The sequence below is a fragment of the Azospirillum agricola genome (assembly GCF_020005195.1).
In the GTDB taxonomy this organism is placed as follows: Bacteria; Pseudomonadota; Alphaproteobacteria; order Azospirillales; family Azospirillaceae; genus Azospirillum; species Azospirillum agricola.
Window position 1 is genome coordinate 1,493,306 of record NZ_JAIFZR010000005.1, and the last position, 56,005, is coordinate 1,549,310.

Genomic DNA, 56,005 nt, shown 5'->3' on the forward strand with positions numbered 1-56,005 from the left:
CCCCCGGCAGCATGGTGTTGGCCTGCATCCCCTGCGTCGGGCTTGCGGCGGGTTGCTCGTCGGCCGACGCGACCTTCGGCCGCTGCTCCTGGATATGATTCAGATGCTCCTGAAGAGTCGGCAGGGTCTGCTGGGCGAACCGCTTCAGGTCGATGTCCTGGCCCTGCTCGATCTGGCGGTCGAACAGCGCGACGGCCGTGCGGTGCGCCTCGATCTGCCCCTGGACATAGGCGGAATCGAAGGCGGCCCCGGACAGTCCGTTCAGCCGGTCCAGCTTCTGCCGGTGTTCGGCGTCGAGCTGGGTGGGCAGGGTGGCCGCCTTGCGCTGGGCCAGGGCTTTCATGGCTTCGGCGGTCTTGCCGTGGTCTTCGGCCATGCGCCGGCCGAACGCCTTCACGTCGGCGTTCTGCGCCTTGTCGGCGGCCAGCCGCCCCGCCTGGATTTCGAACTGGTCGCTGATGGCGGCCTTTTCGAGGAACTGGCTGTCCTGCTGCGACAGCGGACCGCGCGACGGCGCGGCGTGGTCCTGGGTGGGTTGGCTTTGGGAGGGTTGGCTTTGGGCCAATCGGTCCTGCGCCGGCTTGCCGGCCGGCGCCGTTTGCTGGGCCATGCCGGCGGCCGGCATCGACAGAAGCAGGACCGCTGCGGTGGTGAGGGCAATATGGTGTTTCATGGGTGTCCTCTTGCTTGGCGGTCTGACCCGTTCGGCGCGTGGCGGTGCCGGGGTCTTGCCTCTTCAACCGGCGGGTGGGCATGGCGTTCCGCCGCAAGGCGCGGTGCTTCCCTTGCGGTCGCCTTCCGGCGCGTCGATGAGGATGGGGCGGCGGGTCGGTCATGGCCCGGACATGGAAAAGGCCGGCAACCCGTCGGGGTTCCGGCCTTTGGCGATGGTGGGCGCGACAGGGATCGAACCTGTGACCACTACGATGTCAACGTAGTGCTCTACCGCTGAGCTACGCGCCCATCCTGTTGCCGTCCGGTGCCGCGTCTGACGACGCTCCGTTCGGCGTGGGCGGGGTTGTACCCAGATCGGGACGGGCTGGCAAGCCCTTAAAACGCTGTGGCGTCGCCTTCCGGTCGGCGCGTCGATGAGGATGCGGTGGGACGGGTCGGGCGCGGCCCGGACATGGAAAAGGCCGGCAACCCGTCGGGGTTCCGGCCTTTGGCGATGGTGGGCGCGACAGGGATCGAACCTGTGACCACTACGATGTCAACGTAGTGCTCTACCGCTGAGCTACGCGCCCATCCTGCTGCCGTCCGGTGCCGCGTCTGGCGACGCTCCGTTCGGCGTGGGCGGGGTTGTACCCAGATCGGGACGGGCTGGCAAGCTCTTTGTGTCGTTTTTTTCCGCACAGCTGCTTTTTTCCCGAAGCGCTCTCCGCGGCGCCCGCGCGGCGGTGACAGACGCCCCCCTGTCCATTACATCAGTTGCCAGCATGGACGCGCAGAACGACGCCTTCGCCGGTTCGGTGCCGGCTTTCGAGATCCTGGCTCCCACAAGCCGGGTCCTGCCGCTCGTCCTGGCCTCGCCGCACAGCGGCAGCCACTACCCCCCTGATTTCCTTGCCGCCGCCCGTCTGGACGCGCGGGCTCTGCGCAAGTCGGAGGATTGCTTCGTCGACGAGATTTTCGCCTTCGCCCCGACGCTTGGCGTGCCGATGATCCGTGCGCTGTTTCCGCGCGCCTTCCTCGACGCCAACCGCGAAGCCTACGAGCTCGATCCGGAGATGTTCGCCGACCCGCTGCCGGCCTACGTCAACACCCGCTCGCCGCGCGTCGCCGCCGGGCTCGGCACCATCGCCCGCGTCGTCGCCAACGGCGAGGACATCTACAAAGGGAAGCTGCGCTTCGCCGAGGCGATGGACCGGGTCGAGCGCTATTACACCCCCTACCACACGGCCCTGCGCCGTCTGGTCGAGGAAACGCGCGGCGCCTTCGGTCATGCGCTGCTGATCGACTGCCATTCCATGCCGTCGCCGGGGGCGGGGCAGGGGGGCAGGCAGGGGGCCGGAGGGTCGGGCGGCGATCGTGGCCGCAACCGGCCCGACATCGTGCTGGGCGATTGTTACGGCAACGCCTGCGCCGCCGCCGTCATCAACGCCGCCGAGCAGTTCCTGCGCGGGATGGGCTACAAAGTCAGCCGCAACAACCCCTATGCCGGCGGCTACACCACCCGCCATTACGGGCGCCCGCGCCAGGGCATCCACGCGCTACAGATCGAGATCGCCCGCGACCTGTACATGGACGAGGCGGCCTTGACCCGTCTGCCCTTCCTCGACGTGCTGACGCGGCACATGGGCGAACTGGTCGACACGCTCGGGCGGCTGCCCTCGACCGGCCTCGAGCCGCGCTGACCCTGGCGTATCGCGGGGGCGCGGGGCTGGGGAAGCGCCGGTCTGTTGTCTGCCGGCGCCGCACGAACAAAAACGAGGGCCCAGCCGTTTCCAGCTGGACCCTCGTTTTTATTTGGTGGAGCCAAGGAGGATCGAACTCCTGACCTCTACAATGCCATTGTAGCGCTCTCCCAGCTGAGCTATGGCCCCGGAACTCTGGGAGCCGGTCGTTTCCGCCCGGCGTCGGTGGAGCGGGATATTAGCCAGGAGCCAATGCGATGCAAGCGAAAAATTCGAAGCGTCGCCGTTTTTTCTCCAGCCACCCGCAACCACCGCAAAAAGCGGTGTTACCGCTCCTCCTCGTCCTCGCCCTCGACGTCGACGACCTCGTCCATGTCGTCCTCGCCCAGTTCGGACGTGTCCTCGATCAGGACGTCGTCCTCGTCCTCGGCGTCGTCGGCCTCCTCGATGTCCTCGACCGACACCTCGTCGTCGGAGCCTTCGAGTTCCGCCGCCTCGCTGTCCTCGGTTTCGCTCTCGGCATCCTCGTCCTCGACGACGGCGGCCTTCTTGGTGTCGTCAGCCGGGGCCGGACGGGCCTTGCGGGACTTCAGCAGCGCCTCGGGATCGAACTGCGCGCCGCAGCTTGGGCAGACCGGCGGGTCCTTGCGCATGTCGTAATAGCGAGCGCCACAGCTCGGGCAGATGCGCTTGACGCCCCATTCGGGTTTGGCCACGCCACGTCCTCCGTCACACATTTCAGGGATTCTCAAGTGGCGCCCTTTGCCATGACGGCGAGCGCTTGTCAAAAAAAAGATGATGAGCCCAAGAGCGCCGTTTTCCTTGCCGGTTCCCCGCCGGTTCTCCGATCGCGGGGCGGCGGCAAGGCGGTGGGAAAGCGGGGCGCCGGAAGGTTCCGCCGACGCCGGGGCGGGCGATGGAGCATGCCCTCCGGACAGCGGCCATCTTTATTTATTGTTAACCATAAACCGCTAAAACAGAAGCCGCACACCGTGCAACTCCTCCATTTGGTTTCCTCCTTGAACTCGGGGCCGTCTTCGGACGGCCCTTTTCGTTTCGGCCGCCCTTGGCGCCGCCGAACCGGCCGGGCGCATCCCCTCGCATCGCGCACGCCCCTGTGCTAGGTACCTCCGACCCAGTCCGTTTCCATGTCCGAGGGCCTAATCCCATGTCGCAGGCAAAGCCGCTGCGCTCGTCGTCCACCGGTGCGCTCAAGGGCACCATCCGCGTGCCGGGCGACAAGTCGATCTCGCACCGGTCGCTGATGCTGGGCGCCGTCGCGGTCGGCGAGACCGTGATCCACGGCCTGCTGGAGGGCGAGGACGTGCTGCACACCGCAGCATCGATGCGCCTGCTCGGCGCCCAGGCGGAGCGCGACGCCGACGGCGTCTGGCGGGTGCGCGGCGTCGGGCTCGGCGCGCTGGCGGAGCCGGCGCAGGTGCTCGACATGGGCAACAGCGGCACCGCCGCGCGGCTGCTGATGGGCTTGGTCGCCGCCCACCCGATCACCTGCGTGTTCACCGGCGACGCCTCGCTGAACAAGCGGCCGATGGCCCGCGTCACCACGCCGCTGGAGCAGATGGGCGCGCGCTTCGTCGGGCGCTCCGGCGGGCGGCTGCCGCTGACCGTCGTCGGCAGCGACGCGATGACCCCGATCACCTACCGGCTGCCGGTGGCCTCGGCCCAGGTCAAGTCGGCGATCATCCTCGCCGGCCTCAACACCCCCGGCGCCACCACGGTGATCGAGGCCGAGCCGACCCGCGACCACACCGAGCTGATGCTGCGCCATTTCGGCGCCACCGTCACCACCGAGCGGTTGGAGGACGGCGCGCTCGCCGTCACCGTCGTCGGCCAGCCGGAGCTGACCGGCCGCACCATCCATGTGCCGTCCGACCCCAGCTCCGCCGCCTTCCCGGTGGTCGCCGCCCTGCTGCGGCCGGGCTCGGAGGTGCTGCTGAACGACGTCGGCATGAACCCGCGCCGCACCGGCCTGTTCGACACGCTGGTCGAGATGGGCGCCGACATCGCTTTCGAGAACCGCCGCGACCAGGCCGGCGAGCCGGTGGCCGACCTGCGGGTCCGCCACGGCCGCCTGAAGGGGGTCGTGGTTCCCGCCGACCGCGCGCCCAGCATGATCGACGAGTATCCGGTGCTGGCCGCCGCCGCCGCCTGCGCCGAGGGCACCACGGTGATGCTCGGCCTCAAGGAACTGCGGGTGAAGGAGAGCGACCGCCTCGCCATGGTCGCCGAGGGGCTGACCCGCTGCGGCGTCTCGGTCGAGGTCGGCGCCGACGACAGCCTGACCGTTCACGGGACCGGCGGCGCGCCGAAGGGCGGGGCGACCGTCGCCACCGCCATGGACCACCGCATCGCCATGAGCTTCCTGGTGCTCGGCACGGCGTCCGCCGAACCGATCCAGGTCGATGACGGCGCCTTCATCGAGACCAGCTTCCCCGGCTTCTCGGCGCTGATGAACGGGCTGGGCGCCCGGATCGACGAGGTTTGAGGCGATGAGCAGGACGAACCCGGTGGTCATCGCCATCGACGGCCCGGCCGCCAGCGGCAAGGGCACGCTGTCCCAGCGCATCGCCGACGCCTTCGGGCTGGCGCATCTCGACACCGGGGTGCTGTACCGCGCGGTCGGCGTCTCGGTGCTGCGCGCCGGCGGCGACCCGGCCGACAACGCCGCCGCCGCACGGGCCGCCTACGCGCTCGACCCCGACCACCCGATCCTGCGCGAGGTCGAGCTGCGCACCGACGCGGCGGCCCAGGCCGCCAGCAAGGTCGCCGCGGTGCCGGAGGTGCGCGCCGCGCTGCTCGACTTCCAGCGCCGCTTCACCCAGCACCCGCCGGGCGGCGCGCCGGGCTCCGTGCTCGACGGGCGCGACATCGGCACGGTGGTCTGCCCCGAGGCCGACGCCAAGCTGTTCGTTACCGCTTCGGTGGAGGTCCGGGCCGAGCGCCGACTCAAGGAGTTGCGGAATCGGGGGATTCCCGCTATACCGTCCGACGTCCTGGAGGACATGAAGGCTCGTGACGCGCGCGACAGCCAGAGAGCGGTGGCCCCGCTCCGTCCGGCTGCCGACGCTTTTGTGCTTGATACCTCCGCTCTCGACGCCGACGAGGTGTTCGCACGGGCGGTCGCGCACATCGGCTCCAAGACCGGATTGCGGCCAACGGCGTAACCGCCGGAACGGCTCCGCACCGGTCGGTTGGGCGCGGAGAGGCCGGACATCCTCCACGGAAAACCATCAACCAAGTCGCCGGGCGTGGTGCCCGGCGCGGCGGTTCGGTCGAGGTCCCACCCGTATTGCCGCGGATGGGACCGGAACGGGGCCGCTTTTGCGCCACCTTTAGGAGTTTCAATGGCACAAGCACTGGCTCGCACGGTCGAAAAGGAAAGCTTCGCGGCTCTGTTGGATGAGTCGCTGGGCGCGGCCGAGTCGCTCGAAGGCACGGTCGTCAAGGGACGCGTCGTCGCCGTCGAGAACGACATGGTCACCATCGACGTCGGCCTGAAGTCGGAAGGCCGCGTCGCGCTGAAGGAATTCGCCGTCGCCGGCCAGCCGCCCGAGCTGAAGGCGGGCGACACCGTCGAGGTCTACCTCGAGCGGATGGAAGACAAGAACGGCGAGGCGATGCTGAGCCGTGAGAAGGCGAAGCGCGAGGAAGCCTGGGCGCTGCTGGAGAAGTCCTTCACCGACCAGAGCCGCGTCACCGGCGTGATCTTCGGTCGCGTCAAGGGCGGCTTCACGGTCGACCTGTCGGGCGCCGTCGCCTTCCTGCCGGGTTCGCAGGTCGACATCCGTCCGGTCCGCGACATCTCGCCGCTGCTGGGCACCCCGCAGCCCTTCCAGATCCTGAAGATGGACCGCTCGCGCGGCAACATCGTCGTGTCGCGCCGCGCCGTGCTCGAGGAGAGCCGTGCGGAGGCCCGTTCGGAGCTGGTGGCCAACCTCAAGGAAGGCCAGATCCTCCAGGGTGTCGTCAAGAACATCACCGACTACGGCGCGTTCGTGGATCTGGGTGGCGTCGACGGCCTGCTGCACGTCACCGACATCGCGTGGCGCCGCATCAACCACCCGTCGGAGGCCCTGCAGATCGGCCAGACCGTCACGGTCCAGGTCATCCGCTTCAACCCCGAGACCCAGCGCATCAGCCTCGGCATGAAGCAGCTGGAGGCAGATCCGTGGGAAGGCGTCGAAGCCAAGTACCCGGTCAGCGCCAAGTTCAAGGGCCGCGTCACCAACATCACCGACTACGGCGCCTTCGTGGAGCTGGAGCCGGGGATCGAGGGCCTGGTCCACGTCTCGGAAATGTCCTGGACCAAGAAGAACGTCCATCCGGGCAAGATCGTGTCGACTTCGCAGGAAGTCGAGGTCATGGTCCTGGACGTCGATCCGCAGAAGCGCCGCATCAGCCTCGGCCTGAAGCAGTGCCTGGACAACCCGTGGGAGACCTTCACCGACAAGTTCGGTCCGGGCACCGAGCTGGAAGGCGAAGTCAAGAACATCACCGAGTTCGGTCTGTTCGTCGGCCTGCCGGGCGACATCGACGGCATGGTGCACATGTCCGATCTCGACTGGAACAAGTCGGGTGAAGAGGCGATCGCCGAGTTCAAGAAGGGCGACCGCGTCAAGGTCAAGGTTCTCGACGTCGACGTCGAGAAGGAGCGCATCAGCCTCGGCATCAAGCAGCTGGCCAGCGATCCCTTCGAGTCGGCCACGGCCGGCCTGAAGAAGAACGAGGTCGTGACCTGCACCGTGACGCAGGTGACGGACGGCGGCATCGAAGTCACCGTCGGCGAGGGCTACACCGGCTTCATCCGCAAGTCGGACCTGTCCCGCGACCGCGCCGAACAGCGCCCGGACCGTTTCGCCGTCGGCGAGAAGGTCGACGCCAAGGTCACCCAGATTGACCGCGGCTCCCGCCGCATCTCGCTGTCCATCAAGGCCCGCGAGATGGAGGAGGAGAAGCAGGCGATGGCCGAGTATGGTTCGTCCGACTCGGGTGCTTCGCTGGGCGACATCCTGGGCGCCGCTCTGAAGCGCAAGCAGCAGAACGACGAGTGATCGGACGGCTTCCGGCCCTTCTCCGCCACGGCGGGGGAGGGGCGGGGGCACCGATGACCGGGTGAGAGTAAGGAGAAGGCCGCTTCCCGTCGGGGAGCGGCCTTTTTCGTTGGGGCGGACACGCCCTTCCGCCCACGAAGCCCTTCTCCCTCGGGGAGAGGGGCTCAAGTTGGCGCCCGTGGATGGAGAGGGGCCGGACACGCCCGAAAGAGTGGAGGCTGCGGCGCCGTAACGCGGGCAACGCTTCGTGGGCGAACCGACAACGGTTGAATGAGTGGTCTGGCGCGGGTATTTTTTGTTTTGCGCGCGACCGGCGCGCGCAAAAGCCTCGGAAAATCCATGCTCCACGACGACGCCCGGCCGGAAGAGGCCAATTCCCCCACGCCCGCCAAGGCGCCCTTCAAGATCCTCGTCGTCGACGGCGATCCCGCGTTGCTGGCGATGGCGCGCGAGGCCGTGCGGGGCGTCACCGTCGAGGGGGCCGGCGTCGAGGCGATCGGCGCCGCCACGGCCGCCGAGGCGCGCGAGACGCTGTACGACCACCCCGACATCGCGCTGATCCTGCTGGAGATCGTGTTGGAGACGGAGCGGGCCGGGCTCGATCTCGTCGCCCACATCCGCCAGGATCTCGGCAACCAGCGCACCCGCATCGTCGTCTGCACGGCGCACCCCGACGCGGTCGGCGAGGAGGAGGTGATCGCCGACAACGACGTCGGCGACTACCGCGCCAAGGCGGGGTTGACCGCCCGCGCGCTGCGCACCGCTGTGGTCGGACAACTGCGCACCTTCGCCAGCCTCCAGGCGCTGGCGGCCGGGCGCAAGGGGCTGGCCCGCATGCTGGTGGCGACGACCGGCCTGCTGGAGCTGCGCACGCCGGACACCCTGTTCCCCAACATCCTGCCGCGCGTCGTCGGGCTGCTCGGCATCGGACACCACGCGCTGCTGTGCATCCAGGGCGACACGCTGCCGCGCGACCGCAGGATCCGCGTGCGCGCCTCGACCGGCCGCTTCGCCAAATGGAAGGACGTCGAGGTCGGGGCGCTTGGCGAGGCACGGGTCGAGGCGGCGCTGGAACGGCTGTCGCCGAGCAGTGAAACCATCGTCGAGCCGGACTTTTGCGCGCTGCGCCTGCGCGCCAACGGCGGCATCACCGGCATGATCTACGTCGAGGGCCGCAACGACGGCACGGCGCGCGAGTGGCAGCTGCTGGAGCTGTTCCGCAACAAATGCTCGATCGCCTTCGAGAACGCCCTGCTGTTCGAGGAGCTGAACACCTCGCAGAAGGCGACGGTGCTCGCCATGGGTTCGCTTGCCGAATACAAGGACAACGCGGCGTCGGGCCATCTCCAGCGCATCGAGCGGCTGGTCGGCGAGATTGCCCGCGAGCTGATGCGGCGCGGCCAGTTCGGCAGCGAGCTGGACGCCGACTATGTCGAGAAGGTCGGGCTGGCCGCCCTGCTGCACGACGTCGGCATGCTGAGCGTGTCGGATCAGACGCTGGGCATGCCGGGCGAACTCGCCATCAACGACATGCAGGCGATCCAGCGCCACACCGAGATCGGCCACCGCATCCTGTCGGAGGCGGCGCTCCCCCTGCGCGGACGCTCGCTGCTGTCCATCGCGGCGGAGATCGCGCGCTACCACCACGAGCGCTACGACGGGTCGGGCTATCTGGAGGGGCTGAAGGGCGACGCCATTCCGATCGGCGCCCGGATCATGGCGGTGGCCGACGTGTTCGACGCGCTGATCACCAGCCGGCAGTACCGCGGCGCCTGGACGGTGGAGCAGGCCATCGCCTGGGTCGTCGAACGGTCGGGGCGTGATTTCGACCCGCGCGTGGTCGACGCCTTCGTCATCGTGATCCGGCGCTTCCAGGCCGAGGATCCCGGCTGGTTCCCGAAGGGCGACGGCGGTCCGGGCATGCTGGGCGGCCTGATCGGGCGCAAGCTGCGCGCGCTGTTCGGCGGGCGCGCCCAGGCGCTGTGATCCGGGGGCCGGGCCGGTGGGTTCCGTAAGGCACGGATGAACAGGAATGCGGGTTCCGCCCGTCCACGGATGGGCGGAAGTCGGCGACATCCGTGTTTATCCGCGTCTTTCGCCAGCTCCCCCGCTTCAATCCTCCGGTCCGATCTGTTAGGACAGGCGGCTTCGGGGCGCTCGCATTCACGCGGGGTCTGCTCCGGTCATCGGCGCCCGTATTGCCGCGGGCCGCTTCCGGAGGATCTTGGACATGATCTGGCTCGTCGCCTACATTGGCAGCATTCTTGCCATCAACTACGCCTTCAGCCTGTTCCCGCACCTCGACCTCGTCTGGTCCTGCTGGGCCGGTCTGATCTTCGTCCTGCGCGACATGGTGCAGGTGCGTTTCGGCCACTGGTCGCTCGCCGCCATGCTGGTCGGCACCCTGCTGTCGACCCTGCTGGCCGATCCCTTCGTCGCCACCGCCAGCGTCGCCGCCTTCGCCGTGTCGGAGCTGATCGACTGGGCGGTCTTCACCGTCACCAAGCGCCCCTTGCGCGACCGGCTGTGGCTGAGCGCCGCCCTGTCGGTGCCGGTCGACACCGCGCTGTTCTTCGGCATGCTGGACATCTGGGATCCGGGCGTCTGGGCCGCGAGCCTCGCCTCGAAACTGCTGGGCGTGTCGGTGGTGTGGGCGCTGATGCGCGCCCGCGACGGCCGGTTGCCCGCGACGGCGTGACGGCGTCCCCTTTCCCGCGAAGCAGGGAGGTCGGGGATGGGCAGGGTGGGGCGCGTGAGCGGCCCCACCCGGTCCCGAGTCAGAAATCCATGAAGCGGTTGAGGATGCGCCCGATCGGCCCGGTCAGGCGCAGGCCGCCGATCGTCGCGGACAGGCACAGGCAGCCCTCCGGATCGGCCACCGGCCGGTGCTCGATGGACGGGTCGCCGATGGCGATGTCGCCCGGCTGGAAGGATCCCAACTCGTCGGAGAAGCCGCCTTCCAGCACCACGGTCAGCTCGATGTCGCCATGGGTGTGCTGAGGCACGGCGACGCCGCCCTTCATGCGGACCAGACGGGTGACCGCGCTGGAGCCGGTCCGCAGATCGATGACGGTCATGCCGGGTTGCAGGAAACGCCAGCGCTTGCCCTCCAGACCGCCGCCGAGATAGCCGCGCAGCGGTTCGGGAATGGTTGGCCGCACGGCGGTCGGGTGGTGGGGCGGAGGCTGGAGGGCCGGCCGGCAGGGGGGCGGGCGCTGGGACGTGTCCCGGTCGATGCGGGCGAGCAGCGCGTCCAGGCAGTCGGGCGAGACGGTATCGGGCTCCAGATCGTCGAGCAGGGCGCCGCCCACCGCCTCCATCTCGCCGACCATGCGGCGGCAGCAGGGGCAGAAGGCCATGTGGGTGGCGACGACCAGCGAGGCGCCCTCGCACAGGGCGCCGCCCGCGTAATCGATCAGCAGGGTATCGCCGGGATGGTGGCTGGGCAGGCTCATGCGACATCCCTCAGAGCCTTGCGCAGGCGGTCCATCGCCAGACGCAGGCGTGACTTCACGGTGCCGAGCGGGATGCCGTGCTCGGCGGAGATCACGCTGTGCGGCTTGTCCTCGAAATAGGCCATCCGCAGCAACTCCGCCTGTTCGGGCGGCAAATCCTTCAGGGCGGCGCGCAGCCGGTCGTTGCTTTGGCGCGCCTCCACCCGCCGGTCGGCCGGCTCGTCCGGTTCGGGGACGAGCGCGGGGTCGCTGGGGTCGATCTCCGGCCGCTGCTCGCGGCGCAGCGAATCGACCCGCTTGTTGCGGGCGATGGTGAACACCCAGGTGCTGGCCGACGCCTGGGCCGGATCGTAGGTTTCGGCGCGTCGCCAGACCAACAGCATGACCTCCTGCACAAGCTCCTCGGCTGCGCCGGATTCGCATCCCAGCCGGCGCAGATACGTCTTCAGCCGCGGCGCGAAATGGCCGAACAGCGCCCCGAACGCCAGACGGTCCTGCTCGCGCCCGACGGCGACGAGCAGATCCTCAAGACTCGGGGCCGTGTCGGCCATGGGGGAATGCGTGTCCTGCATTCCTCCATTCAAGGGCAACGGACGCCGCCGCACAAGATGGGGATCTCCATGATCCACCCTCCTATGCCGAATTCGTCCATTCCCCGCCGCGCCGGGCGGTGTCTCGCATCATGCGTTGGTACGCAACCCCCCGCCGTCCGGATCACACAAAAAACCTGAGGACTTGGTTACAGCCGCGACACAATCGCGCGGGCCGGCGGCGGAACCTGCGAGGCGCCCTTGGAAAGCCGCGCCGGTTTGCGGTAGTGTCCGCCCGACCCACGGAACACCAACGAGCTGTCGCAAAACGATGCTGCCTTTCCGCGCCATCCGCCGCACCGCCGGGGCCGCCCTGGTCCTCGCCGCCTCCCTCCTGGTGATCGCCGGCCCGGCGGGCGCCGCCGACCCCCGTCTTCTCGGCACCTTCAAGGATTGGAACGCCTTCGCGTTCGAGGAGAAGGGCAGCAAGGTCTGCTACATCTCCAGCCAGCCCAAGAAGAAGGAGCCGGCGGCGGCCAAGCGCGGCGACGTCTATGTGCTGGTCACCCACCGTCCGACGGAAAAGACGCTGGACGTCGTCAGCTTCATCGCCGGCTATCCCTTCAAGAAGGAGAGCGAGACGGTGCTGGACGTCGCCGGCAAATCCTTCAAGCTGTTCACCGACGGCGAGACCGCCTGGGCGCGCGACTCCGACACCGACAAGGCGGTGACGGCCGCCATGCGCGACGCCAAGGGCAAGCCGATGGTCGTCAAGGGGGTCTCCGGCCGCGGCACCAAGACCACCGACACCTACAGCCTGGACGGCCTCGCCCAGGCCTACGACGCGATCAACCAGGCCTGCAACGTGAAGCGCTGACCGGCGCCTTCCGAGGCTTCGAGGGTGGGGAGCCGCAGTTCCTCACTTGGTCTTTTGACTCTTGCGCCTCATGGCCCTATTTAGGGGGCCATGAGCGCCCTCAATCATGCCACCGCCTTCGCCCTGCCGGCCGCTGACGCCGACGGCCGGAAGAACCTCGTCGGTCTGTCCCGCGAAGAGCTGGAAGCCGAAATGCAGTCCATCGGCCTGGAGAAGTTCCGGGCCCGCCAGCTCTGGCACTGGATCTACCACCGTGGCGCCACCGACTTCGCGGTGATGACCACGCTGGCCAAGCCGGTGCGCGAGAAGCTCGCCGACAGCCACGTCATCGCGCGCCCGACGGTCGTCAAGGATCTGAAGTCGGCCGACGGCACCCGGAAATGGCTGCTGCGCATGCCGGACGGGCAGGAGGTGGAGAGCGTCCATATCCCCGAGGAGGACCGCGGCACGCTCTGCGTCTCCTCGCAGGTCGGCTGCACGCTCACCTGCCGTTTCTGCCACACCGGCACGCAGCGTCTGGTGCGCAACCTCGATTCGTCGGAGATCCTGGCGCAGGTGATGCTGGCCCGCGACATGCTGGGCGAATGGCCGGCGCCGCCGGACGGGCGCATGCTGTCCAACATCGTCATGATGGGCATGGGCGAGCCGCTGTTCAATTACGAGAACGTCGCCAAGGCGCTGAAGATCGTCATGGACGGCGACGGCATCTCGATCTCCAAGCGGCGCATCACGCTCTCGACCTCGGGCGTCGTCCCGGCGATGCGGCGCTGCGGCGAGGAGCTGAACGTCAACCTCGCGGTCAGCCTGCACGCGGTGACCGACGAGCTGCGCGACGTCATCATGCCGATCAACAAGAAGTACCCGTTGAGCGAACTGATGGCGGCCTGCCGCGACTATCCCGGCCTGTCCAACGCCCGGCGCATCACCTTCGAGTATGTGATGCTGAAGGGCATCAACGACAGCCCGGCCGACGCCCGCGCGCTGGTCCGGCTGCTGGAGGGCGTGCCGGCGAAGATCAACCTGATCCCCTTCAACCCCTGGCCGGGCGCCCCCTACGAGCGCTCGACCGACCGGGCGATCCAGGTCTTCGGCGACATCGTGAACAACGCCGGCTACGCCAGCCCGGTGCGCACCCCGCGCGGCGAGGACATCATGGCCGCCTGCGGCCAGTTGAAGAGCGCCAGCCTGCGCATGACCGCCGCCGAGCGCGCGGCGATCGACAAGGTCATCGCCGAGAAGGACGCGGAGCTGGTCTGAGCGGAGCCGGCGCCGTCCTGTTTCCCGCCCGTCGCCGACGGGAAACAGGCTTCTTGGCCGGCTTGACGGGCGGGGAACCGCGCGGGATGCTTTCGGGTGCGCACACTGCCGCGCGCCAACGAAAACCCCGCTCGGGAGACGTCAGGGATGCTCCGCTTCAAACACGGCCTGCTCGGTGCCGCCGCTCTCGTCCTCGCCGCCACGGCGCTCACGACCGCGCTGACGGCGCCGGCCGTTGCCGACACGCCGAAGGACTCGCTGGTGATGGCGTGGCAGTTCGACGACATCGTCGGGCTCGACCCCGCCGAGATCTTCGAGCTGTCGGGCGCCGAGTACAGCGCTCAGGTCTATGACCGGCTGATCCATTTCGACGTCAACGACGTCAGCCGGATCGAGGGCGAGGTCGCCGAGAGCTGGACCGTCTCCCCCGACGGCAAGACCTTCACCTTCAAAATCCGCGACGGCATCACGTTCCATTCCGGCAACCCGCTGACCGCCGAGGACGTCGCCTACTCCTTCCGCCGCGCCGTCAAGATGAACAAGGGGCCGGCCTTCATCCTCGGCCAATTCGGCCTGACGCCCGACAACGTCGACGCGATGGTCAGCGCGACCGACCCGCGCACGCTGGTCTTCACCACCGACCAGACCTACGCCCCGACCTTCGTCCTCTACTGCCTGACCGCCGACGTCGCCTCGGTGGTCGATTCCAAGCTGCTGCGGAGCAAGGAGAAGGACGGCGATTTCGGCTCTGCCTGGCTGAGGAACAACTCGGCCGGTTCCGGCCCCTTCTCGCTGCGGCAGTGGAAGGCGAGCGAACTGCTGATGCTCGACGCCAACCCGAAATACTGGCGCGGCGCCCCGGCGCTGAAGCGCGTGCTGATCCGCCAGATCGCCGAGCCGGCGACCCAGCGCCTGCTGCTGGAAAAGGGCGACATCGACATCGCCCGCAACCTGAAGCCGGAGCAGTTCGAGCCGCTGAAGGGAAACAGCGCCGTCCGGCTGGTGCAGTCGCCCAAGGGCACGCTGTGGTACCTCAGCCTGAACCAGAAGAACCCGGTGCTGGCCAAGCCCGAGGTGCGCGAGGCGATGAAGCACCTCGTGGACTATGAGGGGATGGGCAGGACCATCATGAACGGCCAGGGCACCATCCACCAGACCTTCCTGCCCAAGGGCTTCCTCGGCGCGCTCGACGAGAACCCCTACCGTTACGACCCGGCCAAGGCGAAGGAGCTGCTGGCCAAGGCGGGGCTGCCGGACGGCTTCACGGTGACGCTGGACATGCGCAACACCACGCCCACCCAGGACATGGCCCAGGCGATCCAGGCGAGCGCCGCCGCCGCCGGGGTCAGGATCGACATCATCCCCGGCGACGGCAAACAGGTGCTGACCAAGTACCGGGCGCGCAACCACGACCTGATGATCCAGCAATGGGGCGCCGACTACCAGGATCCGCACACCAACGCCGAGACCTTCGCCTCCAACCCCGACAACGGCGACAACGCCAAGTCCAAGCCGCTGGCCTGGCGCAACGCCTGGGACATTCCGGAGCTGACGAAGATCACCGCCTCGGCGGTGATCGAGAGCGACGCGGCCAAGCGCGCGGCGATCTACCAGGATCTCCAGCGCAGGGTGCTGGCCGAATCGCCCTTCGTCATCATGTTCCAGCAGACCGAGGTCATCGCCGAGCGGACCAACGTCTCCGGCATGGTGTGGGGGCCGAGCTTCGACACCAACACCTATTGGAAGGCCGTGAAGAAGTAGGCGTTCGGCCTCGCCTCAGCTCCAGGCGGCGGTGGTCTCGACGATCACCGCCATCCGGTCGCCCAGCCCCGCCAGCTCGGCGCGGTTGAGGACCGCCGCCGGGACCACGCCGCCGACGCCGTCCGGCAGGTCGCGGGTTCCGGTGGCCGCCGCCACCACCGTGTTGCGCCAGCCGAGATCGACGGCCGCCCGCACGGTGCTGCCGACGCAGTTGTGAGTCATGAAGCCGGCGACGATCAGCTCCGTCCGCCCGGTCTCCCGCAGCCTGTCCTGCAACGCGGTGCCGGCGAAGGCGTTGGCCGCCTTCTTCACCACCACCGCCTCGCCGTCCAGCGGAGCCAGCGCCGGGACGATGGCCGAGAGGGGGCCTTCCGGGTTGAACAGCGCGCCGCCCGCCGCTCCGTGATGGACGACATGGACCACCGGCACGCCCTTCGCGCGGGCCAGCGCCAGCAGCGACGCCGCCTCGGCGATGGCGGTTTCGGCGCCGGGCAGCGGCAGGGCGCCGTCGGTGTACTCGCGCTGGAAGTCGATCAGCAGCAGCGCCGCCTTGTCGAGCGGGGCGGGGTGCAACGGCGCGCCGGACAGTTGCAGCAGGGTCTTCGGGGTGGACATGGGCGGCTCCGTCGCTTGGGTTGCCGGTTGGGTCGGATGCGATCCTGCCCGGTTCATCGATGGACCGGAATCCGCTATTCTCGTGCGATGGCTGATCAAAAACGAACAGCGCCCCCCGATTGGGCCCTGGATTGGGACGATCTGCGGGTCTTCCTCGAACTGGCCCGCGCCGGCAGCCTGTCGGCGGCGGCGCGGAGCCTGCGGCTCAGCCACGCGACGGTGGGGCGTCGGCTGGCCGCGCTGGAGGCGGCGCTCGGTCGCACGCTGATGGAACGCCGTCCCGACGGCTACGTCCTGACCGGCGACGGCGAGGCGGCGCGGGCGCTGGCCGAGGCGATGGACGAGGCGGCGCTGGCCATCCGGCGGCGGGAAGGGCAGGGGGAGGGGAGCGGCGGCGGGCTGAGCGGGCTGGTGCGCCTGACCATGACCCAGGCGCTGGCCGACCGTTTCCTGATCCCCCGGCTGGGGCCGCTGCGCGCGGCGCATCCCGGCCTCGACCTGGAGATCATCACCGACAACCGGGTGCTCAGCCTCGCCCGGCGCGAGGCCGATCTGGCGATCCGGCTGGCCCGCCCGCAGCAGGGCGAGCTGATCGGCCGGCGGCTCGCCACGCTGGGCTATGGACTCTACGCCGCTCCCGATGCGCCCGACGCGCTGATCGCCTATGACGAGACGCTGGCCGACCTGCCGGAGGCGCGGTGGCTCGCCCGTCATGGCGGCGGCCGGCGGGTGGCGCTGCGCACCAACAGCGTCCAGGGGCAGCTGGCGGCGGCGGTCGCCGGCTTCGGCATGGCCTTCCTGCCCTGCCTGCTGGCCGAGGGCGTGGCGGGGCTGGAGCGCCGGCCCCTGCCGGGGCCGCCGTTGACCCGCGAGGCGTGGCTGCTGGTCCACCGTGACCGCAAGGATGTTCCGCGCGTCCGCGCGGTGATGGAGCCGATCGTGGCGGTGTTCGAGGCCGAGCGGGAGCGGCTGGAGGGGTGAGGCCATGTGTCCCACCCCGACCGATCCGTTGCGAAAACACCCTCCGTCCCGCAAGTTTCTTGTCAAAACCGTTGAGCCGGCGCGCCGCATCGTCCATTCTCCGGCCTTTCCCAGGGGCGGAACGCTCCCCCAAGGCATCGGGTCAGGCGGTTATGACGGGCGAACGCATCTATCTGTACGACACCACCCTGCGCGACGGCGCGCAGACCCAGGACGTGGATTTCTCGGTCGCCGACAAGATCGCGATTGCCCAGGAGCTGGACCGTCTCGGCATCGACTACATCGAGGGCGGCTGGCCCGGCGCCAACCCGACCGACGACCAGTTCTTCGCCGTGGCGCCGGACCTCGGCCGCGCCACCTTCACCGCCTTCGGCATGACCCGCCGTCCCGGCCGCAGCGCCGCCAACGACCCGCAGCTGACGGCGCTGGCGCAGTCGCGCGCCAAGGCGGTCTGCATGGTCGGCAAGACCTGGGACTTCCACGTCGACGTGGCGCTCGGCATCCCGCGCGAGGAAAACCTCGAGCTGATCCGCGACAGCATCGCCGCGCTGCACGCCGCCAAGGGCGAGGCGCTGTTCGACGCCGAGCATTTCTTCGACGGCTACAAGCGCAACCCGGCCTACGCCGTCCAATGCGTCAAGGCCGCCTTCCAGGCCGGCGCCCGCTGGATCGTGCTGTGCGACACCAACGGCGGCACGCTGCCGCACGAGGTTGAGGCCATCGTCCGCGCGGTGATCGCCGAGCACGGCATTCCCGGCGACCGTCTCGGCATCCACTGCCACAACGACACCGAGAACGCGGTCGCCAACTCGCTGGCGGCGGTGCGGGCCGGGGCGCGCATGGTGCAGGGCACCATCAACGGGCTGGGCGAGCGCTGCGGCAACGCCAACCTCGTCTCGCTGATCCCGTCGCTGATGCTGAAGATGGGGTATGAGACCGGCATCCGCCCCGGGGATCTGCCGCTGCTGACCCAGCTCAGCCGCTCCTTCGACGAGCGGCTGAACCGCGCGCCCAACCGCCACGCACCCTATGTCGGTTCCAGCGCCTTCGCCCACAAGGGCGGGCTGCACGTCTCGGCGGTGGAGAAGGATCCGGCCTCCTACGAGCATGTCGCGCCCGAGGCGGTGGGCAACCGCCGGCAGATCGTCATGTCGGACCAGGCCGGACGCTCGAACATCATCGCGCGGCTGCGCGACATCGGGCTCGACATCGACCCGAGGGACGAGCGGCTGACCCGCCTGCTCGATCTGGTGAAGCAGCGCGACAGCGACGGCTACGCCTACGACACCGCCGAGGCCAGCTTCGAGCTGCTGGTCCGCCGCGAGCTGGGTGCCGGGGAAACGGGCGGGGTGTCGCGCTATTTCGAGCTGCTGCGCTTCCACGTCACCGACGAGCGCCGCTACAACGCGGTCGGCAAGCTGGTGGTGGAATCGGAGGCGGTGGTCCGCGTCAGGGTCGGCAACGAGATCCGGCTGGAGGTGGCGGAGGGCAACGGTCCGGTCCACGCGCTCGACATGGCCATGCGCAAGGCGCTGGAGCCGGCCTATCCGGTGCTGAGGAAGGTCAGCCTGTCCGACTACCGGGTCCGCATCCTGGCGGCCAAGGACGGCACCGGGGCGATGCCGCGCGTGCTGATCCGTTCGGCCGGGCTGGACGGGGCGGAATGGTCGACGCTGGGCGTCTCCACCAACATCATCGAGGCGTCCACCGAGGCGCTGGTCGACAGCTACGCCTACACCCTGATGAAGAGCGGCACGGCGCCGGTCTGACCGGCTCTGGCCAACTCGGGTCCCTCTACAGCAACCCGTCGGCGAAGTCGGTGATCGTCGCCGACAGGAACAGGTCGACCATCACCAGCGCGGCGGCGGCGAGACCGGAGAGGTCCAGCGCCGTCCGCAGCACGAACCACTGGTAGGTCAGCATCGCCATCATCACGCCGAAGACCAGCCCCTCGGCCAGGAAGGCCGGCAGCAGGCCGGTGGCGGACAGCACCATCACCGGCAGATAGACCGTCATCTGGATGACCGACGACCAGTTGTAGGCGGCGACCGCGCCCGGATAGCGCTCGGCCTTGCCCATCAGAAGCGCGATCCGGTGCAGCGCCAGCGGGAAGGCGGTCCAGCTCACCACATAGGCGATGGATTCGACCGTCAGCACCTGAAGCAGCGGCGTGTCCCCGACCTGATCCCACAGCCGGATCGCCAGCAGCAGCGCGTAGCCGGGCAGCACCACCACCGCCGCGTAGAAGGAGGCGAGCGCCCCTTCCGGCGTGCGGTCGATGAGGTCCATACCGCTGCGGTCGAAGCGGGCGAGCCGGTAGGCGCCGGTCAGCGCCGTGAGGATGGCGGCGGCGGTCAGCGGCATCGGCCGGCTCAACCGGCCGGGGGCCGGGAGGTCGGCAGCCGGCTGAACACGTCCTTGAGGATCGCCTCGTAGACCGCGGTCAGGCCGGTCAGGTCGGCGACGGCGGTGTGCTCGTCCACCTTGTGCATGGTCTGGCCGACCAGCCCGAACTCCACCACCGGGCAGAAATTCTTGATGAAGCGCGCGTCCGACGTGCCGCCGGTGGTCGAATATTCCGGGCGGCGGCCGGTGGCGCCCTCGATGGCGTCGGCGACCAGTTCGGTCAGCGGGCCGGGCGCGGTCAGGAAGGATTCGCCGGAGCAATGGATGTCCAGCTCGTAGGCGCCGCCCACCGCGTCGAAGCAGCCGCGCAGCCACGCCTCGATGCTGGCGGGGGTGTGGGCGTCGTTGAAGCGGATGTTGAAGGTCGCCCGCCCTTGCGCCGGGATGACGTTGTTGGCCGGGTTGCCGACGTCGATGGTGGTCAGCGCCAGCGTGGAGGGCTGGAAATGCTCCGTCCCCTCGTCCATCGGCTTCTCGGTGATGGCGGCCAGCATCCGCACCAGACGCGGCAGCGGGTTGTCGGCCAGATGCGGGTAGGCGGTGTGGCCCTGGGCGCCGAGCACGGTCAGGTAGCCGGTCAGGCTGCCGCGCCGGCCGATCTTGATCATGTCGCCGAGCGCCCTGGGGTTGGTCGGCTCGCCGACCACGCAGGCGTCGAGCGTCTCGCCGCGCGCCGCCAGCCAGTCCAGCACCTTCTTCGTGCCGTTGATGGCGACCCCCTCCTCGTCGCCGGTGATCAGCAGGCTGATCGAGCCGGCGGGACGGCCCTCCGTCTCCAGATGGCGGGAGACGGCGGCGACGAAGGCGGCGATGGCGCCCTTCATGTCCACGGCGCCACGGCCGTAGAGCCTGCCGTCGTGGATCTCGGCGGCGAAGGGATCGATCGACCAGCCCTTCAGCTCGCCCGGCGGCACCACGTCGGTGTGGCCGGCGAAACAGAAGTTCGGCCCCTCGGTGCCGAGCCGGGCGTAGAGGTTTTCGACCGGCGCCGTGCCCTCCTGCTCGAAGCGCAGGCGGTGGCAGGTGAAGCCCAGCGGTGTCAGCGCCGCCTCCAGCACGCCCAGCGCGCCGTCGTCGCGCGGGGTGACGCTGGGGCAGCGGATCAGGTCCTGGGCGAGGGCGACGGCGTCGATGGTCATGGGATGGTCCGGTGGTGTGAGGCTTCGCCCGGATCCCCCTCCCCCGGATCGGGAGAGGGAGGGGAGGGCGGACGTCAGTCGCGCAGCAGGTCGTTGATCGCGGTCTTGGCGCGGGTCTTCTCGTCGACGCGCTTGATGATGACGCAGCAGTACAGGCTCGGGCCGGGGGTGCCGTCGGGCAGCGGCTTGCCGGGCAGGTTGCCGGGGACCACCACCGAATAGGCCGGGACGCGGCCGACGAAGACCTCGCCGGTGTGGCGGTCGATGATCTTGGTCGAGGCGCCGATGTAGCAGCCCATCGACACCACCGCGCCGGTCTCGACGATCACGCCCTCGACGATCTCCGACCGGGCGCCGATGAAGCAGTTGTCCTCGATGATGACCGGATCGGCCTGCAACGGCTCCAGCACGCCGCCGATGCCGACGCCGCCCGACAGGTGGACGTTCTTGCCGATCTGGGCGCAGGAGCCGACGGTGACCCAGGTGTCGACCATGGTGCCGCTGTCGACGTAGGCGCCGACGTTGACGAAGCTCGGCATCAGGATGACGCCGGGTGCCACGTAGGAGGACTTGCGGGCGATGGCGCCCGGCAGCGCGCGGAAGCCGGCGGCCTGGAACTGCCCCTCGGTCCAGCCGTCGAACTTCGGCGGCACCTTGTCGTACCAGGAGGAACCGCCGGGGCCGCCGGGGATCATCTCGTTGGCGTTCAGGCGGAAGGACAGCAGCACCGCCTTCTTCAGCCACTGGTTGACCTTCCAGCCGGCATCCGTCTTCTCGGCGACGCGCAGATCGCCGGAATCGAGGGCGGACAGCGCCGCGTCCACCGCCTCGCGGACGGCGCCGGTGGTGGCGGTGCTCAGGCCGTCCCGGTTGTCCCAGGCGGCGTCGATGGTGGCTTGCAGGCTGGCGTGGCTCATGGCGCGGTCGTTCGGCTGTCGAAAATGGCAGGGGACCGCACCATGGAGCCGGCCCGCCCGCCTGTCAACCGGAGGCGCCGCCCGTCAATCCACCGCGTCGGCGACGGCGGCGAGCCAACCCGGCAGGTCGTCGACGCTGTGGTCGATGTGGGTGCCGGTTCCGACCCCGGCCTTCTCGTACTCCAGCTCCCCGCGCACCCAGACGGTGGTCATCCCCAGCGCGTGGGCGGGCACGAGGTTGCGGGCGATGTCCTCGACCATGCAGGCGCGGGTGGGATCGATGCCGTGCCGTTCGACCAGCGTCGCGTAGGGGCGGGGGTCGGGCTTGGGCACATAGTCGGCGGCGGCGATGTCGAACACGGCCTCGAAGCGGTCGAGGATGCCGAGCCGGCCGGCGACGTTCTCGGCGTGGCGGACCGAGCCGTTGGTGTAGATGATCTTGCGGCCGGGCAACCGGTCGAGCGCGCCGGTCAGCACCGCCGACGGCTCGACGCCGGCCACGTCGATGTCATGGACATAATCCATATAGGCGACAGGATCGACGTCGTGCTCGCTCATCAGGCCGCGCAGCGTGGTGCCGTAGTCGCGGAAGAACCGCTTCTGGCGGTCGCGCGCCTCGGCGAAGGGGATGCCGAAATGCTCGGCGATGAATTCGCTGATGCGGCGGTCCACCTGGGCGAACAGGTTGCAGGAGGCGGGGTAGAGCGTGTTGTCGAGGTCGAAAATCCAAACCCCGGTGTCACGCAGCGCTGTCAGCTTGGCGGGAGCGGTCATGCGGCTTAGAATGGGGCGCCCGCGCTCCCGCGGCAAGCCGCTTCGCTGGGGTTTTCCCCGCGCCCCGTCACGTCTGATGCTTGATTGAAGATTAACCGCCGAGGCGGTAGCATGGATCCGGCCGGCGCCTGGGCCGCATCCGTAAGTATAGACTGCGATCCATTTTTCGCCTGACACGTTTTTCAGAGATCTCCGTGGACCATCCCTTGGCCGCAGCGTCGCTTCCCTTCACCGATCCCGCCGGCGCCGATCCCGCCGGGCCGGCCGCCCTGGTCGCCGCCTATCCGGGACCGGCCCTGCGGCTGGCCGACGGCCTGTCGATCGCCGAGGCCAACGCCGAGGCGGAGGAGATGCTGGAGAACGACCCGCGCTGGTTTTCCGACCTCCAGTCCTGGCTGTCGGCCTCCAGCGTGGCGCCGGGCCTGCGGTCGGTCCCCATCGAGTCGGCGCGCGGCATCATGATCGTCGAATGGGCCGGCGTGCCGCTGGCCGACGGCGGCTTTTTGCTGCTTGGCCGCGACGACACGCTGGAACGGCAGCTCCGCCACACGCTGACCGAGTCGCGGCGGCGCTACAAGGATCTGGTCGAGGTGTCCTCCGACTTCGCCTGGGAAACCGGCCCGGACGGCACCTTCGTCTTCGTCACCCACAAGGGGGCGCTCGGCTACGACACGGATTCGCTGATCGGACTCGACCCGCGCCGGCTCGCGTTGGAGGAGTGGGGCGATTTGCCGCTGCCCTTCGACACGCACCGCCCGGTCGACCAGAGCGAGCTGTGGCTGAAGAGCGCCGACGGCACGCCGGCCTGCGTCGTCGCGTCGGCCCTGCCGCTGTTCGGGGCGCAGGGCGAGTGGCTGGGCGCCCGCGGCGTCTGCCGCGACGTCACCGACCAGGTGCTGCGCTCGGCCGAGCTGGCGCGGGTGCGCAACCGGGAGCGGCTGCTCGCCCACATCGTCCACACGCTGCGCGACCGGCTCGACGCGGCGGAGGCGCTGACCGTCGCCGCCGCCGAGACCGCCCGCGCGCTCAGCGCCGACGGCTGCCGCATCTACCGCGCCGGCGAGGAGGGCGGGCTGGTGCTGGTCGCCGAGTTCGGGGCGGCTCTGCCCGACAGCGAATGCGCGGGCGGGGCGCAGCTGGCCCCCATGCTCGACCGCATCGCCGCGGCCGACGGGGTCGTCATGGACCAGATCGGCGAGCTGCTGCTGGTCGGCGCGCGCACCGAGCACCGGCAGGCGCTGAACGGCACCGTCCTGGTCTGGCGCGCCGACGATTCCGAGCCGTGGGACGAGGAGGACCGCCACCTGCTGTCCGGCGTCGCCGACCACATCGGCATCGCCCACGCCCATCTCGCCTACCAGGAGCGGCTGCGCCGCCTGTCGGAACGCGACGGGCTGACCGGCCTGTTCAACCGCCGCACCTTCTTCGAGCGGCTGGAGGAGGCGCTGGAGCGCACCGACAGCGGCCCGTCGGCGCTGCTCTACGTCGATCTCGACAATTTCAAGGCGGTCAACGACCTGCACGGCCACCAGCAGGGCGACACCGTGCTGAAGGCGATCGGCACGCTGCTGTCCTCCGGGGTGCGGCCGGGCGACCTGCCGGGGCGCCTGGGCGGCGACGAGTTCGTCCTGTGGCTCGGCCGCGCCGACGAGGCGCAGGCGCGCCGGGTCGCCGAACGGCTGCTGAAGGGGATGGCCGGGCTCGTCCACCTGTCGGCCAGTCCGGAGAAGCCGCTCGGCCTGTCGATCGGCATCGCCGTCCATGTGCCGGGGCGCGGCGAGACGGTGCGCGAGCTGACCGACCGCAGCGACGCCGCCATGTACGCCGCCAAGAAGAGCGGCAAGGGGCATTACGCGCTGGCCCCCGCCCATCAGCCGGCCACCCAGCCGACCGCCACCCAGCCGATTACCCTGGTGGAGACCGCGCCGTGAGCACGCGCACCGACCAGCAGCTCGACCCGGCCGATTACGAATCCGCCAAGCGCATGGTGCAGAGCGACGATCCGGCGGTGCGCCGCAAGGTCGCCGAGCACCCGAAGACCCGGCCGGAGCTGCTGTACTTCCTCGCCGCCGACGCCGCGGCCGAGGTGCGCCGCGCCATCGCCACCAACGCCGGCACGCCGCGCCAGGCCGACCTGATGCTCGCCAAGGACCGCGAGGTCATGGTGCGCCGCGCGGTGGCGAAGAAGATCGCCCGCCTGCTGCCGGAGCTGACCGCCAACCAGGCGGCGCAGATCGAGAAGCTGACGGTGGAGTGCCTGGAGACGCTGGCGCGCGACCAGGCGTCGGAGGTGCGCGGCATCCTGGCCGAGGCGCTGAAGGATTTGCCCAACGCCCCGCAGGGCCTGATCAACACGCTGGCCCGCGACGTCGAGCTGTCGGTCTGCGCCCCGATCCTCCAGCATTCGCCGATCCTCACCGACGAGGATCTGGCCGACCTCATCCTCAAGGGGCCGGTCAGCGGGGCGATGACCGCCATCGCCAGCCGGCGCAACGTCTCGGCCCCGGTCGCCGACGCCATCGCGCGGTCCAACGACGAGGCGGCGGTGACGGCGCTGCTCGGCAACCCGTCGGCGCAGGTGCGCGAGGACACGCTCGACCGCATCCTCGACCAGGCGCCCCAGCATGAACCCTGGCACGCCCCGCTGGTGCGGCGCCCGCGCCTGCCGGCCCGCGCGGTGGCGCGGCTGGCCAGCTTCGTCGCCGACAATCTGCTGAAGGTCCTCCAGAGCCGCGACGACCTCGACCCGGCGGCGGCGCGCGATCTGGCGGAGGCGGTGCGCCAGCGTGTCGGCAAGGCGGCGGCCGGGAACGGGCTGGGGCGCAACGACTTCGCCGCCGATGCGCATGGCGGCGCGTCGGCCGGGCCGGAGAAGACGGCCGAGAAGCCGGAGGACCGCGCCAAGCGCCTGAACAAGGAAGGCAAGCTCACCGAGAAGGTGGTGGAGGGCGCTCTTCTGGAGGGCGACCGTGCCTTCGTCCTCGCCGGTCTGGCGGAGCTGTCGCAGATTCCCGTTCCCATCGTCGACCGCATCGTCGGCACCCACGCCGCGCGCGCGGTGACGGCGCTGGTGTGGCGCGCCGGACTGACCATGCGCTTCGCCCGGCAGGTGCAACTCAGGCTCGCCCAGATTCCGCCAAAAACAGCGCTTAATGCTCGGGACGGCACGCAGTACCCGATGACCGACGACGAGATGCGCTGGCAGCTCGAATTCTTCGGGGTCACGGAGAAGGCGTAAGGCCGTTCCCTCCAGCCTGTCATCCCCCGCGGGTTCCCGTCATGCGTTCGCTGTTCCTCGCCTTCTTCATCGTCCTGATGACCGCGTCGGCCTTCGCCGCCGCCCCGCCGCGCGCCACCGTGGAGGAGCGCGAGGTCGCCGCCGCCTTCGAGGCGGCGCAGGCGGCGCTCTCCCAGCGGCGCGGCGCCGCCGTGGTGCCGCTGCTCTCCCGCGCCTCGGTGCGGGCGCTGGAGTCGGTGCGCACGGCCGCGCGCGCGCCGGGCGACGCGGCGGTCGAGCGTCTGGAGCCGGCGGAACGCTTCGCCGCCATGGGGCTGCGCCGCTATCTCGGGCCGGCGGAGCTGCGGCGGATGTCGGTCGGCGACATCGCCGACCACGCGCTGAAGCAGGGCTGGCTCGGCCCCAACATCATCGCGCGCAGCTCGCTGGGTTCGGTGCGGGTCAAGGGCGACCACGCGTCCGGTCTGCTGATGGTCGACAACCGGCCGGCCATGGTGCCCGCCGACTTCGTCCGCGAGGGCGGCGCCTGGCGCATCGACCTCGCCGGCGTCTTCGCTTTCGGCGGCCAGATGCTGAAGGGGCTGGCCGTCATGTCGGGCAAGGACGAGACGGCCTACATCAACGACCTGCTCGACAAGCTGCCGCCGGCCAAGCCGGGGGTGATGAGGCGGTAGAGTCGCCGCCGCCGAACGCCGACAAAGCTCCTGCGTCGGTTCCTCCGCCTGACGGGGAGGGCCGGGGTGGGGCGGGGATGCCGGTGGGCGCGCATCTGGCGACGGACGCAATCCCCTCGATGCCGCGCTGCAACCCAGCCGCGTTACGCCGACGGCGCCGTACAGCGCGGTTGCGGAGAATCCGGCCCCCGCGTAGACTCCCGGCGCCCACCCAAGCCGCTGGTGTCGACGATGACCGTTCCGGATGGCCTTTCCTGCGACGCCCCGGATGAGCCGGACACGGTGTTGCCGTCCGGCCGCGGCCTTCCCTGCGGCGCCCGCCTCGCCGGGGCGGTGCGCGCGCTGGCCGCCGCGAAGCGGACCGATCCCTCGGCCCTCGCCCTGGCGGCGCTGCTGCTGGTGCCGGACGGCGCCTGCGATCCGGGGGAGTGCGACGTGGACGGCCGTGTGACCCTGCCTCTGCGCCCGGTCGTCACCGCCACCGATTCCGCCGTCCGCCGGGCGTTGGCCGCCGCGGTGGCGCTCGCCGACCCGGCCTTCCGCATCGTTCCCGCCGCCGACGTCGGGCGGCTGGAGGCGGCGGTCGAGACGCTGGGCTACCGCAACAAGACTCTGGCCCACGCGCTGAAGCGGCTGTCCTTCCAGCCGCTCGATGGGCGCGTCACCGAGTTGCGCGACGCGGTGCAGATGTTTGGCTTCGTCAACGAATGGTGCTTCGACGAGGAGCAGGTGCGCCGCCGCTTCCGCGAACTGGCGCCGGTCTACCACCCGGACACCGGCGTCGTCGCCTGCCGCGAGCGGATGGCGCAGCTGATCGATGCCCGGAACCTGCTGGTCCGGCACGTCCGCACCGTTTATGGCTCCGGCGCCTGGATGGAGCGCGAGCCGGCCCGGTGATCCCCCGGGCGGAGTTCAGATGGCCGCCGCGAAGCCGATGGCGTCGATGGTGTTGGCCTTGTCCAGCGTGGCGCCGTCCAGCACCGCCCCGGTCAGGTCGGCCCCGGTCAGGTCGGCCTCGCTGAGGTTGGCGCCGCGCAGGTCGGCGCCGGCCAGATTGGCGCCGGCCAGGTTCGCCTTGCGCAGGTCGGCGTTCTGGAGGATCGCCATGCCGAGCCGGGCGCGCTGGAGGTTGGCGCGCCAGACATGGCCGCTCATCGTCTGGATGTGGACCGGGCCGAGTTGCGCCCCGGTCAGGTTGGCGCCGGTCAGGGTCGCCCGCTCCAGGTTGGCGCCGCGCAGGTCGGCGCCGGTGAAGTCGACCTTGCGCAGGTCGGCCAGCGACAGGTCGGCGATCGCCATCGCCACGCCGCTCAGGTTGGCGCCGCGCAGCGCGATGCATTGCAGGATGGCGGCGGACAGGTTGATGCCGTCCAGCTTGCGTCCAGACAGGTCGAGCGCCGACAGGTCGGCGCGCTTGCCGGCCTTGCCGCCGCTGTCGATCCAGGACAGATGCTCGGTCAGGATCTCGCGCAGGTCGTCATCGGGATTCTCCAGCGCCTTGGCCAGCACCGCCGCCTGGAGGTTGGGCGAGCGCAGCTGCGCGGCGTCGAGGATCGCGCCGATCAGGGTGGCGCCGGTGAAGTTGGTGCGGTTGATGGCGCAGCCGGTCATCACCGCGCCCGACAGCTTGGCGCCCGACAGGTTGGCCTCGGTCAGGTCGGCGTCGGTCAGGTCGCAGCCGGTCATGTTGGAGCCGGTCAGGTTGGCCCGCATGAACTTGGTGCCGCGCAGGATGGCGTCGGTCAGGTCGGTCTGCATGACGAAGGCGTTGGCGATCTTGGCCCGCGACAGGTCGGCGCCGCGGATGGTCGCCGCCGTCAGCTCGGATGTCAGCACCGAATCGTCGTACTGGTGGGCGATCATCTCGCCGCCGCTGTAATGCAGGAGCGTGCCGTCGCGCAGATCGACCTCGACCAGCGTCGCCTCGCTCAGCACGGCGCCGCGCAGGCAGGCGCCGCGCAGGTCGGCGCGCCGCAGGTCGGCCTTCTCCAGGTTGGCGAGCCGCAGGTCGGCGGCGTAGAGGTTGGCGTTGGACAGGTTGGCGGCGGTCAGCCGGGCGCTGAACAGCTTGGCGCCGGACAGGTCGGCGTCGGACAGGTCGATGCCCGACAAGTCGAGGTGCGACAGGTCGCGCATCTTCAGGTTGGCGCGCACGCCGCCGGGCTGGCTCTTGCGGAAGGCCTGGTGCCGCAACAGGATCGCGTTGAGCTGGCTCTGCGTCAGCTTGGTGCGCGGCGTGTTGGAACCGAAGCCCTGGGCGGACGACATCGCCGGAAAACCTTCTCAGTGTGGGTGCCCACTGTGCGGTCAAGAGCCAAAAGAATCGTTAAGGGTCGAAAAGATGTGACAAAATTTTTCCACCGATAACGGGTGTTCGGCAAGCCCGATCTTGGAGGTGTTGACTCGGCCTTTCGGCTTCTCTATGGTCCGCCGACCTGTCTTCCGCCAAGCCGATAGACCGGGTACCCCGGCCCGACGCCGGGTATCTCCGCCAGTCCGCGAGTTGTCGCGCACTGGCGCTTTTGTGCTTGTGCGGACGACGGACCCGAGACCGATAGGAACCGCAACCCCATGTTCGAAGGCCTGACCGGACGTCTGGGCGACATCTTCGACAAGCTGCGCCGCCGCGGCGCGCTGAGCGAGGAGGATGTCTCCGCCGCGCTGCGCGAAGTGCGCGTGGCCCTGCTCGAAGCCGACGTCGCCCTGCCGGTCGTCAAGCAGTTCGTGACCCAGGTCAAGGAACGCGCCGTCGGGCAGGAGGTCCTGCGCTCCGTCTCCCCCGGCCAGCAGGTCATCAAGATCGTCCACGACAACCTCGTGGAGATGCTGGGCGAGGGCGTCGACATCAACCTGAACGCCGCCGCCCCGGTGCCGATCCTGATGGTCGGCCTCCAGGGCTCGGGCAAGACCACCAGCACCGCCAAGATCGCGCTGCGCCTGAAGACCAGGGACCGCAAGAAGGTCCTGATGGCCTCGCTGGACGTCCGCCGTCCGGCCGCGCAGGAACAGCTGAAGGTGCTGGGCGAGCAGGTCGGCGTCGCCACCTTGGCCATCGTCCCCGGCCAGGACCCCATCGCCATCGCCAAGCGCGCCCTGGAGACGGGTCGCCTGGAAGGCTACGACGTCGTCATGCTCGACACCGCCGGCCGGCTGTCGATCGACGAGGAGCTGATGGCCGAGGTCGCGGCGGTCCGCGACGCGACGAAGCCGGCGGAGACGCTGCTGGTCGCCGACGCGATGACCGGCCAGGACGCCGTCACCGTCGCCACCAACTTCAACGACAAGGTCGGCATCACCGGCATCATGCTGACGCGCATCGACGGCGACGCGCGCGGCGGCGCCGCCCTGTCGATGCGGCAGATCACCGGCAAGCCGATCAAGCTGCTGGGCGTCGGTGAGAAGATCGACGCGCTGGAGCCCTTCCATCCCGACCGCATCGCCGGCCGCATCCTCGGCATGGGCGACGTCGTGTCGCTGGTCGAGAAGGCCGTCGAGACCATCGACAAGGACGAGGCCGAGAAGCTCGCCCGCAAGATGGAGAAGGGCCAGGGCTTCGACCTCGACGACATGGCGATGCAGCTCAAGCAGCTCCGCAAGATGGGCGGCATGTCCGGCCTGATGGGGATGCTGCCCGGCATCGGCAAGATCAAGAACCAGATGAAGGACGCCAACATCGACGACGGGATGATCAAGCGCCAGGAGGCGATCATCTCCTCGATGACCAAGGCGGAGCGGAAGAACCCCGACATCATCAAGGCGTCGCGCCGCAAGCGCATCGCCGCCGGCTCCGGCACTTCCGTGCAGGAGGTCAACAAGCTGCTCAAGCAGTTCGAGACCATGCGCGGGATGATGAAGCAGGTCCAGAAGCTGGGCAAGAAGGGCCTGATGCGCCAAGGGCTGCAAGGGCTTCTGCCGAAGAATTTCCGGGGGCCGATGTAGGCCCCCGCGAAGGGAAGGCGCGCGTTTCGCGCGGTTGTTTTTCAACGTTCCAACAGGAAAGTGTTTCGACCCATGGCTCTCAAGATTCGTCTGGCCCGCGGTGGCGCCAAGAAGCGTCCGTTCTACGCGATCGTCGTCGCCGACGCCCGCAGCCCGCGCGACGGCCGCTTCATCGAGAAGATCGGCACCTACAACCCGATGCTGCCGCGCGAGCACGAGCAGCGCATCGTGCTGGACGCCGAGCGCGCCAAGCATTGGCTGTCGGTCGGCGGCCAGCCGACGGACCGCGTCGCCCTGTTCTTCGCCAACGCCGGCCTGATCGAGAAGCGCGCCGTCAGCGAGACCCCGAAGAAGTCCGCCCCGAAGGCCAAGGCCCAGGAGCGTCTGAAGGCCGAAGCCGCCGCCCGCGCCGCGGCCGAAGGCTGAGATCGGGGCTGAGGTTCGGTGTCGGGCGCTCCCACGATGACCAGCAAGCTCTGCGTCGGCCAGTTCGCGGGATCGCACGGCGTGCGGGGGCTGGTGAAGCTGCGCAGCTTCACCCAGGACCCCGCCGACGTGGTGGCCTACGGCGCGCTGTCCGACGAGACGGGCGGCCGGACTTTCCGGCTGGCGCTCCAGGGCAAGGCCAAGGATCTGTTCCTGGCCAAGGTCGAGGGCGTCGCCACCCGTGAACAGGCCCAGGCTCTGGCCGGGGTGCGGCTCTACGTGGACCGCGCCGCCCTGCCGGAGACGGAGGACGAGGACGAGTTCTACCACGCCGACCTGATCGGTCTGCGGGCGGAACTCGCCGACGGCGGCCTCTACGGCACGGTGAAGGCGATCTATGATTTCGGGGGCGGCGACGTCCTGGAGATCCGGGTCGCGTCCGGTGCCCTGGAGATGCTGCCCTTCTCCAAGGCCTGCGTGCCGGTGGTGGACGTGCGCGGCGGCCGAATCGTCGTCGACCTGCCCGCCGTGATCGAGGCCCGCGAGGGTCAGGATGACGATGCGGAAGGGGAAGGCGGGGAGAAGGAGCCGTGAATCACGGCGCCGACGGCCCGCTGGTCTGGACCGCCAAGGTTCTGACGCTGTTCCCGGAGATGTTTCCGGGTCCGCTCGGCCAGAGTCTGGCCGGCAAGGCGCTGGAAAATGGAGTCTGGGCGCTGGAATCGGTGGACATTCGCTCGTTCGCGCGCGATAAACACCGCTCCGTCGACGACACCCCCTTCGGCGGAGGGGCCGGCATGGTCATGCGGCCCGACGTGCTGGACGCGGCCTTGACGGCGACGGCCGGGCCTGTGGGGGCGCCGGGACGCGGCAGGGCGATCTACTTGTCGCCGCGCGGCCGGGTGCTGGACCAGGCGCTGGTCAAGGAGTTGGCCGCCACCCCGGTGGTGACGCTGCTCTGCGGCCGGTACGAGGGGGTGGACGAGCGGGTCCTGGACGCGCACGGCCTCGAGGAGGTCAGCCTCGGGGATTTCGTGCTGTCCGGCGGCGAACCCGCCGCTCTGTGTTTGATCGACGCGGTGGTGCGCTTGCTCCCCGGCGTCATGGGCAACACGGAGACGGCGGGGGAGGAGAGTTTCGAGCGGGGGCTGCTGGAATACCCCCACTACACCCGCCCGGCGGTCTGGACCGACGGGCAGGGGGTGGAGCGCGCGGTGCCGGAGGTTCTGCTTTCCGGGCACCATGAAAAGGTACGGGCCTGGCGGCTCGCCGAGGCGGAGAGGATCACGGAGGCCCGACGGCCCGACCTGTGGTCCCCCTACGCGGCGGAACGCCAAGCCAGGAACGCGATGATGAACAAGGGTCGACGGCAGGTTCGCCGGCGCGATCCGAAACCGGAGTGACGGTCCGCCGCGAGGCGCGCCGAATGAAAGAGGGATAGTGCTATGAACCTGTTGCAGCAGCTCGAGCAGGAGCAGATCGAGAAGGCCCTCGGCGGCAAGACGATTCCCGCTTTCTCGTCGGGCGACACCGTCCGCGTGAACGTGAAGGTCGTCGAAGGCACGCGCGAGCGCGTCCAGGCCTATGAGGGCGTCGTGATCGCCCGCAAGAACGCCGGTGTGAATTCGTCCTTCACCGTCCGCAAGATCAGCTACGGCGAAGGCGTGGAGCGCGTGTTCCCGCTCTACTCGCCGCGCATCGACTCGATCGAGCTGGTCCGCAAGGGCGCCGTCCGCCGCGCCAAGCTGTACTACCTGCGCGACCGTCGCGGCAAGTCGGCCCGCATCACCGAGCGCACGACCGGCCACGGCATCGTCAAGAAGGCCGCCGCCGAGTAAGGCTGCGTTCCGTCCGCAGGTTCATGAGTTCAGTGCCCGGCTCCGGCCGGGCGCTGTTGTCCCGAAATCAACCAATCTTCTGAGGAGTAGGCGCCATGAAGCGCACGTTCCAGCCCAGCAACATCGTGCGTAAGCATCGCCACGGCTTCCGCGCCCGCATGGCCACCGTCGGCGGCCGCAAGGTCATCGCCCGCCGCCGCGCCCGCGGCCGCAAGGTCCTGAGCGCCTGAGTCCGGACATGGCGCCGGACCGCGCGGTCGGGCGCCTGATGCGGCGGCCGGAGTTTCTGGCCGTGGCCGGGACACGGCGCAAGCATGTGGCGCCCGGCCTGATCCTCCAGGTGCGTCGGCACGACGACCGGCAGCGCCCCGCCGATGGCGGGGTGACGGTTCGTCTCGGGCTGACGGCGAGCCGCAAGGTCGGCAACGCGGTGGTGCGCAATCGCGCCCGCCGCCGTTTGCGCGAGGCGGCCCGCCAGATCCTTCCCATTCACGCGCTCCCCGGACATGATTTCGTCCTGGTGGCACGCGGCGGTACGGCCGAACGGCCGTGGCTCGACCTTCTCGGCGACCTGACCGCCGGGCTGAAGCGGCTCGGCCTGTGGCGCGACGCGCCGTCCTCCCCTCCCGCCGCCCTGGCAGCCGACGCTTCCGCCGGCACGGGCGAGGGCTAGGAAAGGGGGGATTCGGATGCCCCGCATGAGCCCGCTCGCCCACGCGCTGCGCGCGCTGGTCTATCTCTACCGCTGGACGCTGTCGCCCTTCATCGGCATGCATTGCCGCTTCCAGCCGACCTGCTCCCGCTATTCCATCGAAGCGATTGAGACGCACGGCGCCATCCGCGGCGGCTGGCTGACCCTGCGCCGGATCGCGCGCTGCCACCCCTGGGGCGGATCGGGCTATGACCCGGTTCCCGACCCGGCGCGTCGCGAACACCGTCACAACGATCACCGTCACGGGGCCTGCTGCGGGCAGCCGACTGTTGCCGCGCGCCGCGAAAACCCGTAACTAGTCCGCGCAAACGCCGCCTGATGTTTTTCGAAGGCCCCACGGCAACCGGGACGCCATGACCGACCAACGCAACCTCATCATCGCGATTGCCCTGTCGATCGCCATCCTGCTCGGCTTCCAGTATTTCTACGAGAAGCCGCGGGTGGAACAGCAGAGGCAGATCGCCGCCCAGCAGGCCGCCCAGACGGAGCAGACGGTCAACGCGCCGGCGCCCGGCGTGCCCGGCGCTCAAGTCCCCGGCACGGCCGTCGAGGTCGCCAAGGATCGCGCCACGCTGGTGGCCGAGCAGGTCGCGGCGGGGTCGCGGGTGAAGATCGACACCCCGTCGCTGCACGGCTCGGTCAACCTCGTCGGCGGCCGCATCGACGACCTGACGCTGGCGACCTACCGCGAAACCCCGGACCCCAAGAGCCCGGAGATCGTGCTGCTCGCCCCGGCCGGCACGCCGCAGGCCTACTACGCCGAGTTCGGCTGGGTGCCGGAGGACCGTTCGGTCGCCACGCCCAACGACAAGACCGTCTGGACCGCCGACGCCGCCACCCTGACCCCGGCCAAGCCGCTGGTTCTGACCTGGGACAACGGCCAGGGGCTGGTGTTCGAGCGCAAGGTCGCGATCGACAACGACTTCATGTTCACGGTGACGCAGACGGTGCGCAACACCGGCGGCGCGCCGGTGCGCCTGCTGCCCTACAGCCTCGTCTCGCGCAGCGGCACGCCGCACACCTCGGGCTACTACATCCTGCATGAGGGCCCGCTCGGCGTCTTCGACGGCAAGCTGTCCGAGGAATCCTACGACAGCGTGCGGAAGGCCGGCACCATCGCCAAGGAGACCACCGGCGGCTGGATCGGCATCACCGACAAGTATTGGCTGGTCTCGCTGGTCCCCGACCAGAAGGAGAAGGTCACCGCCCGCTACGTCCACACCACGACGGGCAACGTCGACCGCTACCAGACCGACACCATGGGGGCTCCGGTCGAGGTGGCGCCGGGCGCCACGGTCGAGCAGACCGCGCGGCTGTTCGCCGGCGCCAAGCAGGTGAAGCTGCTGGACGGCTACGCCGATTCGCTGGGCATCAAGAACTTCGACCTCGCGATCGATTTCGGCTGGTTCTACTTCCTGACCAAGCCGTTCTTCTACGCGCTGGACTTCTTCGCGCGGGTGATCGGCAACTTCGGTCTGGCCATCCTGATGCTGACCGTCTGCGTCAAGGCCGTCTTCTTCCCACTCGCCAACAAGTCCTACCAGGCGATGAGCAAGATGAAGGCGCTCCAGCCGAAGATGCAGGAGCTGCGCGAGAAGTTCGGCGACGATCAGGCCCGGATGAACCAGGAACTGATGGCCATGTACAAGCGCGAGAAGGTCTCGCCGGTGTCGGGCTGCCTGCCGATCCTGATCCAGATTCCGGTGTTCTTCGCGCTCTACAAGGTGCTGTTCGTGACCATCGAGATGCGGCACGCGCCCTTCTTCGGCTGGATCCACGACCTGTCCTCGCCCGACCCGACGACCATCTTCAACCTGTTCGGCCTGATCCCCTGGGATCCGCCCGCCATGCTGCATCTTGGCGCCTGGCCGCTGATCATGGGCGTGACGATGTGGCTCCAACAGAAGATGAACCCGGCCCCGCCGGACCCGGTGCAGCAGAAGGTCTTCCAGTTCCTGCCCATCATCTTCACCTTCATGCTCGCCGGCTTCCCGGCCGGCCTGGTGATCTACTGGGCCTGGAACAACCTGCTGTCGGTCGCCCAGCAATGGACGATCATGCGGCGCATGGGTGTGAAGGCCTGACCGCCCCGTTCTCCTGGGCCATCCTCTCCGGATGACACGAGCGCCGGCCGACGTTTCCCTTGACGGGCGTCGGCCGGCGTCGTGCTTTTTCAATGTTCCCATCATCGAGGGTTTCCGACCATGACCGCGCCGCCCAAGCCCAGCATCGTGTCCGGCTTCGACGAGGCCGCGTTGGAGGCCGGGCGGCTGCTGTTCGCCAAGGAGTGCGACTTCGTCTGGGGCGCCGACGCGCTGAACCAGCTTCCCGAGGCCGATTTGCCGGAGGTCGCCTTCGCCGGCCGCTCCAACGTCGGCAAGTCGAGCCTCGTCAACGCGCTGACCGGGCGCAAGACGCTGGCCCGCACCTCCAACACGCCGGGCCGCACGCAGCAGCTCAACTTCTTCAACCTGGGCAACCGGCTGAAGCTGGTCGACATGCCGGGCTACGGCTACGCCAAGGAATCGAAGGAGAAGGTCGAGGCCTGGAACGACATGGTCCGCCGCTTCCTGCGCGGCCGCGTCACGCTGCGCCGCGCCCTGGTGCTGGTCGATTCGCGCCACGGGCTGAAGCCCAACGACGAGGAGATCATGGAGATGCTCGACAAGACCGCCGTGCCCTACGTCGTCGTGCTGACCAAGAGCGACAAGGTCAAGGCGAGCCATCTCGACGCCGTCCGCCGCGCCACCGAGGCGGGGCTGAAGAAGCACCCGGCGGCCTTCCCCGACATCCACGTCACCAGCTCGGAGCTGGGGCTCGGCATCGCCGAACTGCGGGCCAGCCTGGCGCAGCTCGCCGCGGCGTGAGGTCGTGAGCATCGTCCTGACCCCGGCGCTGCTCTTCCTCCTCCAGGCGCTCCTGCTGATCGCCGGGCCCTTTCTGCTCTGGCGGCTGGCCGGGGCGCGCCACGTCGCGCCGATGGTGGTGATCCAGATCCTGTTCGGGATCGCGCTCGGCCCCTCGCTGTTCGGGCGTCTGGCGCCGGAGCTGTGGGGCACGCTGTTCGCCCCGTCCGCCCTGGCCTCGCTGTCCGGCCTGTCGCTGCTGGCGGTCGTCTTCTTCGCGTTCCTCACCGGACTGCACCTCGACCCCGCCGAGTTCCGCGGGCGCGGGCGGGCCTTCGCCACGGTGTCGCTGTCGAGCATGGCGGTGCCGAGCGTGCTCGGCGCCGGGTTGGGCTGGTGGCTGGCCACCGCCTTCCCCGGCATGGCGGGGCCGCGCGCCACCCCCGGCCTGTTCGCCGCCGGCTTCGGCATCTGCATCGGCGTCACCGCCCTGCCGGTGCTCGGCGCCATCCTGCGCGAGATGGGGCTTCTGGGCGACCGGGTGGGGCGGCTGGCGCTCGGCTACGCCGCGGTCAACGATGCGCTTCTTTGGCTGTTCGTCACCGCCGCGCTGGCCTGGGCCTCGGCGGACGGGGCCGGGTCCGTCGTCCGGGTGACGCTGCTCGGCGCCGCCTACATCGGCGTGACCGTACTGGTCGCCCGCCCGCTGCTGGCCCGGCTGTTCGAGCGGGCGGCGCCGAACGGCGAGATCGGCGACACGGCGTTGGTCGTCACCTGCACGGCGCTGATCGCCTCGGCGGCGGTCACCGAGCTGATCGGGCTGCACTACATCCTGGGCGCCTTCGTCGCCGGCACCGCGATGCCCCGGCGTGTCGCCGCCGCGATCCTGGAGCGGCTGGATCCCTTCGCCAACCTGGTGCTGCTGCCCTTCTTCTTCACCCTGACCGGGCTGAAGGTGACGCTCAACCTCGCCGATCCGGCGCAGTGGGCGGTGTTCGGGCTGGCGAGCGTCGCCACCCTGGCCGGCAAGCTGGCGGGCACCGCCATCCCCGCCCGGCTGACCGGCGAGGGCTGGGTCGATTCGCTGCGGCTCGGCGCCCTGATGTCCTGCAAGGGGCTGATGGAGGTCATCGTCCTGACCATCCTCCTGGAGGCCGGGCTGCTGTCGCCCGCCTGCTTCTCGGCGATGGTGCTGATGGCGGTGGTGGTCACCGCGCTGACCCAACCGTCGGTGCGGCTGGTCGAACGGCTGGGCCGGCGCGGCGAGGCCCGTCGGAACGGCTTGCGCATGTTCTGAACGGTCAGCGGGTCCTGGCTGGCCCGCGGCTTTTCGGCGGGGGCGGGCGTGTCGCGCGCCCTCAACCGCCGGTCCATCCGTAAGGTTCCGGATGCGGGACGGCCATGGAAACCCCGCCATGGAAGCCCCGCAAAAGCCCCCTAGGCAACGGCGTCCGCTTTCCGTTAAAGAAGCGCCACAGTCCATCCCGACGAAGGGCACATCCCGTGCAGAACACGACCCGTGACGAGTGGCTCGCCAAGGCCCGCACCCTGTCCGAAGCGCTGCCCTACATGCGCCGCTACGCCGGAAGCACCTTCGTCATCAAATACGGCGGCCACGCCATGGGCGACGCCAGCCTTGCCGCGCTGTTCGCCCAGGACATCGTGCTGATGAAGCAGGTCGGCATCAACCCGGTGGTCGTCCATGGCGGCGGCCCGCAGATCGGCCAGATGCTCGACCGCCTGAAGATCAAGTCGAGCTTCATCGACGGCCTGCGCGTCACCGACAAGGAGACGGTCGAGGTGGTCGAGATGGTGCTGGCCGGCTCGATCAACAAGCAGATCGTCGCCGCCATCAACAGCGCCGGCGGCCGCGCCGTCGGCCTGTCGGGCAAGGACAGCAACCTGATCACCGCCCGCCGGCTGGAGCGCGTGCAGCGCGACCCCGACAGCAACATCGAGAGCGTGCTGGACCTGGGCTTCGTCGGCGAGCCGCACAAGGTCAACCCGGAGATCCTGAACGCGCTGGCCAAGTCGGACATCATCCCGGTGATCGCGCCGGTCGGCTTCGACGAGAAGGGCGACACCTACAACATCAACGCCGACACGGCGGCGGGCGCCGTCGCCGCGGCGGTGAAGGCGACGCGCTTCTTCCTGCTGACCGACGTCGCCGGCGTGCTCGACAAGAACAAGACCCTCATCGAGAGGATGTCGCTGGAGACGGCGCAGGCGGCGATCGCCGACGGCACCGCCTCGGGCGGCATGATCCCGAAGATCGAGACCTGCATCGGCGCCGTCGAGCAGGGCGTCGACGCGGCGGTGATCCTCGACGGCCGGGTGCCGCACGCCCTGCTGCTGGAGATCTTCACCGAGGGCGGCGCCGGCACCCTGATCGGCAAGGCCTGACGCCCCATATAGCGAGGGACGGCGTTCGACGGGAAAGGGAGACGGTCCGCCATGTCCGATCCGCGCAAGGAACTGCTCCGCCAGATCAGGGCCATCCGGGAAAAGATGGACCCCAAGCTGGTGGAGCGCGCCAAGCTGGCGGTGTTCGGCAAGGTCCCCTACGACAGCGACAGCGCCCGGCAGGCGGTCGGTCACTTCCTGGATGGCCGGGACGACGGCGGAGCCTTCCGCCGCAGGCTGGAGCAGGCGCTGAAGGAGGAGGGCGGGGCGCTCGACCTGGATGCGCCCAAGGCGGAGCCCGCTGCGCCTCCGGCAAAGCCCCGGCGTGGCGGGCGGGTGACCTAGAGCCACGTCAGCCCAAAACACCCCGGCCCTTTCATGGGGGCTGGCATAAGCCCCTCTCCCGCAAGGGGAGAAGGGCTCACGTTGGCGCCCCGGCAAGACTCTTCCCACAGCCGCCACGCCAGAAGGAGCCGCCGCATGCTGCACGTCTTCGTCAACGACGGCGGCCTCCTGCGCTGGGCCAAGGAGGCCGACGGCGCCCCCGGCCCCGTGCCGGCCAGCACGGTCTGGCTCGACCTGCTGAATCCGACCCCCGACGAGCTGGTCCGCGCCGAGGCGCTCATCGGCGCGCCGCTGCCGACCCGCGAGCAGATGGCCGAGATCGAGGAGTCGAGCCGCCTGCGCGTGGCGAACGGCATTCTGTCGATGACGGTCACCGCCCTGGTCTGGGCCGACACCGACGAGCCGCGCATCGCCGTCGTCACCTTCGTGCTGGCCGGTCGGCGGCTGGTCACCATCCATCACATCGACCCGCAGCCCTTCCTGGCCTTCCGCCGCCGCGCCAGCCACGCCGAGCTTCCCATCACCAAGGGCGAGGCGGTGCTGGCGGCGCTGGTCGAGGGCATGGTGGACCGCACCGCCGGCGTCCTGCGCCGTACCGGGATCGAGCTGGACGCCATCAACCGCCGCGCCTTCCGTGGGCGCAAGCTGCGCTCGCGCGGCGAGACGCTGGACGACACCCAGACGCTCAAGCGCATCGGCCACGCCGGCCACCTGATCGGCAAGGCCCGCGTCAGCCTCGCCAGCCTGACCCGCATGATGGACTTCCTGGGCCGCGACGAGGGCTGGAACGCCGGCAAGGCGACCCGGCGCTGGGCGCGCACCGCCCGCCAGGACGTCGCCGGGCTGGACGAGTACGCCGGCTTCCTCGCCGGCAAGGTGGCGCTGCTGCTCGACACCGCGCTCGGCCGCATCAACGTCGAGCAGAACGAGATCGTGAAGATCGTCTCGATCATCACCGTGCTGCTGTTCCCGCCGACCCTGGTGGCGAGCATCTGCGGCATGAATTTCGCGGCGATGCCGGACATGGACGAGCCGGCCGCCTACCCGTCGGCCCTGCTGCTGATGCTGCTGTCGGCGCTGCTGCCGATGATCTTCGTCCGGCTGCGCCGCTGGCTGTAGCGCGGGCCGGGGCCTCCGGTCAGCGCACCGGACTCAGCGGACCCTCGCCGACAGCACGATGCCGCCGCCGATCAGCGCCACGCTCAGCAGCACGCCGAGGTTCAGCGGCTCGTTGTAGAAGGCGGCGCTCAGCAGCAGCGCGGTGACCGGCACCAGGCAGACGATCTGTCCGGCCTGGCTGGCCGGCATGACCGACAGCGCCTTGCCCCACCACCAGTAGCAGAGTCCGGTGGCGATCAGGCAGTTGTAGGCGATGACCGCCAGCAGCGAGCCCGACCAGTGGACCGGGTGTCCCGATTCGGCGAACAGCGCCAGCGGCACCATCACCAGCGCGCTGGCGGCGATCTGCCAGAAGGTCTGGGTCCAGAAGGGCGTCCGCCACACCCGGCGGCGGTAGAGCGTGGCGCCGAGCGCCCAGCTGACCGCGCAGCCGATCAGCAGGCCGTTGCCGATCAGCGCGTTGTCGTCGCTCCAATTTACCAGCGCCGGGTTGAAGAAGACGACCACCCCGGCGAAGGTCAGCAGCGCCGCCGCGGCGCGGCGTCGGGTGATCCGCTCGCCCAGCAGCAGCAGGCCGAGCGGCAGCGCCCACATCTGCATGGTGTAGGCCAGCACCGACGCCCGGCCCGGTGAGACGAACTGCAACCCGATGTTGCTCAGCCCCATCATGCCGCCGACCTGCAACAGGCCGATCACCGCGATCATCAGCCGCTCCCCGCGCTGGGGCAGCAGGGGAAAGCGCAGGACCGGCGCCAGCGCCGCGACGCTGAGCGCGGTTCCGATCAGCCGCACGGCGCAGAAGGCGAGCGGGCCGATGTCGACCAGCGCCAGCTTCATCAGCGGCCAGTTGGCGCCCCAGAACAGGACGATCCCGGCAAGCTGCGCGTAGACCGTGGGATTCGGGCCGGTGCGGGCCGCCTCCTGTCGGGAGGCCGTGGGCCGTCCGCCCTTCACCGCTTCATCCGTCATGACCGGTCGCTCTCCCCAGGTTGCGGAGCATGCTAATTCCGCAGGCTGACAATCAGCCCTGCTTTCCTTTGACGGCAGCCGTGCATCCGTGCATCATCGCGCGCATTCCAGGGGGGTCCCGACAGGGGGCTGAGATACCAACGGCCGGGCGCGTCAGCGCATCCGGCAGCGTGGTGACCCTTCGAACCTGATCCGGGTCATGCCGGCGAAGGGAGGGAACACGCGACCGGGCCGTCCAAGGTCCCATCCGGCCGATGCATCGGTCCGTCCGCGATCCATCGCCTCCGTCTTGTCCCGGGTTTGTCCGCCGCCCAACGCCAAGACGGAGAAACCCCGTGCCAAAAGACCTCGACACCCAGACCACCGATTCGAACCGTGCCGCCGGTTCGAAGGCGTTCGACCAGAGCGCCGTCCGCCTCTCGACCGGCCCCTTGCCCGCCTCGCGCAAGCGTTTCGTCGCCGGCAGCCGCTTTCCCGACCTGCGTGTCGCCCTGCGCGAGATTTGCCTGGGCGGCGGCGAGCCGCCGCTGACCGTCTACGACGCGTCCGGCCCCTACACCGACGAGGCGGCGTCCATCGACGTGCGCGACGGGCTGGCCAAGCTGCGCCGCGACTGGATCCTCGCCCGCCGGGACGTCGAGCCGGCCGAGGGCGGGCCCCTGCGCGGCAAGCCCGGCGTCGCGGTGACGCAGATGGCCTACGCCCGCGCCGGCCTCGTCACGCCGGAGATGGAGTACATCGCCATCCGCGAGAATGTCGGCCGCACCCAGGCCATGGATACGGCGCGCGACGGCGAGGATTTCGGCGCGTCGATCCCCGATCTGGTGACGCCGGAGTTCGTGCGCGACGAGGTGGCGCGCGGTCGGGCCATCATCCCGTCCAACATCAACCACCCCGAATCGGAGCCGATGATCATCGGCCGCAACTTCCTGACCAAGATCAACGCCAACATCGGCAACTCGGCGGTGACCTCCTCGATCGAGGAGGAGGTGGAGAAGATGGTCTGGGCGATCCGCTGGGGCGCCGACACCGTGATGGATCTGTCCACCGGCGACGACATCCACCGCACCCGCGAATGGATCCTGCGCAACGCCCCGGTTCCCATCGGCACCGTGCCGATCTATCAGGCGCTGGAGAAGGTGCGCGGCAAGGCCGAGGATCTGACCTGGGAGCTGTTCCGCGACACGCTGATCGAACAGGCGGAGCAGGGGGTGGATTACTTCACCATCCATGCCGGCCTGCGCCTCGCCCACATTCCGCTGACGGCGAAGCGGGTGACGGGGATCGTCTCGCGCGGCGGCTCGATCATCGCCAAATGGTGCCTGTCGCACCACCGCGAGAATTTCCTTTACGAGCGGTTCGCCGACATCGTCGAGATCTGCCGGACCTACGACGTGGCGCTGTCGCTGGGCGACGGCCTGCGGCCGGGCTGCCAGGCGGACGCCAACGACGCCGCCCAGTTCGCCGAGCTGGAGACGCTGGGCGAGCTGACGAAGATCGCCTGGGCGCGCGACGTCCAGGTGATGATCGAGGGGCCGGGCCATGTGCCGCTGCACAAGATCAAGCACAACGTCGACAAGCAGCTGGCACTCTGCGGCGAGGCGCCCTTCTACACGCTGGGGCCGTTGGTGACGGACGTCGCGCCCGGCTACGACCACATCACCAGCGCCATCGGGGCGGCGATGATCGGCTGGTTCGGCACGGCGATGCTCTGCTACGTCACGCCGAAGGAGCATCTGGGCCTGCCCGACCGCGACGACGTGAAGGCCGGGGTGATCGCCTACAAGATCGCCGCCCACGCCGCCGATCTGGCGAAGGGGCATCCGGCGGCCCGGCTGCGCGACGACGCCATGTCGCGGGCGCGCTTCTCCTTCCGCTGGCGCGACCAGTTCGCGCTGGCGCTCGATCCCGACACGGCGATGGCCTACCACGACGAGACCCTGCCGGCGGAGGGGGCGAAGACCGCGCATTTCTGCTCGATGTGCGGGCCGAAATTCTGCTCGATGAAGATCACCCAGGAGATCCGCGACGCGGCGGAGTCGGGCATGACCGAGATGTCGGAGAGGTTCCGCGCCTCGGGCGGGGAGATCTACCAGCCGGCCGGGTGAGGCGCGGCGCCCGTCGGGGAGGGGGGCCGGAGCCCCGCCGGCGTCCGGCGGCGGTCCCCTTTCCTGGTCGAGGCGGGGGCATGGCGGCGCGGGGGCGGGCGTGCCCGCCCGCCGCGCGAGATTTGCCTCGCATCCGCCGCGCCCCGGCGGTAGAAGGTGTGTCCCGGTCCGCAGGATCCATAGGGTTGACGGCGCGACCGGATCGATTTTCCGGAGCGTCCCATGTCCAACGCCGAATTTCATCGCATCAAGCGCCTCCCGCCCTACGTGTTCGCCGAAGTGAACGCCATGAAGGCCCGAGCCCGAGCTAACGGCGCTGATATCATCGACCTCGGCATGGGCAACCCCGACCAGGCGACCCCGCAGCACATCGTCGACAAGCTGGTCGAGGCCGTGCGCGATCCCAAGACGCACCGCTACTCGAACTCGCGCGGCATCCCCGGCCTGCGCAAGGCGCACGCGGCCTACTACAAGCGTCGCTTCAACGTCGACATCGACCCCGAAACCGAGACCATCGTCACCATCGGGTCGAAGGAGGGGCTGGCCAACCTCGCCCAGGCGATCACCAGCCCGGGCGACATCATCCTGGTGCCGAACCCGAGCTACCCGATCCATCCCTTCGGCTTCATCCTGGCCGGCGCCTCGGTGCGCCACCTGCCGGTGGGCATGGAGAACGGCGCCTCGACCGACATCGACAGCTTCATGGTCATGCTGGAGCGCGCCGTGCGCCACAGCGTGCCCAAGCCGCTGGCGCTGGTGCTGAACTACCCGTCGAATCCGACGGCCGAGGTGGTCGGGCTCGACTTCTACCGCCCGATCGTCGAGTTCTGCCGCAAGCACGGCATCTACATCCTGTCCGACCTCGCCTACGCCGAGATCTTCTTCGACGGCAACCCGCCGCCCTCGATCCTGGAGATCCCCGAGGCGCGCGAGATCGCCGTCGAGTTCACCTCGATGTCGAAGACCTACTCGATGGCCGGCTGGCGCATCGGCTTCGCGAGCGGCAACAAGACGCTGATCACCGCGCTGGCCCGCATCAAGTCCTACCTGGACTACGGCGCCTTCACGCCGATCCAGGTCGCCGCGACCGCCGCGCTCAACGGCCCGCAGGACTGCGTGCAGCAGGTGCGCGACATGTACAAGCAGCGCCGCGACGTGATGATCGAGGGGCTGGCCGCCGCCGGCTGGGAGGTGCCGAGCCCGGCCGCCTCGATGTTCGCCTGGGCGCCGATCCCGCCGCAGTTCGCCCATCTCGGTTCGCTGGAATTCTCCAAGCTGCTGCTCCAGCAGGCCGAGGTGGCGGTCGCCCCCGGCATCGGCTTCGGCGAGTACGGCGACGGCCATGTCCGTCTGGCGATGGTGGAGAACGTCCACCGCATCCGCCAGGCGACCCGCAACATCAAGGAGTTCTTCCGCTCCAACGCCGGTGGCGTGGCGGCGAGCAAGGACCCGGCGGCCCGCGCCGCCCTTCTGGAATCCGAGAAAGCGAAAGCCTGATGTCGAAAGCGGCTCCCCTGAAAATCGCGCCCCTGAAAATCGCGGTGGCTGGTCTCGGCACGGTCGGCGCCGGTGTCCTGAAGCTCCTGGAGACCCAGGCCGACCTGATCGAGCAGCGCTGCGGCCGCCGCATCGAGGTGGTCGCGGTCAGCGCCCGCTCGAAGGGCAAGGACCGCGGCGTCGATCTGTCGGCGCTGCGCTGGTACGACGATCCGGTGGCGCTCGCCGCCGATCCCGAGGCCGAGCTGGTCGTCGAGCTGATCGGCGGCTCCGAGGGCCCGGCGCGCGACACCGTCGCCACCGCGCTGGAGACCGGCAAGCACGTCGTCACCGCCAACAAGGCGCTGCTCGCCGTCCACGGCACCGGGATCGCGCTGAAGGCCGAGGGCAAGGGCCTGACCGTCGCCTTCGAGGCGGCGGTCGCCGGCGGCATCCCGATCATCAAGGGGCTGCGCGAGGGGCTGGCCGCCAACCGGGTGACCGAGATCCACGGCATCCTCAACGGCACCTGCAACTACATCCTGACCGAGATGCGCACCACCGGCCGCGATTTCGCGGACGTGCTGGCCGACGCGCAGGCGCTGGGCTACGCCGAGGCCGACCCCAGCTTCGACATCGACGGGGTCGACGCCGCCCACAAGCTGGCGGTGCTGGCCTCGGTCGCCTTCGGCACGCCGGTCGATTTCGCCTCGGTCCACATCGAGGGCATCCGCCACGTCTCGGCGGTCGATTTCGACTACGCCGACCAGCTGGGCTTCCGCATCAAGCTGCTCGGCATCGCCCGGCGCACCGGGAAGGGCGTCGAGCAGCGCGTGCATCCCTGCATGGTGCCGAAGTCGGCGCCGATCGCCTCGGTCGACGGGGTGTTCAACGCCGTGGTGGCGCAGGCCGACTTCGCCGACCGCGTGCTGTTCGTCGGTCGCGGCGCCGGGGCCGGCCCGACGGCCTCGGCCGTCGTCGCCGACCTGATCGACATCGCGCGCGGCCGCTCCACCCCGACCTTCGGCGTTCCGGCCGAAGCGCTGGGGGCCGCCGCGCCGTCGCCGATGGAGGCCCGTCGGGGGTCGTACTACGTCCGCCTGATGGTGGTGGACCGTCCCGGTGTGATAGCGGATATCGCCGCGGCGATGCGCGACCAGAACGTCTCCATGGAGCAGTTCCTGCAGCGCGGCCGCTCGCCGGGCGAAGCCGTCCCGGTGGTCCTGACCACCCACGACACCGACGAGGCGTCCATGCAGAAGGCCCTGGCCACCATCGCCGCGCAGGACAGCGTGGTCGAGCCGCCGCGCATGATCCGCATCGAACAGTTCTGATTAAAAAAGCAGCCGTTCCGAACAACCACACGACCGCCTGAATACGACCGAAGAGTCGGGGGGAGCACACCATGTCCACGCATGTCGATCTGTCCAACATGGACCGGAACCTGGCGCTCGAAGCCGTCCGCGTCACCGAGGCGGCGGCCCTGTCGGCCTCGCTGCTGATGGGCCGGGGCGACGAGAAGCTCGCCGACCAGGCCGCCGTGGACGCGATGCGTCAGGCCTTGAACACGCTCTACATCGACGGCACCGTGGTGATCGGCGAGGGCGAGCGCGACGAGGCCCCGATGCTCTACATCGGCGAGAAGGTCGGCGCCGGCATCGGCCGCGGTCCCAAGGTGGACATCGCGCTCGACCCGCTGGAAGGCACCACCATCTGCGCCACTGGCGGCCCGAACTCGCTGGCCGTCATCGCCATGGCCGAGGAGGGCGGCTTCCTGAACGCCCCCGACGTCTACATGGATAAGATCGCCGTCGGCGCCGGCCTGCCGGAGAACCTCGTCGATCTCGACGAGACGCCGGCCACCAACCTCAAGGCGCTGGCCAAGGCCAAGGGCACCGAGATCGCCGAGCTGCTGGTCTGCATCCTGAACCGTCCGCGCCACGCCGAGCTGATCGCCCGCGTCCGCGAGGCCGGCGCCCGCATCATGCTGATCAACGACGGCGACGTCTCGGGCGTCATCGCCACCAGCCAGGCCGGCACCGGCGTCGACATGTATGTCGGCTCCGGCGGCGCGCCGGAGGGCGTTCTGGCGGCGGCCGCGCTGCGCTGCATCGGCGGCCAGTTCCAGGGCCGTCTGCTGTTCCGCAACGACGACGAGAAGGCCCGCGCCGCCAAGTGGGGTGTGACCGACCTCAACAAGAAGTACAGCCTGAACGAGCTGGCGCGCGGCAACGTGATGTTTGCCGCCACCGGCGTCACCGACGGCGCCATGCTGAAGGGCGTCCGCCGCTTCCCCGGCGGCGCCTACACCCACTCGGTGATCATGCGCTCCAAGTCGGGCACCGTCCGCTACATTGAGGCGCACCACAACCTGCACCGCAAGCCGGGCGTGAACTGACCCTCCGGCGGTCTCCGCCGGGGCGTCGAGTCCATCGGAACAGGGGCGCGTGGCGACAGCCGCGCGCCCCTTTTTCATGCCCGCTTTCCGGCTTGGTAAGCGCCGCGTTGATTTGCCCACGAATGTTCTATCGAATTTCCGCAGGGCTGGAGCCTGAAGCATGCAAAGGCCCTCTCATTGATTTCGCACCCGCAGCATGCAAATATTCACCTGTAACGAGGCACCGCGTACAGGAGACCATCATGAGCTATTCTTCGCTTCCTTCATCGCATGGCGAATTGTTCGGCGCTGAAACAAATCGCTTCTCGCTCTTTCAGCGGGTTGTTCATTGGGTCAAGGAGCGCGCTGATCTTTACCGCGCCGAGTATGAGCTGAACCACATGAGCGACATGGAACTGGCCGACGTCGGTCTGACCCGTGGCGACATCCACAACGCCGTGCGTCAAGGCCGTTCCGCCTGATGACCGGCCGTGACCGCACCGACATCCGGCCCGGAGGCGCCTGCGCCCCGGCCGGATGACCAGCGGTTTCCGCGATTGGCCCACTTGTTCAAGCGGGCACCCGAAAGCCCCGGCGGTCGATCGCCGGGGCTTTCGCGTTTTGGCGCCCTTATTGCTTTGTAGACTGATATTCCGTGATATTTGGCGATGCCTGTCCAACCGGCACAGGCCCGGTTCAAAGGCTTGCACCGGGATGCCGCGTTATGGTTAAAGAACATTAATATTAACGGCGGTTCGGTTTAAGGATTGAAACGGACCGCCGCTGTCATGACCGACGGCCAAGCCGGAGGCCGGCACCGTCGCGAAGGTTCCCAACCCTATGAGCCTGCTTCATCGATTGCTGCTGCTCGTCTTTCTCGCGCTGATCCCGGCGGCGGTGATCGAAATCGACAACGAGCTGCAACTCCGCGCCTCGCGCGAGGACGAGGCACGCCAGACCGTGCTGCGTCTGGCCCATCTCTTCGCCGCCGAGCAGGAGCGGATGATGGCGGGGGTGCGCCAGCTCCTGGTCGCCATCGCCCACACCCCGGTCGTCCGCGACGGCGCTCCGCGCGATTGCCAGAATTACCTGGAGGAGCTGCGGCCCGGCCTTCCCCCCTACCTGCGCCTCCAGATTTCCGGTCCCGAACGGGTCGTGCGCTGCGCCACCGAGGCGGCGGCCGTCGGGCTGCCGGTGGCCGGCCGGTCCGACATCGACGGTGCCATCCGGCACGACCGCTTCAGCATTGGCGAACTGGTGCCGCCGCCGGCCGGCGAGCGCGCTGCGTCGAGTTCGACGGCACCGGGCGCGCTGCCGGTGGCGGAGCCGATCCGCGAGATGGGGGGGACCGTCATCGGGGCGGTCGGCGCCATGATCGATCTCGGCTGGCTGGCCCGCACCTTGGCCGGCCGGCCGCTGGAGCAGAATTTCGCGCTGCTGCTGTTCCACCGCGACGGAACGATCCTCGCCCGCTTCCCGGAGCGTCCGGGGCTGGTCGGCCGCCATCTGCCGCCCAACGGCTACGACTCGCTGCTGAACCTGCGCGCGCCGGCGATCCTGGATCTGCGGGGCTTCGACGGCCATCCGCGCATCGTCGGCGCGGTGCCGCTCGGCGAGGGGCTGGAAGGGTTGGGTGTCGCCGTCTCGGTCGACCGGCAGGCGGTGCTCGCCCCCATCGAGCAGGCGATGCTGCGCGCGCTGGGGGTGATCGGCGGGGTGATGCTGCTGACGCTGCTGGCCGCCTGGTGGAGCGCCGACCGCTTCCTGCGCCGGCCGGCCTACGCCCTGATCGCGGCGGCGCGGCGCTGGAGCGAGGGCGACCTGTCGGCCCGCACCGGCCTGGCCGACGGGCGCTCGGAGGTCGGCATGCTCGGCCGCGCCTTCGATTCGATGGCCGAGGCGCTGGAACGGCAGGCCCGCGACCAGAAGGAGGCCAACGCGCTCGCCCACAAGGCGGCCTCGGTGCTGTCCAGCACGACCGACGGCGTGTTCGAGATCGACCGCGCCTGGCGCATCACCTTCATGAACGACCGTGCCCGCGATCTGGTCGGCGCCGTCGAGGATCTGACCGGGCGGCGCATGCGCGACGCCTTCGCCGATTCGATCCATTCGGTCTTCGCGATGAATTTCCGCCGGGCGCTGGCCGGCACCGAGGTGGTGTCCTTCGAGGCCTTCTACCCGCCCAAGCAGGCGTGGTACGCGGTGCGCGCCTTTCCCTCGCGCAAGGGGCTGGCGGTCTTCTTCCAGGACGTCACCGACCTGCGCCGGGCCGAGGCCGCGCGGCGGCGCAGCGAGGCCCGTTTCCGCGCCGTGTTCGAGCTGGCCGCCGTCGGCATCGAGCGGCTCGACCGCGACGGCCGCTACCTCGACGTCAACGCGACGCTCTGCTCGATCCTCGGCTGCAAGCGCGAGGAGCTTCTGGAGCTGACCGACGCCGCCGTCACCGATCCGGCCGACCGGGCGAGGGAGGAGGTGCTGCTGACCCACCTGACCAGCGGCGTCATCCCCAGCTACGCCATCGAGAAGCGCTATCTCCGCCCCAACGGGGAGCCGGTGTGGGTGCGGGTGACCTCCTCGCTGTCGCCCAACGCCGACGGCGAGGAGCCCGACCGCATCTCCATCGTCGAGGACATTTCCGAGCGCAAGGTGATCGAGGCCGAGCTGCACACCGCCAAGGAGGAGGCCGAGCGCGCCAACCTCGGCAAGTCGAAATTCCTGGCGGCGGCCAGCCACGACCTGCGCCAGCCGCTGCAATCGCTGTTCTTCTTCTCCGCCGCGCTGGCCCGCCACATCGCCGACGACCGGGCGCGCGAGCTGCTGCACCGGATGGACCAGGGGCTCGACGCGCTGAAGGGGCTGCTGGACAGCCTGCTCGACGTGTCGCGGCTCGATTCCGGGGTGATCGTGCCGGAGCTGGAGAGTTTCCCATCGTCGGAGATCATGGACGTCATCGACGCCGCCTACGCACCGCTCGCCGCCGAGAAGGCGCTGGGCTGGCGGGTCGAGGGCTGCGGCGAGCGCGCGGTGCGCAGCGACCGCACCCTGCTGACCCGGCTGGTGCGCAATCTGGTGGACAACGCGCTGCGCTACACCCAGGCCGGCATGATCCGGGTCCGCTGCCGGGTCGAGGGCGACCGTCTCGCCATCGAGGTGCAGGACACCGGCATCGGCATCCCCGACGAGCATCTGGAGCGCATCTTCGAGGAGTTCCACCAGGTCGGCAACCCGGAGCGCGACCGCACCCAGGGGCTCGGGCTCGGGCTCGCCATCGTGCGGCGGCTGTCGCACCTGCTCGACCATCCGGTGGAGGTGCGCTCGGTGCATGGCCGGGGTTCCGCCTTCCGCGTGCTGGTGCCGTTGGCCGAACCGAAGCCGGCGGTCGCCGAGACGCCGGTCGCGGCGCCGGACGGGCGGGGGCGGCTGGCGGTGCTGGTCGATGACGACGCGGTGGTGCTGCTCGGCCTGCGGACGGTGCTGACGGAGTGGGGCTACCGGGTGTTGGCCGCCGACAGCGCCGATCAGGCGATGGAACGGCTGGCGGCGCAGAACGAGCGGCCCGACATCCTCATCGCCGATTACCGTCTGCGCGAGGGGCGGGTGGGGACCGAGGTGGTGCGCCGGGTGCGCGAGCGCTACGGCGCCGACCTGCCGGCGGTGATCCTGACCGGGGAGACCGGGGCGGACGCCCTGCTCGACGCCGCCGCCCATCAGGTGCCGGTGATCCACAAGCCGGTGACGCCGCGCCAGCTCTGGGCCGAGGTCGAGCGCCTGTTCGAGGCGGGGGACGGCGCGCGCGACTCCGCACGGCCGATGGCGGCACGGGCTTAGGGAATGAGGCCCGGCGGCACGGACCTTCGGCGCGTCAGATCAGCGCGCCCTGCCGCGCCTCCTCGTCCCGCTCCACCGCCGCGTCGGCCTTGGCCTCGGTTTCGCCGGCCAGGGCGGTCCGCCCCGCGTCGGTCAGGCGGCAGACCAGCCAGTCGGGCTTCAGCGGGTTGTCGAACCAGCGCTCAGCCCAGCCCGCCTTCAGGCAGGCGTCCACCGTCGGCTTCTTGACGCGCTGGCCGCGCTCGTCGAACAGCGGCAGCTTGCCGCCGGGCTGGGCGAGCCCCCGCCGGAGCCACGCCGCCTGGACGTCGCTGGGGCTGCGGTGGGAACCGGAACGGCGCGGCACGGCCATGATCGCCTCGAAACCTTGTGAGGATGGATGGGCAGGGGTCGTGCCACCGGGGGGCCTGTGGCAAAGTCGGGGCATCCTACGCGAAACGGATAGGGCCAGGGAAGTAAGGACCGGGAAGGGAGCCGTCACACCATGGAGTTCGTTCTCGCCTACGTCACCGCCGGCTCCCGGGAGGAGGCGCTGCGCATCGGCCGCGCCCTGGTCGGGGAGCGCCTGGCCGCCTGCGCCAACGTGCTGGACGGCATGACCTCGGTCTACCGCTGGAACGGTGCCATCGAGGAGGCAGCCGAGGCGGTGCTGATCGCCAAGACCCGCGCCGAGCTGTTCGAGCCCTTGGCCGAGCGGGTGCGCGCCCTGCACAGCTACGACACGCCGTGCGTCGTCGAGGTGAAGCTGGGGCGCGGAAACCCGGCCTTCCTGGCGTGGCTGGGCCAGGAGACGGCCTGACGGGGACGCTGGAACCATGGGCTGCATGTCGGCCATGATTGCCGCGCATTGGACCGGGACCACCGGCGCGTGCGAGCTTTTTCCACGAATAGTTTGCCGACAGAACACTTCCATCCTCGGAGAGATCAATGAGCAACCCATCCCCGAGGCCGTCCATGGACGCCTCCTCCCGGCTGTCCGTCGGCTTCGCCTGGGTGGGCCATTCGCTGATGCACATCGTCGCGGCGCTGTACCTGACCGTGGTGCTGGCGCTGGAGACCGAGTGGAACCTCTCCTACGACGAGCTGATCCGGCTGTGGACGCTGGGCGCCTTCCTGATCGGGGTCGGGGCGCCGCTCGCCGGCTGGCTGGGCGACCGCTGGAGTTCCGCCGGGATGATGGCGGTGTTCTTCCTGATGACCGGCGCCGGCTCGATCGCCTGCGGCCTGTCGGACGGGCCGACCATGCTGCTGTGGTCGCTGGCCCTGCTCGGGCTGGGGGCGTCGATCTACCACCCGGTCGGCATGGCCTGGATCACCTCCAACGCCGAGAATCGCGGCAAGGCGATGGGCTGGCTCGGCCTGTTCGGCACCTTCGGCGTCGCCACCGCGGCGCTGGTCGCCGGCGGCCTGACCCAGGCCTTCGGTTGGCGCGCCGCCTTCCTGGTGCCGGGGGCGGTCTGCGTCGCCTTCGGCGTGGCGCTGGCCGGGCTGATGGCGCTGGGCGTCGTCAAGGACCGCCACGCCGACGTGAAGCCGCAGCCCAAGCCGTCGCGCGGCGACGTGGTGCGAGCCTTCTTCGTGCTGTCGCTGACGATGGTCTGCGCCGGGCTGATCTTCAACGCCATGCAGGTCGTGCTGCCCAAGCTGTTCGAGGCGCGGCTCGGCCACTGGCTGGGCGGCGGCACGCTGGGCGTCGGCGGGCTGGTGACGCTGGTCTATCTGGTGGCGGCGCTGCCCCAGATGGTCGGCGGCGTGCTGGCCGACCGCCATTCGCTGAAATGGGTCTACACCCTGTGCCTGCTGGTCCAGATCCCGATGATGGCGGCGGTGGCGGTGCTGGCCGACCTGCCGCTGGTCGCCGCCGCCGCGCTGACGGTGATCGCCTCGCAGACCCAGATTCCGGCCGAGAACATGCTGCTGGCCCGCTACACGCCGGACAAGCACCGTGGGCTGGCCTTCGGCGCGAAGTACATCCTGTCCTTCGGCGCCGGCCCGCTGGCGGTGCAACTCGTCGCCTATGTCTATGAATGGACGGGCGAGTTCACCATGCTCTACCTGACGCTGTCGCTGCTGGCGGCGCTTGCCTTCGCCGCCGCCCTGCTGCTGCCCGACGATCGCAAGGAGAAGGCCGCCGTCCCGGCCCCGTTGCCGGCGGCGGAGTGACGCCGGTTCCTCATTCGGCCGGCGTCATCAGCGGGGACGGCGCGCGCGCCGGGCCGCCCGACCGGAAGACGAGAACGGCGAAGAGGCCGAAGGCCGCCAGCACCACCAGCGAGGCGAGCGCCGCCACCGGCTCGAACGCCGGATAACCGAGATGCAGGCCCGCCACGGCGGCGACCAGCACCACCGTTCCCAGCGACCACAGCCCGACCTGGGCCAGCGCCAGCCGCCTCGTCTCCAGCGCGGGGTGGAGCCGGTAATAGATCCCGAACAGGAACAGCGAAACCCAGCCCATCAGGTTGATGTGGGCGTGGACGGGCATCAGCGTGTGGTCGTGCGAGGCGGCCATGCCGATGCCCATGCCGATCCCGGCGATGGCGAACAGGCAGGCGGCCCTGAAGCTGGCGGCCGATGCGGTGATGGACGATGCGGTCATGGACGGCGCGGTCATGGGAAGCCCCTCTCTCCGGTCCGGATCCCCCGATCCGGCAGGACGACAGGCTATTCCCGATAATTCCGGAAAACGAAGCCGGAATCCGACTTAGACAGTCGGTTATATGGGCGGTCCCAAAGACCCGGATGGCGAGGCGGCACCACCGTCGCGCGATGGTGCCGCCCCAGCTCCCCGGTCGGGTATCCCGGCCGATTACCCGAGCGTCTTGGTCAGCGCCTGGTCGAGGTCGGCGATGATGTCCTCGACGCTCTCCAGCCCGATCGACAGGCGGATGACGTCCGGGCCGGCGCCGGCCGTCGCCTGCCCCTCGGCCGAGAGCTGGCGGTGGGTGGTCGAGGAGGGGTGGATGATCAGCGACCGGCTGTCGCCGATGTTGGCGAGGTGGCTGAACAGCTCGACGCCCTCGACCAGCTTGACGCCGGCCGCGTAGCCGCCCTTGACCCCGAAGGTCAGCACGGCGCCGGCTCCCTTGGGCAGGTATTTCTTCGCCAGCGCGTGGTACTTGGAGGAGGGCAGCCCGGCGTAGCTGACCCAGCCGACCGCCGGATGGTCCTCCAGGAATTCCGCGACCTTGCGGGCGTTCTCGACGTGGCGCTGCATGCGCAGCGGCAGCGTCTCGATGCCGTTCAGGGTGAGGAAGGCGTTCTGCGGCGCCTGGCTCGGCCCCAGGTCGCGCAGGCCGACGGCGTGGCCGTGGATGGTGAAGGCGAGATGCCCGAAGGTCTCGTGGAAGCGCAGGCCGTGATAGCCGGGATCGGGCTCGCTGAGCGCCGGGTAGCGGCCCGACTTCGACCAGTCGAAGGTGCCGCTGTCGATCACGACGCCGCCGACCGCGGTGCCGTTGCCCGACAGGAACTTGGTGGTCGAATGGACGACCAGGGTGGCGCCCCATTGGATCGGGTTGATCAGGTAGGGGGTGGCCAGCGTGTTGTCGACGATCAGCGGGATGCCGGCCTCGTCGGCGATCTTCGCGATCGCCTCGATGTCGGTGACGACGCCGCCGGGGTTGGCGAGGCTCTCGACGAAGACCGCCTTGGTCTTTTCGGTGATCGCGGCGCGGACGTTGTCGGGGTTGTCGGTGTCGACGAAGGTCGGCTGCCAGCCGAAGGCGCGCGGGAAGCTGGTGCCGATCTGGTTGATCGAGCCGCCGTAGAGCTTCTGCGAGGCGACGACCCCGTCGCCCGGCGCCATCAGCGGGAACAGCGCCAGCAGCTGCGCCGCATGGCCCGACGCGGTGGCGGTCGCGCCGGCGCCGCCCTCCAGGTTGGCCAGGCGCTCCTCCAGCACCGCCACCGTCGGGTTGGTCAGGCGGGAGTAGATGAAGCCGACCTTCTGGAGGTTGAACAGCGAGGCGGCGTCGTCGACGTCCTCGAAGACGAAGCTGGTGGTCTGGTAGATCGGCGTCTGCCGGGCGCCCGTCGCCGGGTCGGGCGCCGCGCCCGCGTGGATGGCGCGGGTCTCGAAGCCGAAGCTCTTGCGTTCGCTCATGGCGGTTTCCTCAGATCAGTTTCTTGAAGGATTTCTTCAGCGGCTGCTTCTTCGTCACCAGCACGCCGGAATTCACGCCGATGCGGCCGATCTCCCCGTACAGGCGCTGGATTTCCATCTTCGGGCAGCGGTTCATCACCACGGTCAGGCCGGCGGCCTCGGCGCGCGCCGCGGCCTCCGCGTTGACGACGCCCAGCTGCATCCACACCACCTTGGCCCCGGCGGCGATGGCCTCGTCGGTGACGCCCCCGGCGGCGGTGGCGTTGCGGAAGATGTCGACCATGTCCGGCGGTTCCGGCAGATCGGCGAGGCTGCCGTGGACGGGCAGGCCAAGGATGCTCTGCCCGGCCATCTTCGGGTTGATCGGGATCACGTGGTAGCCGGCGTCGCGCAGGTACTTCGTCACGAAGTAGCTGGCCTTCACCGGATCGGCGCTGGCCCCGACGATGGCGATGCTCTTCACCCGGTCCAGCACGCCGCGCAGGAAGGCGTCGGAGTAGTGGCCGTGGTCGCCCGTGGGTCCGCTCATCGCCCCGCTCATCGGCCGCACCACACCGGCTCGCGCTTGCCGATGAAGGCGTCGATGCCCTCGGCGGCGTCCTCGGCCATCATGTTCTCGGTCATCACCTTGGCGGCGTAGGCGTAGGCGGCCTCGACGTCGAGGTCGATCTGGCGGTAGAAGGCCTCCTTGCCGACGGCGAGCGTCAGCGGCGACTTCGACGCGATCTTGCCGGCGACGGCGGCCACCACCTCGTCGAGCTGGTGGGCGGGCACGGCCTGGTTGACCAGCCCGATGCGCTCGGCCTCATCGGCGTCGATCAGGTCGCCCAGCAGCAGCATCTCCATCGCCGCCTTGCGGCCGACCGCGCGGGTCAGCGCCACCATCGGGGTCGAGCAGAACAGCCCGATGTTCACCCCCGGCGTCGCGAAGCGCGCGCTGTCGGCGCAATAGGCGAGGTCGCAGGTGGCGACGAGCTGGCAGCCGGCGGCCGTCGCGATGCCGGCGACCTTGGCGATCACCGGCTGGCGGACGCGGTTGACCGTCAGCATCAGCTTGGCGCACTGGGCGAACAGCGCCTCGTAGGAATCGCGCGTCGGCGTCGCCCGCATCTCCTTCAGGTCGTGTCCGGCGCAGAAGGCCGGCCCGGCCCCGGTCAGGATCACGGCGCGGACGGAACGGTCGTCGTGGATCGCCTCCAGCGCGTCCTGGAGCGCCGCCATCAGCCCGACCGAGAGCGCGTTGCGTGCCTTCGGCCGGTTCAGCGTCAGCGTGGCGACCCCCTCGCGGTCGTCGCGCAGCACCAGGGGCGCGCCGGCGTCGTGGGGTGTGGAAATCGCGCTCATGCTGGGCATCCTCCCGTATTGATTGGCTCTATTGATTGGTTTTGCGGCCCGGCAGCTTAACGCGCCGCTCCCGCCGGCGAATACGGGAACCTGCGGGAGGCAGCCATGAGACGCCAGGAGACG

General features: G+C 69.6%; 53 protein-coding genes, 3 tRNA genes and 1 riboswitch (1 of these 57 only partly in view). Of the genes, 37 read left to right on the forward strand and 19 right to left on the reverse strand.

Annotated elements, in window-relative coordinates:
• The 3 genes from JN22_RS22080 to JN22_RS22090 form a co-directional block, all read right to left on the reverse strand.
• Nucleotides 1–673, reverse strand: partial view of a DUF4142 domain-containing protein gene (locus JN22_RS22080; RefSeq protein ID WP_085555965.1) — the 5' portion only. It extends 359 nt beyond the left edge of the window; 673 of the gene's 1,032 nt are visible here — the first part of the coding sequence; it begins with the start codon at nt 671–673; the stop codon falls past the left edge of the window.
• Between the two features lie 215 nt (nt 674–888).
• Nucleotides 889–963 (reverse strand) — tRNA-Val (locus JN22_RS22085).
• A gap of 206 nt (nt 964–1,169) precedes the next feature.
• Nucleotides 1,170–1,244 (reverse strand) — tRNA-Val (locus JN22_RS22090).
• 192 nt (nt 1,245–1,436) lie between these two features.
• Between JN22_RS22090 and JN22_RS22095 the strand changes: the two genes are divergently transcribed.
• Complete coding sequence (locus tag JN22_RS22095; protein ID WP_085555966.1) at nt 1,437–2,354, forward strand: N-formylglutamate amidohydrolase; 918 nt, start codon at nt 1,437–1,439, stop codon at nt 2,352–2,354.
• Between the two features lie 113 nt (nt 2,355–2,467).
• On the opposite strand, the gene JN22_RS22100 is transcribed toward JN22_RS22095, so the two are convergent.
• Nucleotides 2,468–2,543 (reverse strand) — tRNA-Ala (locus JN22_RS22100).
• Between the two features lie 137 nt (nt 2,544–2,680).
• The gene (locus JN22_RS22105) at nt 2,681–3,070 is read right to left on the reverse strand and encodes a TIGR02300 family protein (RefSeq protein WP_085555967.1); all 390 of its coding nucleotides are present in this window, start codon (nt 3,068–3,070) and stop codon (nt 2,681–2,683) included.
• 452 nt (nt 3,071–3,522) lie between these two features.
• Between JN22_RS22105 and aroA the strand changes: the two genes are divergently transcribed.
• The 5 genes from aroA (at nt 3,523) to JN22_RS22130 (ending at nt 10,124) form a co-directional block, all read left to right on the forward strand.
• Complete coding sequence (gene aroA, locus JN22_RS22110; RefSeq protein ID WP_085555968.1) at nt 3,523–4,860, forward strand: 3-phosphoshikimate 1-carboxyvinyltransferase; 1,338 nt, start codon at nt 3,523–3,525, stop codon at nt 4,858–4,860.
• A gap of 22 nt (nt 4,861–4,882) precedes the next feature.
• Nucleotides 4,883–5,539: a (d)CMP kinase gene (gene cmk, locus JN22_RS22115; RefSeq protein WP_085557290.1), complete on the forward strand. Its 657-nt coding sequence runs from the start codon at nt 4,883–4,885 to the stop codon at nt 5,537–5,539.
• 180 nt (nt 5,540–5,719) lie between these two features.
• The gene (gene rpsA / locus JN22_RS22120; protein WP_085555969.1) at nt 5,720–7,426 is read left to right on the forward strand and encodes a 30S ribosomal protein S1; all 1,707 of its coding nucleotides are present in this window, start codon (nt 5,720–5,722) and stop codon (nt 7,424–7,426) included.
• A gap of 339 nt (nt 7,427–7,765) precedes the next feature.
• A complete protein-coding gene (locus JN22_RS22125; RefSeq protein ID WP_085555970.1) occupies nt 7,766–9,412 on the forward strand; it encodes an HD domain-containing phosphohydrolase in 1,647 nt (548 codons plus the stop codon).
• A gap of 244 nt (nt 9,413–9,656) precedes the next feature.
• Nucleotides 9,657–10,124: a preQ0 transporter gene (locus tag JN22_RS22130; protein ID WP_085555971.1), complete on the forward strand. Its 468-nt coding sequence runs from the start codon at nt 9,657–9,659 to the stop codon at nt 10,122–10,124.
• Between the two features lie 79 nt (nt 10,125–10,203).
• Here the strand turns inward: JN22_RS22130 and JN22_RS22135 are convergent, their stop codons facing one another.
• Together JN22_RS22135 and JN22_RS22140 are read right to left on the reverse strand one after the other, a co-directional pair.
• The gene (locus JN22_RS22135; RefSeq protein ID WP_085555972.1) at nt 10,204–10,881 is read right to left on the reverse strand and encodes a ChrR family anti-sigma-E factor; all 678 of its coding nucleotides are present in this window, start codon (nt 10,879–10,881) and stop codon (nt 10,204–10,206) included.
• Nucleotides 10,878–11,453, reverse strand: a complete 576-nt coding sequence (locus JN22_RS22140) for a sigma-70 family RNA polymerase sigma factor (protein ID WP_085555973.1) — start codon at nt 11,451–11,453, stop codon at nt 10,878–10,880. Before JN22_RS22140 ends, JN22_RS22135 begins: the two co-directional genes overlap by 4 nt.
• Nucleotides 11,454–11,742: 289 nt before the next feature.
• Here JN22_RS22140 and JN22_RS22145 point away from each other — a divergent pair, with 289 nt between their 5' ends.
• The 3 genes from JN22_RS22145 to JN22_RS22155 all read left to right on the forward strand — a co-directional run bounded on the left by JN22_RS22145 (nt 11,743) and on the right by JN22_RS22155 (nt 15,306).
• On the forward strand, nt 11,743–12,288 hold the full coding sequence (locus JN22_RS22145) for an invasion associated locus B family protein (RefSeq protein WP_085555974.1): 546 nt from the start codon (nt 11,743–11,745) through the stop codon (nt 12,286–12,288).
• Nucleotides 12,289–12,378: 90 nt separating this feature from the next.
• Nucleotides 12,379–13,545, forward strand: a complete 1,167-nt coding sequence (gene rlmN / locus JN22_RS22150; RefSeq protein WP_085555975.1) for a 23S rRNA (adenine(2503)-C(2))-methyltransferase RlmN — start codon at nt 12,379–12,381, stop codon at nt 13,543–13,545.
• 147 nt (nt 13,546–13,692) lie between these two features.
• Nucleotides 13,693–15,306, forward strand: coding sequence for an ABC transporter substrate-binding protein (locus tag JN22_RS22155; protein ID WP_085555976.1), 1,614 nt, complete (start codon nt 13,693–13,695; stop codon nt 15,304–15,306).
• Between the two features lie 15 nt (nt 15,307–15,321).
• Here the strand turns inward: JN22_RS22155 and JN22_RS22160 are convergent, their stop codons facing one another.
• Nucleotides 15,322–15,921 carry an isochorismatase family protein gene (locus JN22_RS22160; protein WP_085555977.1) on the reverse strand — a complete coding sequence of 200 codons (600 nt, stop codon included), beginning with the start codon at nt 15,919–15,921 and terminating at the stop codon, nt 15,322–15,324.
• An 87-nt stretch (nt 15,922–16,008) separates the two neighbouring features.
• Between JN22_RS22160 and JN22_RS22165 the strand changes: the two genes are divergently transcribed.
• Nucleotides 16,009–16,902: a LysR family transcriptional regulator gene (locus JN22_RS22165; RefSeq protein ID WP_085555978.1), complete on the forward strand. Its 894-nt coding sequence runs from the start codon at nt 16,009–16,011 to the stop codon at nt 16,900–16,902.
• A 152-nt stretch (nt 16,903–17,054) separates the two neighbouring features.
• A complete protein-coding gene (cimA, locus tag JN22_RS22170; protein WP_085555979.1) occupies nt 17,055–18,671 on the forward strand; it encodes a citramalate synthase in 1,617 nt (538 codons plus the stop codon).
• A gap of 25 nt (nt 18,672–18,696) precedes the next feature.
• On the opposite strand, the gene JN22_RS22175 is transcribed toward cimA, so the two are convergent.
• The 4 genes from JN22_RS22175 to JN22_RS22190 form a co-directional block, all read right to left on the reverse strand.
• Entirely contained in the window at nt 18,697–19,266 is a 570-nt protein-coding gene (locus tag JN22_RS22175) for a hypothetical protein (RefSeq protein ID WP_085555980.1), read from the reverse strand.
• Between the two features lie 8 nt (nt 19,267–19,274).
• Complete coding sequence (dapE, locus tag JN22_RS22180) at nt 19,275–20,447, reverse strand: succinyl-diaminopimelate desuccinylase (RefSeq protein ID WP_085555981.1); 1,173 nt, start codon at nt 20,445–20,447, stop codon at nt 19,275–19,277.
• Nucleotides 20,448–20,521: 74 nt separating this feature from the next.
• Nucleotides 20,522–21,364: a 2,3,4,5-tetrahydropyridine-2,6-dicarboxylate N-succinyltransferase gene (dapD, locus tag JN22_RS22185; RefSeq protein WP_085555982.1), complete on the reverse strand. Its 843-nt coding sequence runs from the start codon at nt 21,362–21,364 to the stop codon at nt 20,522–20,524.
• Between the two features lie 84 nt (nt 21,365–21,448).
• Nucleotides 21,449–22,138, reverse strand: coding sequence for a pyrimidine 5'-nucleotidase (locus JN22_RS22190; protein WP_085555983.1), 690 nt, complete (start codon nt 22,136–22,138; stop codon nt 21,449–21,451).
• A gap of 194 nt (nt 22,139–22,332) precedes the next feature.
• Between JN22_RS22190 and JN22_RS22195 the strand changes: the two genes are divergently transcribed.
• The 4 genes from JN22_RS22195 (at nt 22,333) to JN22_RS22210 (ending at nt 26,947) form a co-directional block, all read left to right on the forward strand.
• The gene (locus tag JN22_RS22195) at nt 22,333–24,069 is read left to right on the forward strand and encodes a sensor domain-containing diguanylate cyclase (RefSeq protein WP_085555984.1); all 1,737 of its coding nucleotides are present in this window, start codon (nt 22,333–22,335) and stop codon (nt 24,067–24,069) included.
• On the forward strand, nt 24,066–25,376 hold the full coding sequence (locus tag JN22_RS22200) for a DUF2336 domain-containing protein (RefSeq protein ID WP_223677841.1): 1,311 nt from the start codon (nt 24,066–24,068) through the stop codon (nt 25,374–25,376). Before JN22_RS22195 ends, JN22_RS22200 begins: the two co-directional genes overlap by 4 nt.
• 41 nt (nt 25,377–25,417) lie before the next feature.
• Nucleotides 25,418–26,050, forward strand: coding sequence for a hypothetical protein (locus JN22_RS22205; protein WP_085555985.1), 633 nt, complete (start codon nt 25,418–25,420; stop codon nt 26,048–26,050).
• 231 nt (nt 26,051–26,281) lie between these two features.
• Nucleotides 26,282–26,947: a J domain-containing protein gene (locus tag JN22_RS22210; RefSeq protein WP_085555986.1), complete on the forward strand. Its 666-nt coding sequence runs from the start codon at nt 26,282–26,284 to the stop codon at nt 26,945–26,947.
• A 15-nt stretch (nt 26,948–26,962) separates the two neighbouring features.
• Here JN22_RS22210 and JN22_RS22215 read toward each other — a convergent pair whose 3' ends face one another.
• Complete coding sequence (locus tag JN22_RS22215) at nt 26,963–28,318, reverse strand: pentapeptide repeat-containing protein (protein WP_085555987.1); 1,356 nt, start codon at nt 28,316–28,318, stop codon at nt 26,963–26,965.
• A 303-nt stretch (nt 28,319–28,621) separates the two neighbouring features.
• Between JN22_RS22215 and ffh the strand changes: the two genes are divergently transcribed.
• From ffh to JN22_RS22285, 14 genes are all read left to right on the forward strand, one after another.
• The gene (gene ffh / locus JN22_RS22220; protein ID WP_085555988.1) at nt 28,622–29,989 is read left to right on the forward strand and encodes a signal recognition particle protein; all 1,368 of its coding nucleotides are present in this window, start codon (nt 28,622–28,624) and stop codon (nt 29,987–29,989) included.
• 72 nt (nt 29,990–30,061) lie between these two features.
• Nucleotides 30,062–30,415: a 30S ribosomal protein S16 gene (gene rpsP, locus JN22_RS22225; protein WP_085555989.1), complete on the forward strand. Its 354-nt coding sequence runs from the start codon at nt 30,062–30,064 to the stop codon at nt 30,413–30,415.
• A 36-nt stretch (nt 30,416–30,451) separates the two neighbouring features.
• The gene (gene rimM, locus JN22_RS22230) at nt 30,452–31,009 is read left to right on the forward strand and encodes a ribosome maturation factor RimM (protein WP_085555990.1); all 558 of its coding nucleotides are present in this window, start codon (nt 30,452–30,454) and stop codon (nt 31,007–31,009) included.
• 59 nt (nt 31,010–31,068) lie between these two features.
• Complete coding sequence (gene trmD, locus JN22_RS22235; protein WP_247877529.1) at nt 31,069–31,818, forward strand: tRNA (guanosine(37)-N1)-methyltransferase TrmD; 750 nt, start codon at nt 31,069–31,071, stop codon at nt 31,816–31,818.
• A 42-nt stretch (nt 31,819–31,860) separates the two neighbouring features.
• Nucleotides 31,861–32,253, forward strand: a complete 393-nt coding sequence (rplS, locus tag JN22_RS22240) for a 50S ribosomal protein L19 (RefSeq protein ID WP_085555992.1) — start codon at nt 31,861–31,863, stop codon at nt 32,251–32,253.
• 95 nt (nt 32,254–32,348) lie between these two features.
• Nucleotides 32,349–32,483: a 50S ribosomal protein L34 gene (rpmH, locus tag JN22_RS22245; RefSeq protein WP_085555993.1), complete on the forward strand. Its 135-nt coding sequence runs from the start codon at nt 32,349–32,351 to the stop codon at nt 32,481–32,483.
• 8 nt (nt 32,484–32,491) lie between these two features.
• The gene (rnpA, locus tag JN22_RS22250) at nt 32,492–32,926 is read left to right on the forward strand and encodes a ribonuclease P protein component (RefSeq protein WP_085555994.1); all 435 of its coding nucleotides are present in this window, start codon (nt 32,492–32,494) and stop codon (nt 32,924–32,926) included.
• Between the two features lie 25 nt (nt 32,927–32,951).
• Complete coding sequence (yidD, locus tag JN22_RS22255; protein ID WP_085557292.1) at nt 32,952–33,260, forward strand: membrane protein insertion efficiency factor YidD; 309 nt, start codon at nt 32,952–32,954, stop codon at nt 33,258–33,260.
• Between the two features lie 58 nt (nt 33,261–33,318).
• The gene (gene yidC, locus JN22_RS22260; RefSeq protein ID WP_085555995.1) at nt 33,319–35,049 is read left to right on the forward strand and encodes a membrane protein insertase YidC; all 1,731 of its coding nucleotides are present in this window, start codon (nt 33,319–33,321) and stop codon (nt 35,047–35,049) included.
• Between the two features lie 120 nt (nt 35,050–35,169).
• Nucleotides 35,170–35,832, forward strand: coding sequence for a ribosome biogenesis GTP-binding protein YihA/YsxC (gene yihA, locus JN22_RS22265; RefSeq protein WP_085555996.1), 663 nt, complete (start codon nt 35,170–35,172; stop codon nt 35,830–35,832).
• Between the two features lie 4 nt (nt 35,833–35,836).
• The gene (locus JN22_RS22270; protein WP_143268379.1) at nt 35,837–37,108 is read left to right on the forward strand and encodes a cation:proton antiporter domain-containing protein; all 1,272 of its coding nucleotides are present in this window, start codon (nt 35,837–35,839) and stop codon (nt 37,106–37,108) included.
• Between the two features lie 206 nt (nt 37,109–37,314).
• Nucleotides 37,315–38,214 (forward strand): acetylglutamate kinase, encoded by a 900-nt coding sequence (argB, locus tag JN22_RS22275; RefSeq protein ID WP_085555997.1) that lies wholly within the window; start codon nt 37,315–37,317, stop codon nt 38,212–38,214.
• A gap of 51 nt (nt 38,215–38,265) precedes the next feature.
• Nucleotides 38,266–38,559 (forward strand): hypothetical protein, encoded by a 294-nt coding sequence (locus JN22_RS22280; protein WP_085555998.1) that lies wholly within the window; start codon nt 38,266–38,268, stop codon nt 38,557–38,559.
• 135 nt (nt 38,560–38,694) lie between these two features.
• Nucleotides 38,695–39,678 (forward strand): CorA family divalent cation transporter, encoded by a 984-nt coding sequence (locus JN22_RS22285; protein WP_085555999.1) that lies wholly within the window; start codon nt 38,695–38,697, stop codon nt 39,676–39,678.
• Between the two features lie 33 nt (nt 39,679–39,711).
• Here the strand turns inward: JN22_RS22285 and JN22_RS22290 are convergent, their stop codons facing one another.
• Complete coding sequence (locus JN22_RS22290) at nt 39,712–40,647, reverse strand: DMT family transporter (protein WP_085556000.1); 936 nt, start codon at nt 40,645–40,647, stop codon at nt 39,712–39,714.
• A 99-nt stretch (nt 40,648–40,746) separates the two neighbouring features.
• Nucleotides 40,747–40,878: riboswitch (TPP riboswitch) on the forward strand.
• 200 nt (nt 40,879–41,078) lie between these two features.
• Here JN22_RS22290 and thiC point away from each other — a divergent pair.
• The 6 genes from thiC to JN22_RS22320 all read left to right on the forward strand — a co-directional run bounded on the left by thiC (nt 41,079) and on the right by JN22_RS22320 (nt 50,436).
• Nucleotides 41,079–42,755 (forward strand): phosphomethylpyrimidine synthase ThiC, encoded by a 1,677-nt coding sequence (gene thiC, locus JN22_RS22295; RefSeq protein ID WP_223677948.1) that lies wholly within the window; start codon nt 41,079–41,081, stop codon nt 42,753–42,755.
• A gap of 222 nt (nt 42,756–42,977) precedes the next feature.
• Nucleotides 42,978–44,252, forward strand: coding sequence for an LL-diaminopimelate aminotransferase (locus JN22_RS22300; RefSeq protein ID WP_085556002.1), 1,275 nt, complete (start codon nt 42,978–42,980; stop codon nt 44,250–44,252).
• The gene (locus JN22_RS22305; RefSeq protein ID WP_085556003.1) at nt 44,252–45,565 is read left to right on the forward strand and encodes a homoserine dehydrogenase; all 1,314 of its coding nucleotides are present in this window, start codon (nt 44,252–44,254) and stop codon (nt 45,563–45,565) included. The genes JN22_RS22300 and JN22_RS22305 overlap by 1 nt, the downstream gene beginning before the upstream one ends.
• Before the next feature lie 98 nt (nt 45,566–45,663).
• Nucleotides 45,664–46,629: a class II fructose-bisphosphatase gene (gene glpX, locus JN22_RS22310; RefSeq protein WP_085557293.1), complete on the forward strand. Its 966-nt coding sequence runs from the start codon at nt 45,664–45,666 to the stop codon at nt 46,627–46,629.
• Between the two features lie 242 nt (nt 46,630–46,871).
• A complete protein-coding gene (locus JN22_RS22315; protein WP_179166206.1) occupies nt 46,872–47,090 on the forward strand; it encodes a DUF1127 domain-containing protein in 219 nt (72 codons plus the stop codon).
• A 358-nt stretch (nt 47,091–47,448) separates the two neighbouring features.
• Entirely contained in the window at nt 47,449–50,436 is a 2,988-nt protein-coding gene (locus JN22_RS22320; protein WP_085556005.1) for an ATP-binding protein, read from the forward strand.
• 34 nt (nt 50,437–50,470) lie between these two features.
• Here JN22_RS22320 and JN22_RS22325 read toward each other — a convergent pair whose 3' ends face one another.
• Nucleotides 50,471–50,788 (reverse strand): hypothetical protein, encoded by a 318-nt coding sequence (locus JN22_RS22325; protein WP_085556006.1) that lies wholly within the window; start codon nt 50,786–50,788, stop codon nt 50,471–50,473.
• Between the two features lie 132 nt (nt 50,789–50,920).
• Here JN22_RS22325 and cutA point away from each other — a divergent pair, with 132 nt between their 5' ends.
• Entirely contained in the window at nt 50,921–51,235 is a 315-nt protein-coding gene (cutA, locus tag JN22_RS22330) for a divalent-cation tolerance protein CutA (protein ID WP_085556007.1), read from the forward strand.
• A 155-nt stretch (nt 51,236–51,390) separates the two neighbouring features.
• Nucleotides 51,391–52,599 (forward strand): MFS transporter, encoded by a 1,209-nt coding sequence (locus JN22_RS22335; protein ID WP_223677842.1) that lies wholly within the window; start codon nt 51,391–51,393, stop codon nt 52,597–52,599.
• Nucleotides 52,600–52,609: 10 nt separating this feature from the next.
• On the opposite strand, the gene JN22_RS22340 is transcribed toward JN22_RS22335, so the two are convergent.
• The 4 genes from JN22_RS22340 to JN22_RS22355 form a co-directional block, all read right to left on the reverse strand.
• Nucleotides 52,610–53,047, reverse strand: coding sequence for a hypothetical protein (locus tag JN22_RS22340; RefSeq protein WP_211099681.1), 438 nt, complete (start codon nt 53,045–53,047; stop codon nt 52,610–52,612).
• A gap of 195 nt (nt 53,048–53,242) precedes the next feature.
• Nucleotides 53,243–54,538, reverse strand: a complete 1,296-nt coding sequence (locus JN22_RS22345) for an O-acetylhomoserine aminocarboxypropyltransferase (protein WP_085556009.1) — start codon at nt 54,536–54,538, stop codon at nt 53,243–53,245.
• Nucleotides 54,539–54,548: 10 nt separating this feature from the next.
• Nucleotides 54,549–55,067: a CoA-binding protein gene (locus JN22_RS22350; protein WP_143268380.1), complete on the reverse strand. Its 519-nt coding sequence runs from the start codon at nt 55,065–55,067 to the stop codon at nt 54,549–54,551.
• Between the two features lie 8 nt (nt 55,068–55,075).
• Nucleotides 55,076–55,882: an enoyl-CoA hydratase gene (locus tag JN22_RS22355; RefSeq protein WP_085556010.1), complete on the reverse strand. Its 807-nt coding sequence runs from the start codon at nt 55,880–55,882 to the stop codon at nt 55,076–55,078.
• Between the last annotated feature and the right edge of the window lie 123 nt (nt 55,883–56,005).

Coding starts and splice junctions, on each gene's coding strand:
- JN22_RS22095 (WP_085555966.1), top strand. CDS start 1,437: ATGGACGCGCAGAACGACGCCTTCGCCGGTTCGGTGCCGGCTTTCGAG.
- aroA (WP_085555968.1), top strand. CDS start 3,523: ATGTCGCAGGCAAAGCCGCTGCGCTCGTCGTCCACCGGTGCGCTCAAG.
- rpsA (WP_085555969.1), top strand. CDS start 5,720: ATGGCACAAGCACTGGCTCGCACGGTCGAAAAGGAAAGCTTCGCGGCT.
- JN22_RS22125 (WP_085555970.1), top strand. CDS start 7,766: ATGCTCCACGACGACGCCCGGCCGGAAGAGGCCAATTCCCCCACGCCC.
- JN22_RS22130 (WP_085555971.1), top strand. CDS start 9,657: ATGATCTGGCTCGTCGCCTACATTGGCAGCATTCTTGCCATCAACTAC.
- JN22_RS22135 (WP_085555972.1), bottom strand. CDS start 10,881: ATGAGCCTGCCCAGCCACCATCCCGGCGATACCCTGCTGATCGATTAC.
- JN22_RS22140 (WP_085555973.1), bottom strand. CDS start 11,453: ATGCAGGACACGCATTCCCCCATGGCCGACACGGCCCCGAGTCTTGAG.
- JN22_RS22145 (WP_085555974.1), top strand. CDS start 11,743: ATGCTGCCTTTCCGCGCCATCCGCCGCACCGCCGGGGCCGCCCTGGTC.
- rlmN (WP_085555975.1), top strand. CDS start 12,379: ATGAGCGCCCTCAATCATGCCACCGCCTTCGCCCTGCCGGCCGCTGAC.
- JN22_RS22155 (WP_085555976.1), top strand. CDS start 13,693: ATGCTCCGCTTCAAACACGGCCTGCTCGGTGCCGCCGCTCTCGTCCTC.
- JN22_RS22160 (WP_085555977.1), bottom strand. CDS start 15,921: ATGTCCACCCCGAAGACCCTGCTGCAACTGTCCGGCGCGCCGTTGCAC.
- JN22_RS22165 (WP_085555978.1), top strand. CDS start 16,009: ATGGCTGATCAAAAACGAACAGCGCCCCCCGATTGGGCCCTGGATTGG.
- cimA (WP_085555979.1), top strand. CDS start 17,055: ATGACGGGCGAACGCATCTATCTGTACGACACCACCCTGCGCGACGGC.
- JN22_RS22175 (WP_085555980.1), bottom strand. CDS start 19,266: ATGCCGCTGACCGCCGCCGCCATCCTCACGGCGCTGACCGGCGCCTAC.
- dapE (WP_085555981.1), bottom strand. CDS start 20,447: ATGACCATCGACGCCGTCGCCCTCGCCCAGGACCTGATCCGCTGCCCC.
- dapD (WP_085555982.1), bottom strand. CDS start 21,364: ATGAGCCACGCCAGCCTGCAAGCCACCATCGACGCCGCCTGGGACAAC.
- JN22_RS22190 (WP_085555983.1), bottom strand. CDS start 22,138: ATGACCGCTCCCGCCAAGCTGACAGCGCTGCGTGACACCGGGGTTTGG.
- JN22_RS22205 (WP_085555985.1), top strand. CDS start 25,418: ATGCGTTCGCTGTTCCTCGCCTTCTTCATCGTCCTGATGACCGCGTCG.
- JN22_RS22210 (WP_085555986.1), top strand. CDS start 26,282: ATGACCGTTCCGGATGGCCTTTCCTGCGACGCCCCGGATGAGCCGGAC.
- JN22_RS22215 (WP_085555987.1), bottom strand. CDS start 28,318: ATGTCGTCCGCCCAGGGCTTCGGTTCCAACACGCCGCGCACCAAGCTG.
- ffh (WP_085555988.1), top strand. CDS start 28,622: ATGTTCGAAGGCCTGACCGGACGTCTGGGCGACATCTTCGACAAGCTG.
- rpsP (WP_085555989.1), top strand. CDS start 30,062: ATGGCTCTCAAGATTCGTCTGGCCCGCGGTGGCGCCAAGAAGCGTCCG.
- rimM (WP_085555990.1), top strand. CDS start 30,452: ATGACCAGCAAGCTCTGCGTCGGCCAGTTCGCGGGATCGCACGGCGTG.
- trmD (WP_247877529.1), top strand. CDS start 31,069: ATGTTTCCGGGTCCGCTCGGCCAGAGTCTGGCCGGCAAGGCGCTGGAA.
- rplS (WP_085555992.1), top strand. CDS start 31,861: ATGAACCTGTTGCAGCAGCTCGAGCAGGAGCAGATCGAGAAGGCCCTC.
- rpmH (WP_085555993.1), top strand. CDS start 32,349: ATGAAGCGCACGTTCCAGCCCAGCAACATCGTGCGTAAGCATCGCCAC.
- rnpA (WP_085555994.1), top strand. CDS start 32,492: ATGGCGCCGGACCGCGCGGTCGGGCGCCTGATGCGGCGGCCGGAGTTT.
- yidD (WP_085557292.1), top strand. CDS start 32,952: ATGAGCCCGCTCGCCCACGCGCTGCGCGCGCTGGTCTATCTCTACCGC.
- yidC (WP_085555995.1), top strand. CDS start 33,319: ATGACCGACCAACGCAACCTCATCATCGCGATTGCCCTGTCGATCGCC.
- yihA (WP_085555996.1), top strand. CDS start 35,170: ATGACCGCGCCGCCCAAGCCCAGCATCGTGTCCGGCTTCGACGAGGCC.
- JN22_RS22280 (WP_085555998.1), top strand. CDS start 38,266: ATGTCCGATCCGCGCAAGGAACTGCTCCGCCAGATCAGGGCCATCCGG.
- JN22_RS22285 (WP_085555999.1), top strand. CDS start 38,695: ATGCTGCACGTCTTCGTCAACGACGGCGGCCTCCTGCGCTGGGCCAAG.
- JN22_RS22290 (WP_085556000.1), bottom strand. CDS start 40,647: ATGACGGATGAAGCGGTGAAGGGCGGACGGCCCACGGCCTCCCGACAG.
- JN22_RS22300 (WP_085556002.1), top strand. CDS start 42,978: ATGTCCAACGCCGAATTTCATCGCATCAAGCGCCTCCCGCCCTACGTG.
- JN22_RS22305 (WP_085556003.1), top strand. CDS start 44,252: ATGTCGAAAGCGGCTCCCCTGAAAATCGCGCCCCTGAAAATCGCGGTG.
- glpX (WP_085557293.1), top strand. CDS start 45,664: ATGGACCGGAACCTGGCGCTCGAAGCCGTCCGCGTCACCGAGGCGGCG.
- JN22_RS22315 (WP_179166206.1), top strand. CDS start 46,872: ATGAGCTATTCTTCGCTTCCTTCATCGCATGGCGAATTGTTCGGCGCT.
- JN22_RS22320 (WP_085556005.1), top strand. CDS start 47,449: ATGAGCCTGCTTCATCGATTGCTGCTGCTCGTCTTTCTCGCGCTGATC.
- JN22_RS22325 (WP_085556006.1), bottom strand. CDS start 50,788: ATGGCCGTGCCGCGCCGTTCCGGTTCCCACCGCAGCCCCAGCGACGTC.
- cutA (WP_085556007.1), top strand. CDS start 50,921: ATGGAGTTCGTTCTCGCCTACGTCACCGCCGGCTCCCGGGAGGAGGCG.
- JN22_RS22335 (WP_223677842.1), top strand. CDS start 51,391: ATGGACGCCTCCTCCCGGCTGTCCGTCGGCTTCGCCTGGGTGGGCCAT.
- JN22_RS22340 (WP_211099681.1), bottom strand. CDS start 53,047: ATGACCGCGCCGTCCATGACCGCATCGTCCATCACCGCATCGGCCGCC.
- JN22_RS22345 (WP_085556009.1), bottom strand. CDS start 54,538: ATGAGCGAACGCAAGAGCTTCGGCTTCGAGACCCGCGCCATCCACGCG.
- JN22_RS22350 (WP_143268380.1), bottom strand. CDS start 55,067: ATGAGCGGACCCACGGGCGACCACGGCCACTACTCCGACGCCTTCCTG.
- JN22_RS22355 (WP_085556010.1), bottom strand. CDS start 55,882: ATGAGCGCGATTTCCACACCCCACGACGCCGGCGCGCCCCTGGTGCTG.